This is a genomic window from Agrobacterium vitis (genome assembly GCF_013337045.2).
In the GTDB taxonomy this organism is placed as follows: domain Bacteria; phylum Pseudomonadota; class Alphaproteobacteria; order Rhizobiales; family Rhizobiaceae; genus Allorhizobium; species Allorhizobium vitis_B.
Map to the genome: position 1 here is coordinate 2,166,665 of NZ_CP118259.1, position 57,376 is coordinate 2,224,040.

The 57,376-nt window shown below is 58.4% G+C and carries 54 protein-coding genes (2 of these 54 cut by a window edge); 30 read left to right on the top strand and 24 right to left on the bottom strand.

Features of this window, described 5'->3' with window-relative positions; all coding sequences use genetic code 11:
* A protein-coding gene (locus tag G6L01_RS10505) for a LysR family transcriptional regulator ArgP (protein WP_070164251.1) crosses the window boundary here: on the bottom strand, positions 1-371 show its 5' portion. The gene continues 535 nt to the left of window position 1, outside the view; only the first 371 of its 906 coding nucleotides appear in the window; the start codon lies at positions 369-371; its stop codon lies beyond the left edge, outside the window.
* Between the two features lie 86 nt (positions 372-457).
* Here G6L01_RS10505 and G6L01_RS10510 point away from each other — a divergent pair, with 86 nt between their 5' ends.
* Positions 458-1,063 carry a LysE/ArgO family amino acid transporter gene (locus G6L01_RS10510; RefSeq protein WP_070164250.1) on the top strand — a complete coding sequence of 202 codons (606 nt, stop codon included), beginning with the start codon at positions 458-460 and terminating at the stop codon, positions 1,061-1,063.
* A 3-nt stretch (positions 1,064-1,066) separates the two neighbouring features.
* Here the strand turns inward: G6L01_RS10510 and G6L01_RS10515 are convergent, their stop codons facing one another.
* On the bottom strand, positions 1,067-2,179 hold the full coding sequence (locus G6L01_RS10515) for a DUF930 domain-containing protein (RefSeq protein ID WP_070164249.1): 1,113 nt from the start codon (positions 2,177-2,179) through the stop codon (positions 1,067-1,069).
* A 161-nt stretch (positions 2,180-2,340) separates the two neighbouring features.
* Between G6L01_RS10515 and G6L01_RS10520 the strand changes: the two genes are divergently transcribed.
* Complete coding sequence (locus tag G6L01_RS10520; RefSeq protein WP_070164248.1) at positions 2,341-3,489, top strand: amidohydrolase; 1,149 nt, start codon at positions 2,341-2,343, stop codon at positions 3,487-3,489.
* A 212-nt stretch (positions 3,490-3,701) separates the two neighbouring features.
* On the opposite strand, the gene G6L01_RS10525 is transcribed toward G6L01_RS10520, so the two are convergent.
* A complete protein-coding gene (locus G6L01_RS10525; protein ID WP_070164247.1) occupies positions 3,702-4,019 on the bottom strand; it encodes a hypothetical protein in 318 nt (105 codons plus the stop codon).
* 640 nt (positions 4,020-4,659) lie between these two features.
* Between G6L01_RS10525 and G6L01_RS10530 the strand changes: the two genes are divergently transcribed.
* The gene (locus tag G6L01_RS10530) at positions 4,660-4,827 is read left to right on the top strand and encodes a hypothetical protein (protein WP_156536960.1); all 168 of its coding nucleotides are present in this window, start codon (positions 4,660-4,662) and stop codon (positions 4,825-4,827) included.
* Positions 4,828-5,171: 344 nt separating this feature from the next.
* On the opposite strand, the gene rpoD is transcribed toward G6L01_RS10530, so the two are convergent.
* Both rpoD and dnaG read right to left on the bottom strand, forming a co-directional pair.
* Positions 5,172-7,217, bottom strand: coding sequence for an RNA polymerase sigma factor RpoD (rpoD, locus tag G6L01_RS10535; RefSeq protein WP_015916648.1), 2,046 nt, complete (start codon positions 7,215-7,217; stop codon positions 5,172-5,174).
* A 685-nt stretch (positions 7,218-7,902) separates the two neighbouring features.
* Positions 7,903-9,927, bottom strand: a complete 2,025-nt coding sequence (gene dnaG / locus G6L01_RS10540) for a DNA primase (RefSeq protein ID WP_070164245.1) — start codon at positions 9,925-9,927, stop codon at positions 7,903-7,905.
* A gap of 304 nt (positions 9,928-10,231) precedes the next feature.
* On the opposite strand from dnaG, the gene G6L01_RS10545 reads away from it, so the two are divergent.
* A complete protein-coding gene (locus G6L01_RS10545; protein WP_070164244.1) occupies positions 10,232-10,810 on the top strand; it encodes a biotin transporter BioY in 579 nt (192 codons plus the stop codon).
* On the top strand, positions 10,807-11,793 hold the full coding sequence (gene bioB, locus G6L01_RS10550; protein ID WP_070164243.1) for a biotin synthase BioB: 987 nt from the start codon (positions 10,807-10,809) through the stop codon (positions 11,791-11,793). Before G6L01_RS10545 ends, bioB begins: the two co-directional genes overlap by 4 nt.
* A gap of 92 nt (positions 11,794-11,885) precedes the next feature.
* Here bioB and G6L01_RS10555 read toward each other — a convergent pair whose 3' ends face one another.
* Positions 11,886-12,341, bottom strand: coding sequence for a GatB/YqeY domain-containing protein (locus tag G6L01_RS10555; protein WP_070148865.1), 456 nt, complete (start codon positions 12,339-12,341; stop codon positions 11,886-11,888).
* A 338-nt stretch (positions 12,342-12,679) separates the two neighbouring features.
* Here G6L01_RS10555 and carA point away from each other — a divergent pair, with 338 nt between their 5' ends.
* On the top strand, positions 12,680-13,900 hold the full coding sequence (gene carA / locus G6L01_RS10560; protein ID WP_070164242.1) for a glutamine-hydrolyzing carbamoyl-phosphate synthase small subunit: 1,221 nt from the start codon (positions 12,680-12,682) through the stop codon (positions 13,898-13,900).
* Positions 13,901-13,998: 98 nt separating this feature from the next.
* On the opposite strand, the gene G6L01_RS10565 is transcribed toward carA, so the two are convergent.
* Entirely contained in the window at positions 13,999-15,396 is a 1,398-nt protein-coding gene (locus G6L01_RS10565) for an MATE family efflux transporter (RefSeq protein WP_070164273.1), read from the bottom strand.
* 240 nt (positions 15,397-15,636) lie between these two features.
* Complete coding sequence (locus G6L01_RS10570) at positions 15,637-16,539, bottom strand: LysR family transcriptional regulator (protein ID WP_070164241.1); 903 nt, start codon at positions 16,537-16,539, stop codon at positions 15,637-15,639.
* Positions 16,540-16,642: 103 nt separating this feature from the next.
* Between G6L01_RS10570 and G6L01_RS10575 the strand changes: the two genes are divergently transcribed.
* The gene (locus tag G6L01_RS10575; protein ID WP_070164240.1) at positions 16,643-17,632 is read left to right on the top strand and encodes an aldo/keto reductase; all 990 of its coding nucleotides are present in this window, start codon (positions 16,643-16,645) and stop codon (positions 17,630-17,632) included.
* Positions 17,633-17,638: 6 nt separating this feature from the next.
* Here G6L01_RS10575 and ypfJ read toward each other — a convergent pair whose 3' ends face one another.
* From ypfJ to G6L01_RS10590, 3 genes are all read right to left on the bottom strand, one after another.
* Positions 17,639-18,535, bottom strand: coding sequence for a KPN_02809 family neutral zinc metallopeptidase (gene ypfJ, locus G6L01_RS10580; RefSeq protein ID WP_070164239.1), 897 nt, complete (start codon positions 18,533-18,535; stop codon positions 17,639-17,641).
* Positions 18,536-18,695: 160 nt separating this feature from the next.
* Positions 18,696-19,379, bottom strand: coding sequence for a glutathione S-transferase family protein (locus G6L01_RS10585; RefSeq protein WP_070164238.1), 684 nt, complete (start codon positions 19,377-19,379; stop codon positions 18,696-18,698).
* A 576-nt stretch (positions 19,380-19,955) separates the two neighbouring features.
* Positions 19,956-20,681, bottom strand: a complete 726-nt coding sequence (locus tag G6L01_RS10590) for a DUF1868 domain-containing protein (protein WP_070164272.1) — start codon at positions 20,679-20,681, stop codon at positions 19,956-19,958.
* Positions 20,682-20,971: 290 nt separating this feature from the next.
* Here G6L01_RS10590 and carB point away from each other — a divergent pair, with 290 nt between their 5' ends.
* The 5 genes from carB (at position 20,972) to G6L01_RS10615 (ending at position 28,798) form a co-directional block, all read left to right on the top strand.
* Positions 20,972-24,454, top strand: coding sequence for a carbamoyl-phosphate synthase large subunit (gene carB / locus G6L01_RS10595; protein ID WP_070164271.1), 3,483 nt, complete (start codon positions 20,972-20,974; stop codon positions 24,452-24,454).
* Positions 24,455-24,587: 133 nt separating this feature from the next.
* On the top strand, positions 24,588-25,853 hold the full coding sequence (locus G6L01_RS10600; RefSeq protein WP_070164237.1) for a DUF2235 domain-containing protein: 1,266 nt from the start codon (positions 24,588-24,590) through the stop codon (positions 25,851-25,853).
* A gap of 448 nt (positions 25,854-26,301) precedes the next feature.
* Entirely contained in the window at positions 26,302-26,778 is a 477-nt protein-coding gene (gene greA / locus G6L01_RS10605) for a transcription elongation factor GreA (protein ID WP_070164236.1), read from the top strand.
* Positions 26,779-26,859: 81 nt separating this feature from the next.
* Positions 26,860-27,960, top strand: a complete 1,101-nt coding sequence (locus tag G6L01_RS10610; RefSeq protein WP_070164235.1) for a glycosyltransferase family 4 protein — start codon at positions 26,860-26,862, stop codon at positions 27,958-27,960.
* Between the two features lie 10 nt (positions 27,961-27,970).
* On the top strand, positions 27,971-28,798 hold the full coding sequence (locus tag G6L01_RS10615) for a glycosyltransferase family 25 protein (protein ID WP_070164234.1): 828 nt from the start codon (positions 27,971-27,973) through the stop codon (positions 28,796-28,798).
* On the opposite strand, the gene G6L01_RS10620 is transcribed toward G6L01_RS10615, so the two are convergent.
* The gene (locus G6L01_RS10620) at positions 28,752-29,504 is read right to left on the bottom strand and encodes a hypothetical protein (protein ID WP_070164233.1); all 753 of its coding nucleotides are present in this window, start codon (positions 29,502-29,504) and stop codon (positions 28,752-28,754) included. The two genes, G6L01_RS10615 and G6L01_RS10620, sit on opposite strands and share 47 nt — an antisense overlap.
* A 68-nt stretch (positions 29,505-29,572) precedes the next feature.
* Complete coding sequence (locus G6L01_RS10625) at positions 29,573-30,610, bottom strand: hypothetical protein (protein ID WP_070164232.1); 1,038 nt, start codon at positions 30,608-30,610, stop codon at positions 29,573-29,575.
* Between the two features lie 508 nt (positions 30,611-31,118).
* On the opposite strand from G6L01_RS10625, the gene G6L01_RS10630 reads away from it, so the two are divergent.
* Both G6L01_RS10630 and G6L01_RS10635 read left to right on the top strand, forming a co-directional pair.
* Positions 31,119-31,829, top strand: a complete 711-nt coding sequence (locus tag G6L01_RS10630; RefSeq protein WP_070164231.1) for a sulfotransferase family 2 domain-containing protein — start codon at positions 31,119-31,121, stop codon at positions 31,827-31,829.
* Between the two features lie 124 nt (positions 31,830-31,953).
* Complete coding sequence (locus tag G6L01_RS10635; RefSeq protein WP_070164230.1) at positions 31,954-32,733, top strand: hypothetical protein; 780 nt, start codon at positions 31,954-31,956, stop codon at positions 32,731-32,733.
* A gap of 43 nt (positions 32,734-32,776) precedes the next feature.
* Here G6L01_RS10635 and G6L01_RS10640 read toward each other — a convergent pair whose 3' ends face one another.
* Together G6L01_RS10640 and G6L01_RS10645 are read right to left on the bottom strand one after the other, a co-directional pair.
* A complete protein-coding gene (locus G6L01_RS10640; RefSeq protein WP_070164229.1) occupies positions 32,777-33,688 on the bottom strand; it encodes a hypothetical protein in 912 nt (303 codons plus the stop codon).
* 38 nt (positions 33,689-33,726) lie between these two features.
* On the bottom strand, positions 33,727-34,194 hold the full coding sequence (locus G6L01_RS10645) for an Lrp/AsnC family transcriptional regulator (protein WP_071205666.1): 468 nt from the start codon (positions 34,192-34,194) through the stop codon (positions 33,727-33,729).
* Positions 34,195-34,426: 232 nt separating this feature from the next.
* Here G6L01_RS10645 and trxB point away from each other — a divergent pair, with 232 nt between their 5' ends.
* From trxB to G6L01_RS10665, 4 genes are all read left to right on the top strand, one after another.
* Positions 34,427-35,401: a thioredoxin-disulfide reductase gene (trxB, locus tag G6L01_RS10650; RefSeq protein ID WP_060719812.1), complete on the top strand. Its 975-nt coding sequence runs from the start codon at positions 34,427-34,429 to the stop codon at positions 35,399-35,401.
* Positions 35,402-35,426: 25 nt separating this feature from the next.
* Entirely contained in the window at positions 35,427-36,323 is an 897-nt protein-coding gene (locus tag G6L01_RS10655; protein ID WP_070164270.1) for a LysR family transcriptional regulator VtlR, read from the top strand.
* A gap of 558 nt (positions 36,324-36,881) precedes the next feature.
* The gene (locus tag G6L01_RS10660) at positions 36,882-37,217 is read left to right on the top strand and encodes an ArsR/SmtB family transcription factor (RefSeq protein WP_070164227.1); all 336 of its coding nucleotides are present in this window, start codon (positions 36,882-36,884) and stop codon (positions 37,215-37,217) included.
* A 45-nt stretch (positions 37,218-37,262) separates the two neighbouring features.
* Positions 37,263-38,378 (top strand): alkene reductase, encoded by a 1,116-nt coding sequence (locus G6L01_RS10665; RefSeq protein WP_070164226.1) that lies wholly within the window; start codon positions 37,263-37,265, stop codon positions 38,376-38,378.
* A 50-nt stretch (positions 38,379-38,428) separates the two neighbouring features.
* Here G6L01_RS10665 and G6L01_RS10670 read toward each other — a convergent pair whose 3' ends face one another.
* Positions 38,429-39,490 carry an NAD(P)H-binding protein gene (locus G6L01_RS10670; RefSeq protein ID WP_156584705.1) on the bottom strand — a complete coding sequence of 354 codons (1,062 nt, stop codon included), beginning with the start codon at positions 39,488-39,490 and terminating at the stop codon, positions 38,429-38,431.
* Between the two features lie 98 nt (positions 39,491-39,588).
* Here G6L01_RS10670 and G6L01_RS10675 point away from each other — a divergent pair, with 98 nt between their 5' ends.
* Entirely contained in the window at positions 39,589-40,491 is a 903-nt protein-coding gene (locus G6L01_RS10675) for a LysR family transcriptional regulator (RefSeq protein ID WP_070164225.1), read from the top strand.
* A gap of 56 nt (positions 40,492-40,547) precedes the next feature.
* Here G6L01_RS10675 and G6L01_RS10680 read toward each other — a convergent pair whose 3' ends face one another.
* The gene (locus G6L01_RS10680) at positions 40,548-40,811 is read right to left on the bottom strand and encodes a DUF2188 domain-containing protein (protein ID WP_070164224.1); all 264 of its coding nucleotides are present in this window, start codon (positions 40,809-40,811) and stop codon (positions 40,548-40,550) included.
* Between the two features lie 362 nt (positions 40,812-41,173).
* Here G6L01_RS10680 and G6L01_RS10685 point away from each other — a divergent pair, with 362 nt between their 5' ends.
* Together G6L01_RS10685 and G6L01_RS10690 are read left to right on the top strand one after the other, a co-directional pair.
* Complete coding sequence (locus G6L01_RS10685) at positions 41,174-42,331, top strand: calcium:cation antiporter (protein WP_156584713.1); 1,158 nt, start codon at positions 41,174-41,176, stop codon at positions 42,329-42,331.
* Positions 42,332-42,502: 171 nt separating this feature from the next.
* A complete protein-coding gene (locus G6L01_RS10690; RefSeq protein ID WP_081344004.1) occupies positions 42,503-43,729 on the top strand; it encodes an OpgC family protein in 1,227 nt (408 codons plus the stop codon).
* Positions 43,730-43,810: 81 nt separating this feature from the next.
* On the opposite strand, the gene G6L01_RS10695 is transcribed toward G6L01_RS10690, so the two are convergent.
* Positions 43,811-45,013, bottom strand: a complete 1,203-nt coding sequence (locus G6L01_RS10695; protein WP_070164268.1) for a pyridoxal phosphate-dependent aminotransferase — start codon at positions 45,011-45,013, stop codon at positions 43,811-43,813.
* A 329-nt stretch (positions 45,014-45,342) separates the two neighbouring features.
* On the opposite strand from G6L01_RS10695, the gene G6L01_RS10700 reads away from it, so the two are divergent.
* From G6L01_RS10700 to G6L01_RS10710, 3 genes are all read left to right on the top strand, one after another.
* Positions 45,343-45,765, top strand: a complete 423-nt coding sequence (locus G6L01_RS10700) for a hypothetical protein (protein ID WP_139190093.1) — start codon at positions 45,343-45,345, stop codon at positions 45,763-45,765.
* A 168-nt stretch (positions 45,766-45,933) separates the two neighbouring features.
* Positions 45,934-46,824: a DMT family transporter gene (locus G6L01_RS10705; protein WP_070164220.1), complete on the top strand. Its 891-nt coding sequence runs from the start codon at positions 45,934-45,936 to the stop codon at positions 46,822-46,824.
* A gap of 458 nt (positions 46,825-47,282) precedes the next feature.
* Positions 47,283-47,498 carry a cold-shock protein gene (locus G6L01_RS10710; protein WP_015916682.1) on the top strand — a complete coding sequence of 72 codons (216 nt, stop codon included), beginning with the start codon at positions 47,283-47,285 and terminating at the stop codon, positions 47,496-47,498.
* 168 nt (positions 47,499-47,666) lie between these two features.
* Here G6L01_RS10710 and G6L01_RS10715 read toward each other — a convergent pair whose 3' ends face one another.
* Positions 47,667-48,314 (bottom strand): MBL fold metallo-hydrolase, encoded by a 648-nt coding sequence (locus G6L01_RS10715; protein ID WP_070164219.1) that lies wholly within the window; start codon positions 48,312-48,314, stop codon positions 47,667-47,669.
* A gap of 147 nt (positions 48,315-48,461) precedes the next feature.
* On the bottom strand, positions 48,462-48,659 hold the full coding sequence (locus G6L01_RS10720; RefSeq protein WP_070164218.1) for a hypothetical protein: 198 nt from the start codon (positions 48,657-48,659) through the stop codon (positions 48,462-48,464).
* 414 nt (positions 48,660-49,073) lie between these two features.
* Between G6L01_RS10720 and G6L01_RS10725 the strand changes: the two genes are divergently transcribed.
* The 3 genes from G6L01_RS10725 to G6L01_RS10735 are packed head-to-tail and all read left to right on the top strand — an operon-like array spanning position 49,074 to position 51,663.
* A complete protein-coding gene (locus tag G6L01_RS10725) occupies positions 49,074-49,538 on the top strand; it encodes a MarR family winged helix-turn-helix transcriptional regulator (RefSeq protein ID WP_139190097.1) in 465 nt (154 codons plus the stop codon).
* Positions 49,539-49,543: 5 nt separating this feature from the next.
* Positions 49,544-50,242, top strand: coding sequence for a response regulator (locus G6L01_RS10730; RefSeq protein WP_070164216.1), 699 nt, complete (start codon positions 49,544-49,546; stop codon positions 50,240-50,242).
* Between the two features lie 41 nt (positions 50,243-50,283).
* On the top strand, positions 50,284-51,663 hold the full coding sequence (locus G6L01_RS10735) for a sensor histidine kinase (protein ID WP_139190092.1): 1,380 nt from the start codon (positions 50,284-50,286) through the stop codon (positions 51,661-51,663).
* 38 nt (positions 51,664-51,701) lie between these two features.
* Here G6L01_RS10735 and G6L01_RS10740 read toward each other — a convergent pair whose 3' ends face one another.
* From G6L01_RS10740 to G6L01_RS10755, 4 genes are all read right to left on the bottom strand, one after another.
* Positions 51,702-52,061, bottom strand: a complete 360-nt coding sequence (locus G6L01_RS10740) for a tRNA-binding protein (protein WP_070148888.1) — start codon at positions 52,059-52,061, stop codon at positions 51,702-51,704.
* Positions 52,058-52,879 (bottom strand): pyrroline-5-carboxylate reductase, encoded by an 822-nt coding sequence (proC, locus tag G6L01_RS10745; RefSeq protein WP_070164215.1) that lies wholly within the window; start codon positions 52,877-52,879, stop codon positions 52,058-52,060. Before proC ends, G6L01_RS10740 begins: the two co-directional genes overlap by 4 nt.
* A 2-nt stretch (positions 52,880-52,881) precedes the next feature.
* Positions 52,882-53,382 (bottom strand): type III secretion system chaperone family protein, encoded by a 501-nt coding sequence (locus G6L01_RS10750; RefSeq protein WP_070164214.1) that lies wholly within the window; start codon positions 53,380-53,382, stop codon positions 52,882-52,884.
* A gap of 498 nt (positions 53,383-53,880) precedes the next feature.
* Positions 53,881-54,162: an accessory factor UbiK family protein gene (locus G6L01_RS10755; protein ID WP_081344002.1), complete on the bottom strand. Its 282-nt coding sequence runs from the start codon at positions 54,160-54,162 to the stop codon at positions 53,881-53,883.
* 355 nt (positions 54,163-54,517) lie between these two features.
* Between G6L01_RS10755 and lgt the strand changes: the two genes are divergently transcribed.
* From lgt to pgeF, 3 genes are all read left to right on the top strand, one after another.
* On the top strand, positions 54,518-55,381 hold the full coding sequence (lgt, locus tag G6L01_RS10760) for a prolipoprotein diacylglyceryl transferase (RefSeq protein WP_070164213.1): 864 nt from the start codon (positions 54,518-54,520) through the stop codon (positions 55,379-55,381).
* A 17-nt stretch (positions 55,382-55,398) separates the two neighbouring features.
* The gene (locus tag G6L01_RS10765) at positions 55,399-56,511 is read left to right on the top strand and encodes a class I SAM-dependent methyltransferase (RefSeq protein ID WP_070164265.1); all 1,113 of its coding nucleotides are present in this window, start codon (positions 55,399-55,401) and stop codon (positions 56,509-56,511) included.
* Positions 56,512-56,672: 161 nt separating this feature from the next.
* On the top strand, positions 56,673-57,376 hold the 5' portion of the coding sequence (gene pgeF, locus G6L01_RS10770; protein ID WP_070164212.1) for a peptidoglycan editing factor PgeF. The gene runs 127 nt beyond the window's last position; the window shows 704 of its 831 coding nt (coding positions 1-704); it begins with the start codon at positions 56,673-56,675; the stop codon falls past the right edge of the window.

Consider the following 57,376-nt stretch of genomic DNA (forward strand, 5'->3'; position numbering starts at 1 on the left):
TCGTCAAGCACGAGATCGAACAACAGGCCCTCCACCGCGGCCATGGCTGGCACGAACCACGTCGCCAGACTATCGGCGTTGATTGCCAGCCGCACCGTCACCTGGGCCGCTTGCGCAAGTCCGAGATCACCGATCACCTGGCGCTCCAGCAGGGCGACTTCCTCGGCATGGCGGCAAAGTCGCGCCCCCGCCGAAGTCGGCAAGCAGGGCTGGCCACGAATGATCAGCGCCGTGCCGGATCGCTCCTCCAGCAGCTTGATGCGCTGCGAGATCGCCGATTGCGTAACTCCCAACTGACGGGCGGCTTTTTCGAAACTGCCGCTGCGCAGCACAGCCACCAGCGCTGACAGGTGCTCACCATCAAATGTCATTAGAATTTCTTATGCCTGGTTATATTTGTTAATTTTTCTAATGAATTCATTTGCATTAGTCAAAGGGCGGAAACCTGGAGACCTCGATGCAAAACGCCTATTTTTCCGGCCTGTTTCTTGGCCTGAGCCTGATTGTCGCCATTGGGGCGCAAAACGCCTTCCTGCTGCGTCAGGGCTTGCGACGCGAGCATGTCTTTATCCTGTCCCTCACCTGCGCCACCGCAGATGCCTTGCTGATTTCGCTTGGCATTGGCGCGCTGGCGACGGTAACCGCCCTTCTGCCCGCTTTTGAGCCAGTGCTGCGCTATGGTGGCGCGGCGTTTCTTCTGGCCTATAGCGCCCGGCACACCCTGGCCGCATTGAAAACCGAAAGCAGCCTTGCGCCCGGCGAGGCCAAGCCCAGCACTCTCACCGCAAGCCTTGCCACCTGCCTCGCCCTCACCTTTCTCAATCCGCATGTCTATCTGGATACGGTGCTGCTGATCGGCTCCATTTCCAGCCGCTTTGCGGATCACAAGACAGCCTTCGGCCTTGGCGCGGTTTCGGCATCCTTCCTGTTTTTCTTCTCGCTCGGCTATGGCGCACGGTTGCTGGTGCCGGTCTTTGCCCGGCCCGCCTCCTGGCGCATTCTGGATGCGATCATCGCCGTGGTCATGGCCTGGATCGCCATCGGGCTGCTCCGGCATTCGTAAGCGTCAGTTCACCGGAAACCGCCGTGCCTGCCACTGGCTTTTCGGCACGGCGGCCCCGAGTGAAAAACTGAAACTGGTGATCGCCAAGGTCTTGGCATCCGTTTCGCAATGGTAACTGATATCATACCATTGCCCCCGGCTGCGGAACGCAGCACCCGAAACATCCATCAACCGTGCGGTAATGGTCTGTCGCGTTGTCGGCGATCCCGTAATCACATCCGGCACGGCACCGGGAACGGCGCGGCGGATCTGTTCCAGCATTTCAATGCTGCAAATCTGCACGATCCGGCGTTCCGGCGGCAGCGTGCCGAGGGCCTGGCGCACACGCGGATCGGATAGCGTTGCCTTGGAATAGATCCGTTTGGCGGGCTTCAACGCGGCAACAGGCCCGGCTTTCTTGTCCGCCGATGCAGGCGAAGGCGAGGCCTCGCGCTTTTGCTGCGGCTGCGCGGCGCTCTCCTCATCCAGTGCAAAGCGTTGTTCCGTCACCAGCCCGCCGCCCGGCTTTTCCACCTTGTCCGGCGCTGGCAATTGTCCGGCCAGCCCGGCATCCGGTGGCGTCACATCCTTTGGCAGGGCGGGCGGTTGCGGCGGGTCGGGTTTTTGCGGATCGCCTGCGGCAGATTTATCCGGCCCGGGTTTCGGTGCAGCGGGAGGTGGTGACTGGGGTTGTGCCGCCGGTTCCTCGGCAGGCGGCGGCACGGGGGGCGCATCCTCCTTCGGGGCCTCCTCGTCCTTCGGCGCGGATTCGAAGGCCTGGGGCTTATCCTCGGCGGGCTTTGGCGGCTCCGGTGATGGTGCGGGTGCAGGCGGTTTGGCCTCCTGCTTCTCCTCTGGCTTCTTCTCTTCTGCTTTGGGTGCGGGGGCTTTGGGGGCTGGTGCCGCCGGTTCTTCCTTCGGCTTGGCCTCCGGCTTCAACTCCAGCTGCAATTGCTGTTCCGGCTTGGTTTTCTCGGGTTGAGGTTTTTCCTCTGGTGGCGGTTCAATGGAAACCGACACGACCTCTTCCTTCGGTGCATCCGGCGCAGGGGTGGGCCAATGGGCCAGGAATGCCAGAACCAAAAGCCCATGCAGCAGCACCGAGGCGGTGACGCCCCAGACAAAGCGTTTATGCATCGGTTGCGGCTTTTCCTGCATTGCACGATCCATACACGGGGCTGATGCCCGCCGCAAACCCGCAAGCCGCGTTTCGACACTTTCAGCCCGACACAATACTTTCAGACCGACACAAGGGCGTGCTAACAGACGCATGTCAGCCACGCCATTGCGGAGCCACCATGTTCCTCAGCCCTACCGATCTGCACGCTCTCACCGCCATCCGCCACGAGCTTCATCGCTATCCTGAAGTCTCCGGTGAGGAACAAGAGACAGCCCGGCGGATCGTCGAGGCACTGACACCGCTCAACCCCACCCGCATCCTGACCGGGCTTGGCGGCCATGGTGTGGCGGCGGTGTTTTCGGGTGCGGCACCCGGCCCGACCCTGCTGTTTCGCTCCGAACTCGACGCCCTGCCGATTACGGAAAAAACCGGCCCGCCCTATGGATCGACAATTCCGGGAAAAGGCCATCTCTGCGGCCATGACGGCCATTCCACCATTCTGCTGGCGCTGGCGCTTGGCCTGTCGCGCCAGCCGCCTGCCACAGGCCGCGTTGTGCTGCTGTTTCAGCCTGCCGAGGAAAATGGCGCGGGTGCCGCCGCTGTGCTGGCCGATCCGCGTTTTGCTGAGATTGCGCCGGATCTGGCCTTTTCCCTCCACAATCTGCCGGGCATTCCGCTCGGCCATGTGGCGCTGAAGGCAGGCCCGGTCAACTGCGCCTCACGCGGGTTGAAAATCACGCTGACCGGCAAGACCGCCCATGCCTCGCAGCCCGAAACCGGCCTGTCGCCAATGCAGGCGGTCAGCAGCCTGATGCCAGCCCTGACCGCCCTCTCCCACAGCGCCCCACCGGCCACCGACTTCCGCCTTGCCACCGTGACCCACGCAACACTCGGCGAACCCGCCTTCGGCATCGCGCCCGGCGACGGCGAAATCCGGGTGACGCTGAGAACCCTGACCGATGAGGGCATGGACGGGCTTTGCAGCCAAGCCGAAGCCCTCGCACACGCGACCGCAGCACAACACGGCCTTGGCCTGACCCTCACCTATCACGACATCTTCCTGCATTGCGAAAACGCTCCCGAAGCCGTCACCGCCCTCGCCACCGCCCTCGATGCCGAAGGCATAACCCACGACGCCCGCGCCCTGCCGATGCGCGCCTCAGAAGATTTCGGCCGCTTCCGCACCACCTCCCCCGCCGCCATGTTCTTCCTCGGCGCAGGTGAGACACACCCGGCCCTGCACAACCCGGATTATGACTTTCCAGATGCGTTGATTGAGGTTGGAGCGAGGGTGTTTATGCGGGTGGTGCGGGGGAGATTGGGGTGATTGGCCGCGAGGCATAGGTCTGCTGCCACTCGTCTGAGCGCGGAAAATAACCGAAGACTTTTGAGTGATCGGCAAAAACCAACTCGAAATGCTCATTGAGAGCCGCTACCCCAAAATTCAAATCCGGCGGACTCAAATTCTTTTATCAGAGCCGTGACTAGCATTCCCAGAAGTACAGTACGTGTCACTCGGGAACCAACCGCACTGCACCGCTAAGAATGCTCAGACCGTTCCCAGTATTCCAGCAATTTGCCGCTATCGGCTCGTGTTACAGGCAGGAAAATTGGGTCGGTGTGGGGGGTGCCGGTGCCGTGGCTGTAGATTTGCACGGTCTGGTCGTCCTGGCGGATGACGGTGTAGGTCAGTTCGGTGTTTTTATCTGCCTCGCTCCGTCGCAGGCGGTAGCGGAGCAGCAGCGCCAGGACGGCCAGAAACACGCCCGGCGGGATCAGCAGCCAGAGGGCCTTGATCGCATCCGGCGAGGCGCGGAAGGTGGCGAGAAGGTCAGCCCAGATATCGTAAGTCTCCATTGCGGCGCTCCCTGTGAACAACACGAGCGATCACCGGAGGGTTTTGCCCTCTGGTGATCGGGGAGTTGGAAAGCCGTACACAAGACGACCGCCCCGACCTTTAAGCCGAAGCTCTGGACATACGCCGAGACCTCCCCGACCATAGAGAATGGTAGAGAGCGAACCGTATAGACACAGTTCACCGCCTCAGCCACAAACCTATGGCTGAGGGGTGTCTTTATAACGACCGACACAGGCCGTTGTGTAAGGGGTTTCCATGCCCCAAGATCGGCGCGTTACAACCGATCTCACCCGATGTTTAGCGCATAAAGGGTGGGGATTGGAAGTGGGGCAGATGGGATTTTATTGGGCGGGGATGAAGGCGTTGATGCAGCAAGATCAGCCCATTACCGCGCGGGCTTGCGGCACGAGTTTTTGATAAAGCACACCCATGCGGCGAGAATTTCGCCACAGCAGCAATTTTTGCGCTGCATTATGCACAATCAATAAAATTATCTTTTTTCAAATCAGAATTTTCTCACGGGTGTACAGGATATTGGCGCGCGCCGGGCAAGCCCGGTTATTCTGGCGGGGCGATGATGGCCTCGCTATCAACCGGACGACGCCACATGATACGGAAAAGGCCGGTCAGGAGAACAAAATGACATCTGCATCCGCCATAGCAGCCAGCATCCCCCCAGCCCCCTCGCGGACGGGATATTTGATTGCCGCGAACCCCGCGCCGCCCATTGCAAAACCCACCGTGGTCACCTCATCCGCCGCCAGCGTTCCGTCTACCATCGCCGCCCTATCGGTCCGCGATACGTAAGCATTAGGCAGCGAGAGTTTGCCGGGTTCAGATTGAACCATAGGACACGGCGCAGACGTTTTGATATGCCGCTTACCCCCCTCTGCCTTGCCAGGCATCTCCCCCTCAAGGGGGGAGATCGGATGGTGGTGCATACCCGTTTTCCCATCAAGCCTGTTGCGAAATAGAATCGATTTTTATGCGCGTGAGAGGCCTGCTCCACGTCGATCTCCCCCCTTGAGGGGGAGATGTCCGGCAGGACAGAGGGGGGTAAACCCCGCTCCATCAGCAACCATCTTCCTCACCCTAAGATGCAAAAACCCGGCGTTTCCGCCGGGTTTTCAACTTTTGTCTCTTGGCTAACCTTAGCTGTCCAGGAAGCTGCGCAGTTTGCGGCTCCGGCTTGGATGCTTGAGCTTGCGCAGGGCCTTGGCTTCGATCTGGCGGATACGTTCGCGGGTGACCGAGAACTGTTGGCCGACTTCTTCCAGCGTGTGGTCGGTGTTCATGCCGATGCCGAAGCGCATGCGCAGCACGCGCTCTTCGCGCGGTGTCAGCGAGGCCAGCACGCGAGTTGTGGTTTCGCGCAGGTTGGCCTGGATGGCGGCATCGATGGGCAGCAGCGCGTTCTTGTCCTCGATGAAGTCGCCGAGATGCGAATCTTCCTCGTCGCCCACGGGGGTTTCGAGCGAGATCGGCTCCTTGGCGATTTTCAGCACCTTGCGAACTTTTTCGAGCGGCATGGCCAGCTTTTCAGCCAGTTCTTCCGGGGTGGGTTCGCGGCCAATTTCGTGCAGCATCTGGCGCGAGGTACGAACGATCTTGTTGATCGTTTCGATCATATGCACCGGAATACGGATCGTGCGGGCCTGGTCGGCAATCGAACGGGTGATTGCCTGCCTGATCCACCACGTCGCATAGGTGGAGAACTTATAGCCGCGCCGGTATTCGAACTTATCAACCGCCTTCATCAGGCCGATATTGCCTTCCTGAATCAGGTCGAGGAATTGCAGGCCGCGATTGGTGTATTTCTTGGCAATCGAAATAACCAGACGCAGATTGGCCTCGACCATTTCCTTCTTGGCGATCCGGGCTTCGCGTTCGCCCTTCTGTACCATGGAGACGATACGGCGGAATTCGGCGATGGAAATGCCGGTTTCGGTGGCCAGATTCTGGATTTCCTGACGAATTTCCCGGATCGTGTTGTTTTCCTCGCGGGCGAAATCCTTCCAGCCGCGGGCAGCAAGATTTCCGACCGACTTCATCCAGTTGGGATCAAGTTCCGCGCCCTGATACTGCTCCAGGAAGCTATCGCGCTTGACGCCGTAGCTTTCAGCCAGCCGCAACAGACGGCCTTCGTTCTGCATCAGGCGCTTGGAAATGTCGTAGAGCTGCTCGACAAGGCTGTCGATACGGTTCTGGTTCAGCGACAGCGATTTGACTGCCGTGATCAGCTGATCCTTCAGTTCCTTGTAACGCCGCTCCTGGCCGGATGACAGCGTGCCGGCACAGGCCAGCCGCGCTTCCACCTGCTGGTCCTGCAACTTGCGCAGCTTCTTGTAGGTATCGGCGATCAGGTCGAGGGTTTCCATGACCTGCGGGCGCAGCTCGGCTTCCATGGCGGCCAGCGAAAGATTGGACTCGTCTTCGTCCTCTTCCTCTTCTTCCGGCATCTGCATGTCGCCGCCGACATTGGTGATGTCGTCTTCGCTGGAGCGGACCCGGCGGGTCTTTTCCTTTTCCTCGGCAGCCTTGCGGTCCGCCTCGATCTTTTCCGGGCTCTGGAATTGCGGTGCGGCCTTGGCCTCGGGACCGGAATAGGTGGTCTCGAGATCGATGATCTCGCGCAGCAGTGTCGTGCCTTCGTTCAGCTCGTCACGCCAGATAATCAGCGCCTGGAAGGTCAGCGGGCTCTCGCAGAGACCGGCGATCATCGTTTCGCGGCCAGCCTCGATGCGCTTGGCAATGGCGATTTCGCCTTCGCGCGACAGAAGCTCGACCGAGCCCATTTCGCGCAGATACATGCGCACCGGGTCGTCCGTGCGGTCTGTCGGTTCTTTCTTCTTGGCTGTGGCAACAGCGGTATTGCCAGCAGGTGCCAGCTCGCCGCCTTCGCTTTCGGCTTCTTCGTCGTTATCGCTTTCTTCGGCCGCCGGATCTTCGGCGTCCTCGTCCTCGACAACGTTGATGCCCATGTCGGAAAGCATCGCCATGGTGTCTTCGATCTGCTCCGAGGTCACTTCCTCAGACGGCAGAACCGAATTCAGCTCATCCATAGTGACGTAGCCGCGCTTCTTGGCGGCTTTGATCATTTTCTTGACCGCGTCATCCGAAAGATCGAGAAGCGGACCGTCGGTCGCGCCATCGCGCTCGTTCTCGGCTTCTTCGTTTTCCTTGACCTTGGTTGCCATATGTCTCGTCGCTTTCCCTGACGCTTCAATTTTCCGCAGTGCTGTCACGCGCCAGATGGGGCATAGCCTTGCACCGACCACTGCGAATCACTGGTTACGACCTACAGTGCCATGCGTTGACCATACGCACGAAACGCTCTGTAAAACCCTAAATGTGCAGCATAATTTCTCAAACCAGATGCGGCCGAAGATAAACCATGCCCTAAATGCCGAACGATATACCAGCCTTGTTACGTTTTACACGCTCTAAAGGCCGTTACGCCGCGATGTCTAATTCCCGATTGACCACCATGGTTCCCGCCGATTGCAGTATAACTGCACAAACAGGCGACGAAGCCCGCCAGCATAGACCCGGCGCAACCTGCGTCACCTCATTTTTTCGTTTGACCGTGATTCCCACAATTTATCGATACGTCAAGCCTCTTAAAGCGATTGTGCCTGTTGATATCGCGAAAAAACCATTCATCTCGCTCTACGCTCCTTATCTAACGCCTCCATACGCGCCACACGTGGCAGGGAGCCATTCAATCGTCACGTCATTAACCCGTCCTTTTGGAACATCCTTTCGGGACAGGCACGGCCTCGATCTCAGGAACTTCACCCGGTTTGAACTGAAATCTAGGCACTCACGCCGCCGATACAAGGGGCGCGGTCGGTATCTGCCATAACAAAGCTTGCAAAAGCGTTATGAATTGTGACCATAAGCTGGTCCCTTGACACGGCCCGACATCACGCCGAAGCCATCGATGATCGCTTCCTGGTTCTCCATCCGAACGATTTCCAGCTGCACTTCCTGCAAAACCGACATCAGTCCATCGATCCGCCCGGCATCATCAGCCTCGGTGGCTTCGGCAATCTCGCGTTCCAGCTCGATACGCTGGCGGCGCAGCGCCTTGGCACGCTTATGCAGGGACAGCGCCTGGGTATAGCCCTCGCGGGCGTCTTCCAGTGCGGCCACCGTCGTTGCCGTCCACAGTCTGGCATTGCGGATCTGCTGGTCCAGCGCCTTTAGCAGCGTATCGAAACCACTCGCCGTCAGCCGTTCGGACAGATCTTCGCGGGTCAGCTGCGCCCCGGTTTGCGCAACCGCAGTCAGTACTGCTGGCCAAAGCCTTTGCAGATCACGGCTGTCGAAATCGATGCAGGAAATCTCGTCATAATCCTCCTGCAACAATTGCGGATGATTGACGATGGTCAGCGCCAGCACGCTTTCGCGCAGGCTGGGCTGGTCGTGGCTGCGACTAACCATGCCCGACCGGGTCAGCCGGTCGGAGGCCACCGTGCTGCCGGGACGCTGGCCACCCGGCCCGCCGCGTCCACCCGCCCCGTTTTGAAAACGGCCATTGCCAGGCCGGTTGCCGGAAAAGCCACCACCACCCCGCTCGAAATTGCCGCGCCCGGCGCGAGCCGTCCCCTGCCCCTGGAAGAACCCATAGAGCCGGTCGCGGACATTCTGCTGATAGTGGCGACGCACATTCTCATCAGCAATGATATTGACGATCTGCTTTAACCGCGCCTCCAGCTCGGCGCGCTGCTCTGGCGTATCGAACCGGCCTTGGCCTGTTTCGCGTACCCAGACCATTTCATCCAGAGAGCGGGCCTCGGCCAGCACCCTATCGAAAGGCGCACGGCCATCCTGTTTGACCAGATCGTCGGGGTCCTTGCCATCCGGCAGCATAGCAAAGCGGACGCTCTTGCCGGGTTTCAGATGCGGCAGCGCAAGATCGACAGCGCGAAACGCCGCACGCTGCCCGGCACCGTCGCCATCGAAACACAGAACCGGCTGCGGCGTCATTTTCCACATCAGTTCCAGCTGGTTTTCGGTCAGCGCCGTACCGAGTGGCGCAACGGCATTTTCGACGCCCGCCTGATAGAGCGCGATCACATCCATATAGCCTTCCACGGCTATGATCGTCTCTGCTCCATCGGCGCCCTGAAGCGTCCGCCTGGCGCGGGAGAAATTATAGAGCACATTGCCCTTGTGAAACAGTTCCGTCTCGTTGGAATTGAGATATTTGGCGGGCGCATCCGGCGACATCGCCCGACCGCCAAAGGCAATCACCTTGTCGCGGGAAGACAGGATTGGAAACATGATCCGATCACGGAAACGGTCATAGGAGACCGGAATATCCGGCCCATGTACCACCAGCCCGCAGGCCTCGATCTGCTCTTTCGGCACGCCTTTGCCAGCCAGATGTTCCTTCAGCGCATTGCGGCTTTCCGGCGCATAGCCCAGCCGGAAGGTCTCGATGGTGCGGCCCGAAAGCCCGCGCTCCCGCAGATAGGCCCGCGCCTTGGCGCCCTGGGCTGCTTGCAGCTGGTCCTGGAAGAACAGGGTGGCCATTTCCATGACATCCTGAAGGCTGGTGCGCTCGCGCTCACGCTCTATGTCGCGCACATCCACCTTGGGCATGGCGATACCGGCCATGTCGGCAATCCGCTCGACGGCTTCCGGAAAGTTAAGGCCTTCCAGATCGGTCAGGAAGCGAAAATGATCGCCGGACACACCGCAGCCGAAGCAATGGTAACGGCCCTTGCGATCCTCACAGTGAAAGCTCGGGCTTTTTTCGCCATGAAACGGGCAGCAGGCCCAGTAATCGCCGCGCGACACGTTGGTTTTCTTGCGATCCCACGGCACGCGCGCGCCAATCACGGCCGAAATCGGCACGCGGTCGCGGATCTCGTCGAGAAAGTCGTTTGAAAAGCGCATTGGGCAACCTTGAGGAATGATCTGGTTATATAGGAGGTATGAAAGGCAAGCGCCACGGCTTTCATGGGATGTGCCCGCTATTCACATGTGCTTTCCCCTTTGCGCCCTCCATGCTCCAGCGTCTGCAGTCCCTTTCCGGCCTTTGGCCCATCATAAGGGCACATCCCATTCGAAAATGAGGGAAATCCCCGGGCCTCAAAATGAGCCAACGACTCCCAAGGAGCAAGCGTTGGGATTGACAACAAGCCCAGGCTCGATATTTTATCGATAATTTTTCAAAATAGACATAAAAATTGGAGGCAACATGGACATTTCCCTTCTTTCTCGAGTCAATAAGAATGCGTTTTATATTTTTATCGATAAAATAATCATTGTTTCTGTCGGCGTGCTGCTGATGACCTTGGCGGCCAAAGTGCAGATCCCCTTCTGGCCGGTCCCAATGACACTGCATACCTTTGCGGTGATGGCGTTCGCGCTGATGCTTGGGCCGCAGATGTCGCTGACCATCTTCACCACCTACCTGGCCGTCGGTGCTGTCGGTGCGCCCGTGTTTTCCGGCTCGCCGGAACGCGGCATCGGGCTTGCCTATATGATGGGACCAACTGGCGGCTATCTTGCTGGATACTGGCTGGCGGCCTGGCTCACCGGTTTGATCGGCCATGGACGCGGGCTGGTGATGCACCTTCTTGCCAGTTTTGCTGGGCTGGCATTGGTCTATGCCGCAGGCCTCGCCTGGCTTGCCTTCTTCGTTCCGACCGCAACACTGCTAACCGTTGGCCTCCTGCCCTTTCTGGGCGGTGACCTGGTGAAATGTGTGCTTGCGGCGCTGATCGCCAGCCAGTGGCCATCAAAGACAAAACGCCAGCAGGAGACGGAGCAATGAGTCGGGCGGCGGGCGAAATTCGCCATGACTGGAGCGTGGAAGAGATCGTCACCCTTCACAATCTACCCCTTCTGGAATTGATCGGCCATGCCAACGCTGTCCATGGCCGTCACCACGACCCAAATGCCGTGCAGAAGGCAAGCCTGCTGTCGATCAAGACCGGCGGGTGTCCGGAAGACTGCGCCTATTGCCCGCAATCGGCCCATCACCGGGAGGTGAAGCTGACGAAGGATCGCCTCATGCAGCCAGACAGCGTGCTGGCGCTTGCAAAGCGGGCAAGGGATGCCGGTGCCGAGCGCTTCTGCATGGGGGCAGCGTGGCGGCAGGTGCGCGATGGCAAAGAGTTTGACGCCGTACTGACCATGGTGCGCGGCGTTCGCGATCTCGGCATGGAAGCCTGCGTGACACTCGGCATGCTGGAAAAGCACCAGGCTGAGAAACTGGCCGAGGCTGGACTAACGGCTTACAACCATAATCTGGACACCAGTCCGGAATTTTACGGTGAGATCATCACCACCCGCAGCTATGCAGACCGGCTGGAAACCCTGTCCATCGTCCGCTCTTTCGGCATCGACCTCTGTTGCGGCGGCATTATCGGCATGGGCGAGACCATCCGCGATCGCGCCTCCATGCTCCAGGTCCTGGCATCGATGCGCCCGCATCCCGAAAGCGTCCCGATCAACGCGCTGGTGCCTGTGGAGGGGACACCGCTTGCCGCCATGCCGCGGATCGATCCGCTGGAACTGGTGCGCATGGTGGCGACGACAAGGATCGTCATGCCGAGATCCACGGTCCGCCTGTCGGCCGGTCGCTCGACATTAAACCGGGAAGCGCAAATTCTTTGTCTGGTCTCCGGTGCCAACTCGGTCTTCTACGGCGATACGCTGTTGACCACACCCAATGCCGGCATAGGTGAGGACAAGGCACTGTTTGCCGCTATCGGCGCATTGCCACGAGAGGCTGCGCCACTCGCCGCAGAATAAAGAAAGCGAGAAGCTGCCATAGATATAAAGCGCTTTAGCGACCCGTTGTGCGCCATCTATGGCGCACAACGCTGTATACGGCGACTTCGGCCTTACTTCGTCAAAAGCTCTTTCACCACGCCGGAGGCCTTGGCGAAATCCATCTGACCGGCATAGCGTTCTTTCAAAGCGGCCATCACCTTGCCCATGTCGCGCACGCCTTCGGCGCTGATTTCGGTGATGATGCCAGAAATCGCTTCGCGGACTTTATCGTCATCCATCTGCTCGGGCATGAAGCCCTTGATGATCGCCACTTCCTCACGCTCCTGGGCGGCAAGCTCGGGGCGGGCATTGTCTTCGTAGATCTTGGCCGATTCCTCACGCTGCTTCACCAGCTTGGCCATCAGCTGAAGGATGTCGTCGTCGCTGGCCTCGGCCTTGCCCTCGCCGCGATTGGCGATATCGCGGTCCTTGATGGCCGATTGCACCAGGCGGATGGTGGAAAGCCGACGGCTGTCCTTGGCTTTCATCGCTTCCTTCAGCGCAGTCGTCAGATCCTCGCGTAGCATGTCTTCATCTCCTTGGGTGACTGTGGAGCCCCTGGCCGCCGTTCAAACGGCATCGTGGCTCGCTTCAGGCGTGGTGATACCCCTCCCAGAGGCTCCGCGCAATGCGGGGGTCTTTCAAGACTTCAAGGGAAAACACCTCTTTTGCCAGAGGAACAATTGACCCGGCCCACGCTTCTCGTCTATGTACCATCGCCTGCACAGACATCGACATCAGGTTCCCGCACGCGCATCCTCTTGCTGCGCGAGGACCCTTGGCACAACTAGATACTGGCACATACAGATAGCCACGCGCCGCCGGTTTGCATCGGCCGGGGCAAGCGGCTGGAAAAGGAACGGATATGACCGCAACATCGCCATTGCCCACCGCAGCCTGGACAACAACCAAGCCGACAGCGCTTCTGGTTCTGGCTGACGGCACCGTCATCGAAGGTCAGGGCGTCGGCGCCACCGGCGATGTTCAGGCCGAGGTGTGCTTCAACACCGCGCTGACCGGCTATGAGGAAATCCTCACCGATCCCTCCTATCTCGGCCAGATCGTTACCTTCACCTTTCCCCATATCGGCAATGTCGGCACCAATGAGGAAGACATTGAAGACCTGACGCCCGCCGCCCGCCACGGCGCAGTCGGGGTGATCTTCAAGGCCGATATCACCGAACCATCCAATTTCCGCGCCACCAAGCATCTTGATGCCTGGTTGAAGGCACGCGGCATGATCGGCCTGTCCGGTGTCGATACGCGGGCGCTGACTGCCTGGATTCGCGAAAACGGTGCGCCGAACGCGGTCATCGCCCATGACCCGAACGGCAATTTCGACATCGAGGCGCTGAAGGCCAAGGCCAAGGCCTGGAGCGGGCTGGAAGGTCTTGATCTTGCCAAGGTCGCCTCCTCCGGTCAGTCCTCGACATGGGGTGAAAAGCCCTGGGTGTGGAACGAAGGCTTTTCGGAGCTGGCTGACAAGGATGCCGATTATCACGTCGTCTGCGTGGATTTTGGCGTGAAGCGCAATATCCTGCGGCTGTTTACCGGCCTGAAATGCAAGGTCACGGTCGTGCCTGCCAATACCAGCGCCGAAGATATTCTGGCCTTGTCGCCGGATGGCATTTTCCTCTCCAATGGCCCCGGCGATCCGGCTGCAACCGGTGAATACGCCGTGCCGGTCATCAAGGAATTGATCAACACCGATATCCCGCTGTTCGGCATTTGCCTTGGCCATCAGATGCTGGGTCTGGCGCTGGGCGCCAAGACAGAAAAGATGCATCAGGGCCACCACGGCGCCAACCATCCGGTCAAGGATTTCACCACCGGCAAGGTGGAGATCGTCTCGATGAACCACGGCTTCGCAGTGGATTCGAAGTCCCTGCCGGAAGGCGTTGAAGAGACTCATATTTCGCTGTTCGACAACACCAATTGCGGCCTGCGCCTGACCGGCAAGCCGGTGTTTTCCGTCCAGCACCACCCGGAAGCCTCGCCCGGCCCGCAAGACAGCCACTATCTGTTCCGCCGCTTCATCAACATGGTACGCGAGAAGAAGGGCGAACCGGCTTTGGCCGAGCGCTGAACCACAGATTATAGCCCATAAAAAAACATAAGCCGACCAATCACTTGGTCGGCTTATTTGATTCTCATGCAGAACCTTATAATACGGGTAGAACAGCTTTACCGGCTCATCATCCGCATTTCGTGGCGAAGCCGTAGCCAGAACCGCAGCCCCATCATGACAGCGGCGCTGGAAAGCCCGATCAGGAAACCAAACCAGACGCCAAGACCGCCCATACCCAAGGGAAACGCCATGAACCAGGCCAGGCCGAAACCAATTGGCCAATAGGAAATCAGCGCCAGGATCATCGGCACGCTGGCATCCTTCAGGCCACGCAGCAGCCCGGTAGCAACCGCCTGCATGCCATCGACCAGCTGGAAAATACCGGCGACCACCACCAGCGGCGCTGCATAATCCAGCACCGCCGCCGCATCGCCCCGACCCCGGTCGAGGAACATTCCACTCAATTCGTTGGAAAAAAAGAAGAACAGCAACCCGCCGATCACCGAGATCAGGGCTGCCATGCAGACAACCGTGATGGAGGCCCGTACCACATCGGTAAAATCGCCGCGTCCATGGGCAACACCGATCCGCACGGTGGCGGCCTGCGCCAGCCCCAGCGGGATCATGAAGGCGATGGAGGCCAATTGCAGGGCAATGCCATGCGCGGCCAACTCAATCGTGCCAATGCTGCCCATCAACAGGGAAGCCGCCGTAAACAGGCTGACTTCAGCCAGCACCGTGACGCCAATCGGCAGGCCAAGCTTGATCACATCGCGCAACGCATCCCAATCGGGCCGCCAGAAGCGCACGAACAATTCGTATTTCCGGGTGACGCTGTTGAAGTGCAGATAGAGACCCATGGCGATCATGGCGAAGACATTGACCGAAACCGCCACCCAGGCAGCCCCAAGAATGCCGAAAGCCGGAAAGCCGAAATGGCCCAGCACAATGCAGTAAGCCAGGGCGGCATTCAGCAGCAAGGTGGCGATGGTGATATACAGGACGATCTGCGCCCGCCCGATGGCGCTGACCAACGCCCGCATCACCGCAAACATCAGCGCGACAGGCAGGCTCAGCCACATGATGCGGATATAGCTCGAGGCAAGCTCGACCACCTGTGGCACCTGCCCCAGGGCCAGCAGCACATCACGCGAGTAATGGAAGAGCGGCCACATCACCACGCTGTAGGCGAGCGACACCCACAAGCCCATGCGAATGGAGCGGCGTGCCAGGCGCACATCGCCCTTGCCATAGGCATTGGCCACCATCGGCATAACTGCGATGGAAAAGCCGGAGCCGAAAATAAACACCGTGAAGAAAAACTGGCCGGCCAGCACCAAAGCCGCCAGCGATTCGGCTCCCAGACGACCGACAATCACCACATCGGTCGTGTGGATTGCCAGCTGCGCCAATTGCGCACCAGCCAGGGGAATGCCCAGCGCCAGCGTGGCGCGAACATGGCTAAGCCAGCTTTCAATGGGCGCGCCAAGGCGCTGGGACGAGGCATAAGTCATGAGAACTTCCAAAACGAAAAAAAGCCGCTTCCAGTCAGGCTGGACGAGCGGCGGGGTTTCAGCATCGTATACCGGACATGGCGCATACAGGTCAGCTGCATGCATATTTTCTCCTCAACCGATATGCTGCATGAGGAAATAATATGCAATTGCCTCGGTACGTCAAAGCCGTGACGTTTTCAAGACATAAGCAGATGCTTCAGAAAAACTCGTCGTCCCATCACGGTTGTTTATGGGCGATCAACCGGGATCGCCATGCTGGCGGATATAATCGATAAAGACCCGCAGTGGCACGGGCATGTGGCGACGGCTGTGATAATAGAGGAAGGGACCGGAAAACTCATCCTCCCAATCGGTCAGCACCCGCTCCAGTCGTCCGGCATTCAAATCCTCGATCATGAAGTCCTCGAATGTGCGCATCATGCCAAGCCCAGCCCGCACGGCGGCCAGTTCCAGATCGACCGTTTCGGCGATCAGCCGGGGTGGCGGGGAGACATTGATCACCTCGCCATCGCGTTCGAAATGCCATTCATTCACCCGGCCACTGTTGAAGCGATGCAGAATGGAGCGGTGATGGATCAGGTCGCGCGGATGATCCGGTCTGCCATACTGCGCAAGATAAGACGGGGCTGCCACGCAGACATAGCGCTGGCGGCGCGGGCCGATAGGAACCGCGATCATATCCTGATGCAGCGCCTCTTCATAGCGAATGCCGGCATCGCAGCCTTCAGCCAGCACGTCGATCAAAGCATCATTGACCATCACCTCCAGCAGGATATCCGGATAGGCGGCCAGAAAGCCGTTGACAACTGGCGGCAGCACACACCGGGCGACAATGCCCGGCACATTGAGCCGCAATCGCCCGAAGGGTCGCTCGCGAAACTGATTGATATCGTCAAGTGCCAGTTCAATATCCGCCAGCGTCGGCGATAACCGTTCCAACAGCCGCGCTCCGGCATCGGTCAGGGTCACGCTGCGGGTGGTGCGGTTCAGCAGCCGCACGCCAACCCGCGCCTCCAGCCGCCGCATCGCCTCGCTCAACGACGAGGCCGAAACGCCGCGCAACTTTCCGGCTGCCCGGAAGTTTCTCAACCGGGCAATGGTGGCGAAGGCATCGAGATCGGCCAGCGGTAGATCGCTCATTGTGCATAATTCCAAACAACACATACGGAATAAACAGGATTATCGCACAAAGCCAAACAGCGTAAACCTGTTTTCAGACAGACAGCAGAAAAGGAAACTGGATATGCAAACGGTAAAACTTGGAAAATCCGGCCCTCAGACCTCGCGCCTTGGATTGGGATGCATGGGCATGTCGGGCATGTACGGGCCTGCCGACCGCACAGAAAGCCTCGCCACCCTGCACGCCGCCATTGATGCCGGGGTAACGCTGATCGATACCGGCGATTTCTACGGCATGGGCCACAATGAAATGCTGATTGGAGAAGGGCTGAAGGGTGGCCTGCGCGACAAAGTGCAGATCAGCGTCAAATTCGGCGCTCAGCGCGACCCGGCGGGCGGCTGGATCGGGTACGATGCACGTCCATCGGCAGTAAAGACGGCGCTGGCTTACACATTGCAACGGCTGGGCACCGACCATATCGATATCTACCGCCCGGCCCGGCTCGATCCCAATGTGCCGATTGAAGAGACCATCGGCGCCATCGCAGAGATGGTCCAGGCTGGCTATGTCAAGCATATCGGCCTGTCGGAAGTCGGCGCCGATACGATCCGGCGGGCAGCAGCCGTCCATCCGATCGTTGACCTGCAAATCGAATATTCGCTGATTTCGCGTGGCATAGAGGACAGTATCCTGCCGACCTGCCGGGAACTCGGCATCGGCATTACCGCCTATGGGGTTCTGTCGCGCGGGCTGATCAGCGGCAACTGGACCGCACCAACGGCACCAACGGATTTCCGCGCCCATTCGCCACGCTTCCAGGGCGAGAATGCCAACCACAATCTGGCGCTCGTCAAAGTCCTGACGCAGGTCGCGACCTCAAAAGGCATGACCACTGCGCAAGCCGCCATCGCCTGGGTGCTGGCCAAGGGCGAGGATATCGTCCCGCTGATAGGTGCCCGCCGCCGCGACCGATTGACGGAATCGCTTAGCGCCCTCGACTTTACCCTGTCACAGGAGGATATCGCTGCCCTTGAAACCGCAGTCCCCAAGGGCAGCGCCGCCGGTTCCCGCTATGCAGAGGCGCAAATGGCGCATCTGGACAGCGAAAAGTAACCGCCATCAGATCGGGCCGGAAAAGGTGTCGCAGGCATCCATCCGGCCCTGGTCATAGCCTTTCTTGAACCATTTCATCCGCTGTGCGGCGGAGCCGTGGTTGAAGCTCTCAGGCACGACATAGCCCTGGGACCGCTTTTGAATCGTATCGTCGCCAATCTGCTGAGCTGCATTCATTGCTTCCTGAAGATCGCCTGCCGAGAGCAATCCCTGCTGATCGGCCTTCCGGCCCCAGATCCCGGCAAAGCAATCAGCCTGCAATTCGACGCGGACCGACATCCGATTGGCGTCGGCGGCACTCATCGAGCTGCGCATCTGGTTGAATTTCGGCAGGATGCCGGTCAGGTTCTGGACGTGGTGGCCGACTTCATGAGCGATCACATAGGCCTGGGCAAAATCGCCGGAGGCCTGGAACCGCTTGGATAGCTCCGTGAAAAACGCGGTATCGAGATAGATACGGCGATCTCCAGGGCAGTAGAAAGGCCCGGTCGCCGCAGAGGCAGCGCCACAGGCAGAGGGATATTGACCGGAAAACAGCCGTAGCTTTGGCATTTCATAGGTTACGTCGCGCTCTTGAAATGCGGTGGTCCAGACATCCTCGGTAGACGCCAGCACTCGGCTCACGAATACTTTCATGTCCGCCTGTTCTGGCGTGTCACTGACCTGCTGCTGCGAAGAAGATGGCGCGGACCCACTGCCCTCCTCCAGCAATTGCAACATATCGATGCCCATCAGGCGAAGACCGAAATAGATCAGCACCAGAATGATGATGGTGGAAAAACTCAAACCCCGCCCACCACCGCCAAGCGGCAGCCGGATGCCGCGTCGGCCAAAGCCACCGCCGCCTGATGCACCCCTGACATCCTCGAGATTTTCGGACTGACGACGCCCATCCAGTTCCATCGGTTCTCTCCCCAGCCGCGTAGCAGAACGCCCATGTTCAGCAAAAACTGCCGCCGTGCAACAGCAACGGCGGCAGGCTGGTAACGGCTTGAGCCCAACAGTGTTCCAAACACCTTAAGCCCAACAGTGTTCAAAACACTGAGTTTGAAGAAAAAGGCGGTCAGGTCTTGGAGAACATATAAGCTCCGCCGCGTTGCAGGGCGCGCTGATAGGCCGGCCTGGCGCGGATTGTGGAAAGATAGGAACGAAGGATGGTAACATCGCCCGTATCGCCGGAAATCGACAGCACCGATTCCACCGGGAAGCTCATGGCGATATCGGCGGCGGTAAAATCCGACCCAGCAAAATAGCCGTCTTTTTTTAATTCCGCCTGCCAGAAGGCCAGATGCTCAGCGATCTGCGGATCGATCATCTTGCCGCAAACGCCATCGGAAATCCGCTTAGCCACTCCGCGCAACAGAAACGGCATCTGCTTGGACAACCGGGAGAATACCAGCTTCAAGATCAGAAGGGGCATGGCCGAGCCTTCGGCATAATGCAGCCAGTAACGGTAACGCAGGAAAGCGTCGCTGCCCGGTGCCGGACGCAAAACCATCTTGCCATTGGTATCGGCGCCATAGGTGTCGATCAGATATTCGATAATGGCGCCGCTTTCGGCGAAGATCCGGCCATTGTCTTCGATAACAGGCGATTTCCCCAGCGGATGCACGGCCTTCAATGCCGCCGGTGCATGCATATCGGCGCCGCGCTTGTAGGTTTTCACCTCATAAGACAATCCCAGCTCTTCCAGCAGCCAGAGAATGCGGTGCGCCCTGGAATGCTCCAGATAATGGACAGTAATCATGGGCAGGTCTCCTGGCTTATATCGGTTGCCTGGGCAAATAGGCCGTAGCCAGAGCATTTCCAGGAAAAGTGTGAAACGGTTTTACATGCGCAAACGCGATGGATTAAAAAATGTCTCATGAAAATACCTTGGATTTTTAAAATCTGCTGTCATGCCCCTGGCATGTGCCAGGACCGGCCCCAGGCATCTGCCAGAACCAGCAAGGAACATGACGAAAATCAGGCTGCACGCCTTGCCATGGCAAGTCGATAGCCAATTTTGCAACCCTGACGGAGCGTAAAAAAATGCACTTCGCCTTGATGGCGCCATTAAAGAGAGGCAGCCAGGGGAAATGGTCGAGGACGGCGTCTGTTTCCCATAAATTCTCGTAGGATCAAATAGTTAAACAACCACCTCGTTGAGAATTTCCAAAAAAATCCGAGTCCAGAGGAGCATAGAGATGTCGCAAAACGGCGGCAGACTCTGTTTGCGAAAAGCATAAAAACCCCATGGCATCGATCTGGAAAAGCCAACAGGGTTTCAGATACCTGCGACGCGAAAACGATACAACATCGTATTGCTTAACAGTTGCTTTTTTTAGTCGATATTACCCTGCAATACGATCAGTTCTTCGAAATGCTTCATATCGTTAAAAGCACAGAAAGCCGGAGGATCAAGAGCGATATCCTCAAATTGCTTCAGAAACTCTTCTCGCGCCGTCTCCAGCATGGCCTGCCACTGAAAAAGGGCCGCCTCTGAAAATGGCTTGATGACATAGGCAAAGGTGATATGAAACTCGTAAGTCTCATGGTCGGGATGGCGATAGCCGAACAGATCCGCCAGCCTGTCGCGCCACTGCGCCAAGGCCCGGCGATCCGCCTCACCCATTGGCTCCAACCGAAGCCCCGTCGGCAGCATCCGGGCAATCTTCATGCGAAAATCCGGCCCGGGCGTAAAATGCATCAGCCTTTGCGCGAGGATTTCCGTCATGTCGTCGATTGGCGCATCCAGCGGCAGATCCTTTGGCCAGAAACCGGCGGTGCGGCGATGTTCGATAATGCCTTGAAACAGGGTCATATGCAGGCTGGAGGCAGGGGTAACGGCCAGATGGTCAGCCTCCGGCATTTGCTTATAGCGCTCCTGCAAGGCGACAATCGCCTTCTGGCTTTCACTTCCCGGGCGAAGATGGCAAACAATCGTGTTGCCCGGTTCGGGTAGGAAATTACCTTCAGCATCGAAACGGATGCCGAGACGTTTCGATGGCCCGGAGCGGCCAGCCGCAGAGAAACGGATGAGGTCGGACGACAGTTGCGTCTGCGGCATGAGGGCCATCTCCTTTGAAACCGAACAGGTTTCCTACAGCGTCTGCGCAAATGGCATGTGACAAAACGGTCCATTTCTCACTGTAATATCCCAGGGGAAATTGCAGGACCACATCCCCGCCGCGCCTGCCCTTCACTTATCCGTAGAAAAAGCGAAAACGGGGGTTCCGCTGATCGCCACAATTCCCTATAAGCCGCTTCTAGCCTGAAATGACCATGGATCTGCGCCCGACCGGTGATGCCCCTCACCTTGGCCGGTTTTTCGCGCAGGTGAAGAGATCGGATAGAGACATGCCAAAGCGCCAAGACATTAAATCCATCCTCATCATCGGCGCTGGACCGATTGTCATCGGCCAGGCATGCGAATTCGACTATTCCGGCACCCAGGCCTGTAAGGCGCTGAAGGAAGAAGGCTACCGGGTCATTCTGGTCAATTCCAACCCGGCGACCATCATGACCGATCCGGGCCTCGCCGACGCAACTTACGTTGAGCCGATCACGCCGGAAGTGGTCGCCAAGATCATCGCCAAGGAACGCCCGGATGCGCTGCTGCCAACCATGGGCGGGCAGACGGCCTTGAATACCGCGCTCTCCCTGAAGCGGATGGGCGTGTTGGATCGCTACAATGTCGAGATGATTGGCGCCAAGCCTGCCGCCATCGACATGGCCGAAGACCGCGCCCTGTTTCGGGAAGCCATGGCCCGCATTGGCCTTGAAACGCCGAAATCCATGCTGGCCAATGCCACCGAGATCAAGGACGCCGACCGCAAGACCCATGAAATTGCTCGTAATGAGGTAAAGGCCCGGCTTTCCGGCGACGCGCTCGACAAGGCGCTGGATGAGCTGGAAAACCAGTGGAACCTCGGCGAAACCGACCGCAAGCAGCGCTATATGAACCACGCGATGGCGGTGGCAGCCCAGGCGCTTGACGTTGTTGGCCTGCCCACCATCATCCGCCCGTCCTTTACCATGGGCGGCACCGGCGGCGGCATTGCCTATAACCGCTCGGAATTCTTCGAGATCATCGGCTCCGGCCTTGATGCATCGCCGACGACCGAAGTGCTGATCGAGGAATCGGTGCTGGGTTGGAAAGAATATGAAATGGAAGTTGTCCGCGACAAGGCGGACAATTGCATCATCATCTGCTCCATCGAAAATATCGATCCGATGGGCGTCCATACCGGCGACAGCATCACCGTTGCCCCGGCTCTGACGCTGACCGACAAAGAATACCAGATGATGCGCAACGCTTCGATTGCGGTGCTGCGCGAAATTGGTGTTGAGACCGGCGGCTCCAACGTGCAGTTTGCGGTCAACCCCAAGGACGGCCGCCTCGTCGTCATCGAGATGAACCCGCGCGTGTCACGCTCGTCGGCGCTGGCCTCCAAGGCGACCGGCTTCCCGATTGCCAAGATCGCTGCCAAGCTGGCAGTTGGCTATACGCTGGACGAGTTGGACAATGACATTACCGGCGGCGCAACGCCCGCCTCCTTCGAGCCGTCAATTGATTATGTCGTCACCAAGATCCCGCGCTTTGCCTTTGAAAAATTCCCGGGCGCCGAACCGACGCTGACCACCGCAATGAAGTCGGTCGGCGAAGTCATGGCGATTGGCCGCACCTTCGCCGAATCCTTGCAAAAGGCGCTGCGTGGCCTGGAAACCGGCCTGACCGGTCTGGACGAAATTGAGATCCCCGGCCTTGGCCAGGGCGACGACAAGAACGCCATCCGCGCCGCCATCGGCACCCCGACCCCGGACCGGCTGCGCATGGTGGCCCAGGCCTTGCGGCTCGGCATGTCGGAAGCCGAAGTGCATGAAGGCTGCAAGATCGATCCGTGGTTCATCGCCCAGTTGAAGGCAATCACCGATCTGGAAGCCCGTATCCGCGAGCATGGTCTGCCCGAAGATGCCGAAAACCTGCGGATGCTGAAAGCCAAGGGCTTTTCCGATGCGCGCCTTGCCAGCCTTTCGGGCAAGCGTCCGAAGGAAGTGGCAGAGCTGCGCAACGGCCTCAACGTCCGCCCGGTCTTCAAGCGGATCGATACCTGCGCTGCCGAATTCGCGTCACCGACGGCTTACATGTATTCGACCTATGAGACGCCTTTCGTCGGCGCGCTGCGCTCGGAAGCGCAAGTGTCGGATCGCAAGAAAATCGTCATCCTCGGCGGTGGCCCGAACCGCATCGGCCAGGGTATCGAGTTCGATTATTGCTGCTGCCACGCCGCCTTCGCCCTGAAGGATGCCGGTTTTGAAGCGATCATGATCAACTGCAACCCGGAAACCGTTTCCACCGACTACGACACCTCCGACCGCCTGTATTTCGAGCCGCTGACGGCGGAAGACGTCATCGAAATCCTGCGCGCCGAACAGGAAAAGGGTGAAGTGGTTGGCGTCATCGTGCAGTTTGGCGGCCAGACTCCGCTGAAACTGGCAGAGGCCCTGGAAAAGAACGGTATTCCGATCCTCGGCACCGCGCCTGACATGATCGATCTGGCCGAAGACCGCGACCGGTTCCAGAAGCTGCTGATGAAGCTCGATCTCAACCAGCCCAACAACGGCATCGCCTATTCGGTCGAGCAAGCGCGCCTCGTTGCTTCCGAAATCGGCTTCCCGCTGGTGGTGCGCCCATCCTACGTGCTGGGCGGCCGGGCCATGCAGATCATCCACAATGAGAGCATGTTGCAGAGCTACCTGCTGGATACCGTGCCGGGCCTGGTGCCGGAAGCCATCAAGCAGCGGTACCCCAATGACAAGACGGGCCAGATCAACACCCTTCTCAGCAAGAACCCGCTGCTGTTCGATAGCTACCTCACCAACGCAATTGAGGTGGACGTGGATGCGCTGTGCGACGGCGAAAGCGTCTTCGTGTCGGGTATCATGGAGCATATTGAAGAGGCCGGCATCCATTCCGGCGACAGCGCCTGCTCGCTGCCATCGCGCTCGTTGAGCAAGGAAACCCTTGACGAACTGGAACGCCAGACTGCCGCCATGGCCAAGGCGCTGCATGTCGGCGGGTTGATGAATGTGCAATATGCCATCAAGGATGGCGTGATCTACGTGCTGGAAGTCAATCCGCGCGCCTCGCGTACCGTGCCGTTCGTGGCCAAGACCATCGGCGCGCCAATCGCCAAGATCGCCGCCCGGATCATGGCCGGTGAAAAGCTGGATGCGGCAATTGCCGCTTACGGCGCCAAGCCCGATCCGCGCAACTTGAAGCACATTGCGGTCAAGGAAGCCGTGTTCCCGTTTGCCCGCTTCCCCGGTGTCGATACGCTGCTTGGCCCGGAAATGCGCTCGACCGGCGAAGTGATCGGCCTCGACACCAGCTTTGCTCTGGCCTTTGCCAAAAGCCAGCTCGGTGCCAGCGTCGAGCTTCCCCGTGACGGCGCGGTCTTCGTGTCGGTGCGTGACGAGGACAAGGTCCGCGTTCTGCCCGCCATCAAGCTGTTGACCTCGATCGGCTTCAAGGTTCTGGCCACCGGCGGCACGCAACGCTTCCTAGCCGAACAGGGCATCGAGGCCATCAAGATCAACAAGGTTCTGGAAGGCCGTCCGCATATCGAGGACGCCATCCGCAACCGGCAGGTCCAACTGGTAATCAACACCACCGACAGCAACAAGGCGATCTCGGACAGCAAATCACTGCGCCGCGCCGCCCTGATGCAGAAAGTGCCCTATTACACCACCATGGCCGGTGCGCTTGCCGCCGCCGAAGCCATCGAGGCGCTGAAAAAGGGCCAGTTGGAAGTTCGTCCGCTGCAAAGCTATTTCTGACAGCCCGCTCAATAATCGACGCTGGCCGTCTGCGGTCGAAGGGTGAGGCTTTTCGCCTGACCCTTCAAAAGCCAGGGATGCCGTACCGCGCTGATAATGCTATGAAAAGCCTCTTATCTGGCAAGGGGACAGCGTGGGCAAAAACATCGTCATTCTGTTTGACGGCACGTCGAATGAAATTTCAGCCAGCCGAACCAATATCGTCAGACTGCTTGGCTGCCTGACCCGCAGCGACGAGCAATTGGTCTATTATGAGCCGGGCGTCGGCACGTTCGGTGCAGACGACGCCTGGTTGCGACTTGCACGCCAATCCGCCGAAGTCTGGGGCCTTGCAACAGGCTGGGGTCTCGACCGCAATGTCAAGCGCGCCTACCGGTTTCTTGTCGAGAACTATCGGGCTGCACCGCGTGACGAGGCCGGCAACACAATTGGCGACGATGACAGGATCTACATCCTCGGCTTCAGCCGGGGTGCCTATAGCGCCAGGGTTCTGGCCGGTTTCATCAACAGCCTGGGCATTATTGCGCCGAATTTTCTCAATCTTGTGGACTACGCCTACCGGACCTATAAAACCATTCCCATAAACGAGCGGCATGGCGAAACGGCTGACATCGCGAGCCACTCAGCACCCTCTGCCTTCGCCGCCATGCGACTTTATGAGCGTACATTGCGCGGCTACCGTCCGGCGATTGCCTTTCTCGGCCTGTTCGACACCGTATCGACGTTGATCAACCAGACACAGAGAGGTCTCACGTTCCAGACCTTTCCCTTCACGACCCGCAATCCGAGCGTGGCCGCTGTCCGCCAGGCCCTGGCCATTGATGAACGGCGCACGATGTTTCGACCGGTCTATTGGAAGTCCGGCCAGCCATTCTGGGGAAGCCCGTTCAAGCCGGAGGACCCGCATATGATCAAGCCTCAGGATTTCAAACAGGTCTGGTTTGCCGGGTCACATGGCGATGTCGGCGGCGGCTATAGCGAAGCGCAGAGCGCGACGGCAAAGATTCCTCTGGCCTGGATGATCGCCGAAAGCAGGCCATTCGGGCTGCACTACGACGAAGACACCGTCCATGACATCGTCTATGGCGAAGATGACGACAACGACCATGTCAAGCTCGAGCCCCTGGCCCCGATCCATGATTCCATGACCTGGTCCTGGCTGCCGTTCGAGATCGTGCCGCGACGCGTACCCTTTTCCTCCTGGCGCTGCCGGCCTCCCAAGGGCTGGTATCTGCCACTCTGCGACCCTCGCTATATCGGAAAGGGCAGCGTCATCCATCAATCCGTCATCGACCGGCTGGGCAACCCGTCAAGAACGAGCCCCTACAAGCCACCCAATATGCCGCCGCCCGGCGATTACACAATCGAGCCTTGGTCTAGCATGCCGAGTGAAGATTGACCTGCAGAGGCCTCCATGAACCAAAACGAGACAGCCCCACCTTGGCATTTACAAAAAATCATCCTTGATCGAAGGTTAACATCCACGTAGGCCGAATCATCGGTTAGACTCGCCAGCGAGAACCGGCGATAGACGGCAGAGATAATGACCCCAAGGATGAAATACCTGCTTCTGGTCTTCGCGATTTCGATTGCGATGTGGCTTGTCGCCATTGCCCTTGTTAACGACATCTGGAACCTTATATCAGCATCGTGACACGGTTGCGGCTGGATGGTTGTGCCGGATGGACAGATTGAAAATACGTCCATTCGAAATCTCTGGAAATTGACTGTTACAGTCTGCTATGATGTCACGAGTTGGATATGTGGCTGGTTCCGTGGCTTTGCTTCGGGACCTGTTTTATTTTCATGGCCACGCCATGCGGGCATGAAAGGTGAAGGAAGAGGACATGGTTGATAAGGTACCGATGACGCAGAACGGCTTCTCCAAGCTTCAGGAGGAACTGCGCTGGCGTCAGCAAGAAGAACGTCCTCGGATCATTGAGGCCATTGCCGAAGCGCGCGCCCATGGCGACCTTTCGGAAAATGCAGAATATCATGCCGCAAAGGAAGCCCAGAGCCATAATGAAGGCCGGGTCTCCGAACTCGAAGATCTGACTGCGCGCGCGGAAGTCATTGATCTGTCGAAAATGTCCGGCTCGAAAATCAAGTTCGGCGCCACCGTCAAGCTGGTGGATGAGGATACGGACGAGGAAAAGATCTATCAGATCGTCGGCGATCAGGAGGCCGATGTGAAGGCTGGCCGTATCTCGATTTCCTCGCCGATTGCCCGCGCCATGATTGGCAAGGAAGCTGGCGACAGTATCGAAGTCGTGGCTCCCGGCGGCTCCAAGGCCTACGAAATTATCGCGGTTAACTGGGGTTGATCTCCAGCCTCTGCTGTTGAAAAAGGCGCGCCTTGCAGGTGCGTCTTTTTTCTGTGAGCAGTAACCTGCAATGTAGCCGTGATGACGAAAGGTACCTGTTGCGTGCTTGATCCTGCTTCAATCCTTGTGGTGGCTCCTCATTTCAAGCGGCGGCTTTCGGGCGTAACCTCCACCGTGGTGCAACTGATCCCGCAGCAGCGCCGCCGCGGACTGGCCATTGCCACACTTGGTCCCGGCCTGCCGGACACCATGCCCGCGCTGTCTTTCGCACAAATGCCAGCCTTGTGGAAAAAGCCGCGCGGCGCTTCTCATCGCGTCTGGCATGCTCGGCGCAATCTGGAAATGCTGGCAGGCGTGGTGCTGCGCGATGTGCTGCGCATGCCGCTGAAACTGCTGTTTACCTCGGCGGCCCAGCGTCATCACAGCCGCTATACCCGTTGGCTGATCTCGAAAATGGACGCCGTGGTCGCCACCAGCGCCCGCTCCGGCTCGTTTTTGCAGGTGCCGCATAGCGTCATCCGCCACGGTATCGACACCGAGCTGTTTCACCCGCCTCAAGGTGCCGAAGACAGGATAGCCGCAACCAACCTGCCGGGCGATTATCTGATCGGCTGCTTCGGTCGGGTGCGCCATCAGAAGGGCACCGATCTGTTCGTCAAGGCGATGATTGAGCTTCTGCCACGCTATCCCGGCTGGACAGCCGTGGTCTCCGGCCGCGTCACCCCGGAACATAAGGGTTTTGCCGAGGGGCTTAAGGCGCATATTGCCGCTGCCGGTCTGACCGAGCGGATCTTTTTTTTAGGCGAGGTCGAGGATATCAAACCATGGTATCGGCGGCTGACGCTCTATGTCGCGCCCTCGCGCAATGAAGGCTTCGGCCTGACACCGCTGGAAGCCATGGCGTCCGAGACCGTTGTGGTCGCCTCGGATGCCGGGGCCTATGCGGAACTGATCGCCGAAGGCGCAACCGGTGCCGTGGTTGCCGCCGACGCCTATGCACCGCTGCGTGACGCAATCGAGCCTTATCTGGCCGATCCCGGACGCGCCTGCCTGCATGGCAAGGCGGCCGTTGCCCATGTGCGGGAAAATTTTGCGTTGGCGAGAGAAGCGGCAGGGCTGGAGGCGGTCTATAGCCGGTTACTCGGCAGGCCGGTGATCGCACCGCCCACGCCCCAACCATAAAGCCGACGCCATGCAGGTGATGATCATCAATCTCAACCGCGCCCGTGAGCGGCTGGCCTTCCAGCAGGCGCAGATGCACGCCCTTGGGTTACCCTTCACCCGCATAGCGGCCTTGGATGCCGATCATCTTCCCGATCTGGACGAGGCCTATTGGAGCGGCTGGGAAAGACCGATCCGGCCCGCCGAACGGGCCTGCCTGCTCAGCCATCGCCAGATCTGGGAGGCGGTTGCCACAGGCGCAGATCCCGTGCTGGTATTGGAAGACGACGCGGTTCTGTCCGATAAGGTGCCTGCTCTTTTGGAAGCGCTGCGCCATCGCACCGATCTCGACCATGTGACGCTGGAAACCCGCAGCCGCAAAAAACTTGTCGCTCACGCCAGCCTCTCCGATCTACCGCTGCGCCGGCTCTACCAGGATCGCTCCGGGGCTGCGGCCTATATTCTCTGGCCGAGGGGAGCCGCCAAACTCCTCCAGCGCAGTGCACGCCACGGCGCCATTGCCGATGCGGTGATCTGCGCGGCCTATGAGCTTGCCTCCTTCCAGGCCGATCCGGCTCTGGCCGTGCAACTGGACCGCTGCGTCCCCTATGGCCTGCCCGAGCCGATTGCGACCCAGTCTTCGATTTCGCCCGCTCAATCCGAAAAACAACGCCCTACCCTCGCCTTCCGCCTCAGGCGGATCAAGGCGCAACTGCGGATGGGCCTGCGTCAGCTTTGTCATAGTCATGATGCACAGCGGCGGCAGGTGCCGGTCCGGCGCGAGGATTTCGACTATCTGAAGGCCTTGGCCGTCACTCAGACCACCAACCCGTCCGCCCCCGGTGATGCTGCGCCTTGAGGCGGGCAAAGGCGGTATCTTCCATCTGCAACCGGTCGAAGACAGTTTTCAGCATCAGGCCAACCGGGCCTTGTGCCATCAACCCATCCAGCCGCCAGCGCATGTTGCGCAGGGTATCGTCAGTGCCGATGGTAAAGCAGGACAGGCCGGAAAACAGCGGAATCAGCTCGGTTTGCAGCCGCTCCAGCTTTTGCGCATCGGCCGGGGCCGGAGCTGTCGCCAGCACCCGCTCGGTCTCATAGATTTTCACCGTATTGACCAGCAACGACACCAGCATGGCGCGCGCGCGCTCCCCGGCATCCGGGTGATGATCGACAAAACTGTCGGCAGCCGAAACCAGCCAGCGCAGATTAAGGTTTTCGCAGAGGAAATCAGCCTCCGCCTCCCATAGCGCCTGCAATTGCGCAAATGTCTGTTCCACCTGGAATTCGCGGCGCAGCAGCACGATCAGCCGGGCATGATGCCAGAGCAGTTCCGGCTGGCCAGCAAACTCCCGACGCAGGTTTTCCAGATGCAGATCAAGCGATTTTTCCGAGCCTCGCGTCTGCTGCGCAGTGTCACCCTCGACCATTTGATGTTTGAGTGCCTGGTAATCCAGATCCCCCTCAGCATAGCGCGCCGCGCCCCAGCGCTTGCGATGCTGGTTAAGGGAAAAGAACCGCTCAAGCCGGGTTTTCTTGCGAGGCCGGGTTTTCTTGCCGAACATGCCCTATCCTGTCACGAAGGTCGCAGCAGCCTGATGAGAGGCAGCCACACAAAGCGCAACACGGCGCATTACAGTCCCTGTAGCTGAAAACCAGGCAAAACGGAATGGGCAGGACTATGTCGCACCTGACGGCTACCGCCAGCGCACCGTCTGGCGAGGATTGGGGCAAACCGTTTCAACACATCCCCGGCGCGGATGTCATCCAGCGTCCAATGGGCATACGCGATATCATGGAAAAGCTGCTCGCGTTCCGGCAAAGGCGGATCGACCACATCCTCGATCTGCTTGGAGCAAATCGGTGCCGCAATATTGAAGCGTGATAAGGTTATGACCGGCACCCCTTCCAGCAGGGAATCCAGCGAAAAAGACGAGGAATAGCATATGGTGCAATGCGCCCGCGCCAGCTCATCGACAACGGTGAGGGACGACAGGCCGGAAAGGTGCAGGCCGGGAACTGTCGCAAGCTCGGTCTCAAGCGCCGCAAAATCCTCGTTTTTCATGCCCGGATGCGGCCGAACGATGATGGGCCGGTCCGTCAGCCTGCGCACGTGGCGAGCGGTCGCCACCAACCATTGGCGAACATCCATGCCGCGCATGGCAGCATCTCCGGGAATCTGCCCGATGATCAACACGTGCTCGCCAGCGCTGCGATAGGGCTTCAATCGGATATTCAACGCGGCGCTTTGCTGTTCCCAGCGGTCCGGCGGGCTATTGGCATTACAGAAATCACCCTCGCCGGGCAGGGAGCCATCAAGAGCGATCCGGTAGAAATTATGCTTGAATTTATACAGGCTGCGGCGATGTCCAAGCAGGGTATGATACCAGTTAAACGATCGCTTGCTGGTCTCACGCCCCCAGAAGCCGGTTTCGACCGTCAGCAACGGTCCCTTATGCTCAACGGCAATAGCGGTGCGCAAGGCATGGACCGGCGTCGAATCGCGCCCGAAAGATCCGAAAATTACGGCCACGTCGCAGGGCTTATAGCGCGCATCGTCCACAAGCGAAACGCGAAGGGACGGATGAGACTGTTTCGCAAAGGCCTCGAAGGGGAATTCCTTCTTCGTCGCCCGAAACAAATTGACGCGTATCGCATCAGATACCTGCATTTCGGAGTCCTCTCGGCCGTCATGGCCCTCTTGCCCGTTACGCGGCAATCCACAGGATGCAAAATACCAGGCTTGCGAAACATTAATCATAAACCCGTGATTGTCACGAGACCAACCAATTCGCACTTGCCTTGCCCGCACAACCGCGATTTCCCCCAATTTTCCATGAAAAACCCGGGGATATGCCCGGAATTTTTGAAAAGTCCTCCCCATCCCCTTACGGACTTGTGATTTATTTTAAAAACCCTGGCGCGAATCAGTAACTTATAGGTTACTACAATACCGAGCCGTTCTATCCTCCAAGCGTCGCATCTGGCGCAAAGCGGATAAGGGCAGGAATTGGGATCAAGATGAGCTTGATCCGCATATCTACGCAGGATTGCGGGATCCTAAAGCCGGCATAAGGCCAAGGGTATCGCGCAACAGGCATGGGGCGTCACATCAAGCGCCGCTGCGCTGTTTCCTGTGTTTGTTGCATAAATCTTTAAATCAAGTTGGGTTTAAAGAATTGCGCAACAAATTCAAATATTTAAAGCATGTTGCATTTAACAAAACGCATGATGCTGTGGCGCTGAGACAGCGCTATCCATTCAAAGGAGGGACCATGACGGTCGTTGCGCCAAACTTTGTCTTTGTACATGTTCCGAAATCCGCCGGGAGATCCATCACCAAAGTGCTGGGCGGCGAGACGCAGGGTGTCCCAACCCATACACCACATCACAAGCTCAGTGATTTCGGCATCGACACCCGTTTTTCGTTCGGCTTTGTGCGCAATCCATGGGATCGGCTCGTCTCGGTCTATGCCTTCATGTGCCAGAAGCGCCTGCAATCCTTCGAATGCCCGCAATACCAACAGCGAATCCGGGATATCGGCTTCAAAGCCTGGCTGCTGGACGACCAGTTCTATATGAAACAGGATGAGCACTGGTCGGATGACGCCCTTCCTCCTATCCAGCAACGCTCGCAAATGTTTTGGCTGGAAGGCTGCGATTTCATTGGCACGATTGAAAATATCGATGCCGATTTCAGCCGGATCCGTAAACAGGTTGGGTTGAAACCCAGTATCCTGGAAAGGCTGCGGCTTGTCTCACCGGTTCCAAAGAAAAACACGTCGCAGCGCGGCTGCTATTCTCGTTATTTCGACGACGAAACAAATGCTTTCGTCTTGAAACATTTCCATAAGGAAATTAGGATGTTCGATTATAAATATGCGTCTTAACAGCAGACTATCGCCGCATGGTGTCCTCTCGTGGGCGCAATACAAAGTGGACACACTGCGGCGGTCCTGACAAGGCGCAGGGGGAATTGCAAGCACTCGGACAGCGGAAGGGGTTCCACTGGACATGTTGGACGGCTTTTATAGACGATGTCTTCGGCCGATCCTGAAGGCGCCGAAAACGATCTATCGACATTGGCAATGGGCAAAACGGCTGACGGGAAGCCCGGAAGACCGATTCACCCGCATTTATCGGGATCGGGCTTGGAGCAGCCGGGAATCGATCAGCGGCACAGGGTCCGAACTGCGGTACACCGAAGGGCTGCGAAACAGCTTTCCAGGCCTGCTACAAAGTTTTGGCATCCAGCGCCTGCTCGATGCGCCCTGCGGTGATTTCAACTGGATGCGGCATGTCGTGGCGGCGACCTCGGTGGATTATATCGGCGGCGATATCGTCAGACCGCTGATCGAAACCAACCAGAGAGAATACGGCGCGCAAGGGGTGCGCTTTCTGCATCTCGATATCACCCGCGATAGCTTGCCCGCCGCCGACATGATGATGGTCAGGGATTGCCTGTTTCACTTGAGCAATGCCGATATCCGTCTCTTTCTCGATAATTTCCTGAAAAGTGAAATACCCTACCTGTTCACCACGACCCACAAGCCCGGTCCCTTCACCAATAGTGATATCGTTACAGGCGATTTTCGCTTCATCGATCTGTTTGCCCCACCCTATAGTTTTTCCAGTGATCCGGTGTTTCGGGTAGATGACTTTATCGCGGGTCACAAACCGAGGGAGATGTGCCTGTTTACCCGCTCGCAGGTTGAAGCCGCAGCCAGAGGCATGGCGGACACCAGGCTCCTTATATCGCCAAGGGCCGAAGATATCCCCGCATCCGCGCCATGAAGTGAGAGAAATGCCATGAGGTCATTTTCACTGGCTGGACATATCAACCCTTGAAGATCGAGCTGGCTGTAAACGCACCGGTAAAATCATGGGCCGAAAGCGCAGCCATGAACTGCGCTGACAAGTCGTTGCTGCCAAGTTCATTTTCCCGTTTTGCGGCCTTGTCCACGAAACTTTTCAGGGTTCTGGACGCCTGTTTCTGATCAACGAACGGGCGCATCTTCTTCTTTCTCGGATAATAGAACAACCGGTCGCGCAGGTCCCGCAGCACAGGCCGGGGAAACCGGAAGACGCCATCGGGCAGAAACAGTGATTTCATCTGATGATCGCGCGTCACGTCATACCAGGCCAGCGTCAGCAGCACCTGATCCCAGACATGCGGATTTTGGCGGCATAGCTCGGCCCAATGGCGCACGAGCCGGCCAGTGGCTTCCGTCTTGTTGAGGTAGACGAAGCTGGAAATATCGTACCAACCATGACGGCGCACGACAGCAATATCGAACGGATTGTCATGAACGAACCAGGGCATGCGCAGCAGTTCGGCATCGGCATCCACCCAGCAGATCGGCCGGTCGCTTTCCAGCCAGACCCGCTCAATGAAGGCTGACTTCAAACCGGTATTGGCAACCCAGCTTCCCAACGAGGAAATCGGCTCGATTCGATGGGCAAGCCCCAGCCGGTCCAGCGAGGCCTTCAGCCGATCGGCCAGCGCTTCATAAGGGGTATTGGCGGTGTAATAGGAGACGAAAAGCGGACTGCGCGCTGAATTGCGCGGCGTCTCGAAAAGATCGATCATCGATCGTAAATCCGCGACAGCCGAAAGATCCACAACAGAAAGATCCTCTGGCTGCGGTCGTCGGATATGCGCCAAACCATGCATCTTGCCAGGCCCGGACTTCGCCTGTCCGACAGGATGAAGGCTGATTGCCCCCAGGAAATCCTCGATCGTCGTCATGCTCTCAAAGCCTTTCCACGGCGCGCGATACCGCGCAATCAAATATCCACCAAACCCAGCCGCTTGATTTGCCGGATCGTCAACAGGGTTTTTACCGTATCGACATGACTATTGGCCGTCAGCGTCTCAATCACGAAATCCTGGAAACTGGTGAGGTTGTCGGCAACGCAGTGCAACAGGAAATCGCTTTCGCCGTTGACCATCCAGGCCTGGCGCACCAGCGGCCATTGCTCGGTGGCAGCAGCAAAGCTCTTCAGATTGGCCTCCGACTGATGCTTCAGTCCAACCATGCAGAAGGCGACCAGGTCGAAGCCCAGCTTGGGGCCGCTTAAAGCCGCATGATAGCCTTGAATAATGCCCGTCTCTTCCAGCTTGCGCACCCGGCGCAGGCAGGGCGGGGCTGAAATGCCGACGCGCTCGGAAAGCTCGACATTGGTCATCCGACCGTCGCGTTGCAGCTCTCTTAGAATTTTGATGTCGATGGCATCCAATTCGGCGCGAAACACGCGGTCACCCTTTTATCAAACTCCATGCGCGCTTATGACCCTGACCGGGTTCCAACGCAAGAAAATGTCCGTTTGCCGCAGTAAAATTACGGTGGATGGAATTGCCCTGTTATAAACGCAGAGCTGCCCTTGAATAAATGCATGGAGCCTTCATAAATGAAATGAAGAAAAGGCGGGGCAGGCATCCTATATGCCGCACACCACACGTCCCTCGCCACGGAAAGGAAAGACCATGTCCGCCCGCCATACCAAAGTGCTGATCATCGGCTCTGGTCCCGCCGGTTATACCGCCGCCATCTATGCAGCCCGCGCCATGCTGAAACCGGTGTTGATCGCCGGCATGGAACAGGGCGGCCAGCTGATGATCACCACCGATGTGGAAAACTATCCCGGCTTTGCCGATCCGATCCAGGGGCCCTGGCTGATGGGCGAAATGCTGAAACAGGCAACCCATGTCGGCACGGAAATCGTCAACGACCTGGTGACCGAGGTGGAAACCACCCGCCGCCCCTTCACCGTCAAGACCGATTCCGGCACGGTCTGGACTGCCGATACGCTGATCATCTGCACCGGCGCCAAGGCGAAATGGCTGGGCATCGAAAGCGAACAGCATTTCCAGGGTTTCGGGGTTTCGGCCTGTGCCACCTGCGATGGGTTTTTCTATCGCAACAAGGATGTGATCGTGGTCGGCGGCGGCAATTCGGCCGTCGAGGAATCGCTCTACCTGTCGCATATCGCCAAGACCGTCACCGTCGTGCATCGCCGCGATAGTTTCCGCTCCGAGAAGATTTTGCAGGAGCGGCTATTTGCCAAGGATAATGTCAAGGTCCTCTGGAATACCGTCATCGATGAAGTCACCGGCATCCCGGCCAAGCCGCCGATGCCGCCATCGGTCACCGGCGTGCGGCTGAAGAATCTCGACAGCGGCATCGTTACCGATACCCCCATCGACGGCGTTTTCGTCGCCATCGGCCATGCGCCCGCCGTGGAACTGTTCACCGGCAAGCTGAAGCTGAAGCCAAACGGCTATCTGTGGACCGCACCGGATTCGACCGCGACCGACGTACCCGGCATTTTTGCCGCCGGTGACGTAACGGATGATATCTACCGCCAGGCTATTACTGCTGCCGGCATGGGGTGCATGGCCGCCCTTGAGGCAGAACGTTATCTTGCCGCGGAGATTATCCCGGCTCAGGCCGCGGAGTGAGGGCATGATGCGAGGCAGCAGCAATATACCGCTGGATTGGGACAAATTGCGGATTTTCCACGCCGCAGCCGAAGCCGGGTCCTTTACCCATGCGGCAGATAAGCTGCATCTCTCGCAATCGGCGATCAGCCGGCAGGTGAGCGCGCTGGAGCAGGATGTGGGGGTGAAGCTGTTTCACCGCCACGCCCGCGGCCTCATTCTGACCGAACAGGGCGAATTGCTCTATCGCACCGCCCATGACGTGCTGCTGAAGCTGGAAACAGTGAAAATGCAGCTGACCGAAACCACCGAGAAGCCGAGCGGCAAGCTGCGCGTCACCACCACGGTCGGGCTTGGCCAGGGCTGGCTCACCGACAAGGTGCAGGAATTCCTGCAACTTTATCCTGATATGTCGATCCAACTGATCCTCGACAACGAGGAACTGGACGTCAACATGCGCCACGCCGACTGCGCCATCCGCCTGCGCCAGCCGCAGCAATCGGACCTGATCCAGCGCAAGCTGTTTACCGTGCATATGCATGTCTATGCCGCTCCCTCCTATATCAATCGCTATGGGGAGCCGCAGACCATTGAGGATCTCGATAACCATCGGATCATCAGCTTTGGCGAACCGGCGCCCAATTACCTGCTGGATGTCAACTGGCTGGAAGTGGCCGGGCGCTCCTCCGACAATCGCCGCATTCCCCATCTGCAAATCAACAGCCAGACCTCGATCAAGCGTGCCTGCCTGCTGGGTATAGGGGTTGCCTGCATGCCCGATTACATCGTCGGACGCGATCCGGGACTGATTCAGTTGCCGATCAGTGCCGAAGTTCCGTCCTTCGATACCTATTTTTGCTATCCGGACGAGATGAAAAATGCGGCCAAGCTAAAAGTTTTTCGCGACTTCATCGTCAGCAAGGCGCGCAATTGGAATTTCTGAATCCGACAGATCTTCTTATGCGCATCTATGCATAGGCCTTACTGAGCAGTCGCAGCAAGGTCACGAATCATCGTCAAATCGTTTTTCAATTGCGACGCAAATAGCAGACATGCGACACCTGCATGCCTCCTATGCACAAAAAAGCATTGTTCACTGCACAAAAAACCACCATATCGCTCATAGCTGATGCACACGGTGGCTTCCTCCCAGTTCCCACCGCACCAGCTGTTCCCCTCTGGAGGTTTTTAACCTTCACACTTTAAGGGCCCTGGAGTAATCCGGTGGCCCCTTTTTTTTGCGTTTTTTCTTTTTGAGTTTTACTTCTGTTTTTTTACGGAAAGCAAACTTCTGCCGACGCCCTTGAAAGTTCCAAGGATTGACCTATATAATTGCATAGCTGCAGAAAAACTATCCATGGTAGTTTTTGTAGCTGTTCCCCTCTGGAGGTTTGACGACCTTCACACTTGAAGCATCCGTTCGCGGGTGCTTTTTTTTGCCCGCTCCAAAATCACCGGCCGCCTCTCTTGATATCGGATTTTTACGATCCATATATCGTTCATGGACGATACAAATTCTGACACGCTGGAAAACCTCGGCAAGCCGGACATGGATGACGCGCTGAAAGCACTGTCGCATCCCGTTCGGCGTGAGATCCTCCAATGGCTGCGCGAACCGGAAAAGCATTTCAGCGACCAGGCTCATCCGCTGGAAATGGGCATTTGCGCGGGGCAGTTCGAGCGCTGCGGCCTGTCGCAATCCACCGTATCGGCCCATCTCGCGAGCCTGCATAAGGCTGGACTGATCACCTCCCACAAGGTCGGCCAATGGATTTTCTACAAGCGGGACGAGGCAGCCATTGCTGCTTTTCTATCCCGGCTGTCGTTGGAACTCTGACCTCCCCCATCACACTCTCATCATAACCCTCAGAAGGACATTTCAATGGCCACTCTTTTTGACCCCTTGCAAGTTGGCGATATCGCCGTTGCAAACCGCATCGCCATGGCACCGCTGACGCGCAACCGCTCCCCCAATGCGGTTCCAAAGCCAATCACCGCCACTTATTACCAGCAGCGCGCCACCGCCGGTCTGCTGATCACCGAAGCCACGGCTATTTCTCATCAGGGCCAGGGTTATGCCGATGTTCCGGGCCTTTATACACCGGAAGCCCTTGAAGGCTGGAAAGCGGTCACCAAGGCGGTGCATGAGGCGGGCGGCAAAATCGTCACCCAGCTTTGGCATGTCGGGCGTATTTCCCATACCTCACTTCAGCCGAATGGCGGTAAGCCTGTTGCTCCTTCGGCGATCGCTGCCAAGGGCAAGACCTATGTAATCAACCCGGATGGCAACGGCGCGTTTGTCGACACTTCCGAGCCCCGCGCCCTGGAACTCTCGGAAATCCCCGGCCTGATCGAGGATTACCGCAAGGCGGCGCGCGCCGCCATCGATGCCGGTTTTGACGGCGTCGAAATCCATGCCGCCAACGGTTATCTGCTGGAGCAATTCATGCGGTTGAGCAGCAATCAGCGCAGCGATGCCTATGGCGGCTCGATTGAGAACCGTATCCGCCTGACGATTGAGGTCGTTCAGGCCGTGACCCGTGAAATCGGCAGCGGCCGCACCGGCATTCGCCTGTCGCCGGTCACGCCTGCCAATGACGTTTCGGATCCGGATCCGCAGTCGGTCTATACCACGCTGGTGGAAAAGCTGGCGGCCTTCGATCTGGCCTACATTCACGTGATCGAGGGTGCGACCGGCGGCCCGCGTGATTTCAGCCAGGGCGACAAGCCCTTCGATTGGGATGCCTTCAAGGGCGCTTACCGCAATGCGGGCGGCAAGGCTGTCTGGATCGGCAATAACGGCTATGACCGGCAGATGGCCATGGATGCCGTTGCCTCCGGCAAGGTTGACATGGTCGCCTTCGGCAAGCCCTTCATCGCCAATCCGGATCTGGTGCGTCGCCTGAAGGAAGACGCGCCACTGAATGAAGCCGACCAGAGCACATTCTACGGCGGCGGAGAAAAGGGCTATATCGACTATCCGACGCTCGATAACTAATCCTAAACCCTGATACAGACCCCGCCATCCTCCGGCGGGGTCTTGTTGCATCAATCCAGCGCAATTTCTGATGCCATCGAACGGCTTGCTTCAGGGTAAACCGCAGGGGTTTGCAAGCACTTCAGGCTCTTCAAGGTCGTGGCAACCGCCACATCCAGCCCCGTCCTTGGTTCTTCCCCAAGCACCTCGACAAGATGACGATTATCCAGCGCAATGGGTTCGCGCCACAGGTAGCGCATTTCCAGCAATTCCCGAAACACCGGCAGGACGGGTGACAGCAGCGGCACCATCCACCAGGCAAAGCGCTTGAACCGGACAGAATCGCTGCCGCTTGCCCGCCGGATTGCCTGCGCCATGGCATATCCGTCCGCATCGACATGGCCCTGCATGTGAAAACGGGCGAAGGCTGGCAGATCAGGCGCGCGTTCCAGTAGCCGGACAAAGGTTTCCGCGACATCAGGCAGATAGGCCCAGCTATGGCTGACGCCCGGCCTGCCCGGCAGGTTAACCCGCGTCACCGGCTTACCTGGGGTAATCAGCCCTTGAGCAAACCAGTTGTTTCCCGCCTCAGGCCCGAAGAAATCACCAGCCCGGACAACAATGACCCGCACCCCCTCGCCTGCTGCCTGTTCCAGCCGCCGCTCCAGCTCTACCCGTATCCGACCCTTGACCGTTTGCGGATGCTGCGGGCTCTCCTCGCTGAGCAGCGGGAAGGCATCCGGGCCGTAGTTATAGATCGTCCCCGGCATCAGGATACAGGCACCGCTGGCACGGGCGGCGGCAATAGTGTTGTCGATCATCGGCAGCACCAGCTTCCCCCAGTTGCGATAGCCGGGCGGATTGACACCATGCAGGATAACCGAGGCGCCCCTGGCCGCCTGGAGGACATCGGCGCAGTTCATCGCATCGCCCTGCACCCATTCCAGTGCTGGCTGTCCTTCCCTATGTTTCGCCGCAAGTCGAGCTGCATCGCGGTGCAAAGCCCGTACATGGTATCCGCGACCGGCCAAAGCCCGTGCGACGGCGCCACCAACACCTCCGGTCGCCCCAAGCACGAGGGCAATCGGGCCGGAGTGAGGAATAGAACCAGTGATATCGTTGATTTCTGTCATAGCAATCTCCAGACTTCTGCTGTTTCGATTGCCAATCATTCCTCATTATTGAGGTATTCGAAATTGTATATTTTCTTATCCATGCTATACAAAAATGCATGAATGCTGAACACTTGAGTTGGGATCTGTACCGCAGTCTTCTCGCCGTCATCACGGAGGGTTCACTGTCTGCGGCAGCGCGTCAACTGAGCCTGACCCAGCCGACAGTCGGTCGCCATATAGAGATGCTGGAACAGGCTTTTGGCACGCCCTTGTTCCTGCGCAGCCAGCGCGGCCTGCTGCCAACGGAAACCGCGCTGGCGATGCGGAGCCATGCTGCCCTGATGGCCGCCACCAGCACATCGCTGGCGCGCATCGCAGCCGGGGAGCAGGGAGACGCAGGAGATGTGCGCGGACCGGTGCGGGTCAGCGCCAGTGAAATGATCGCCGTGGAAGTGCTTCCCCCAATGTTCACCCGTTTGCAGGAGCAGTTTCCCGGGTTGGAAATCGAGCTATCGGCCACCGACCAGATGGAAAACCTTCTCAACCGGCAAGTCGATATTGCCGTGCGCATGGTGGCGCCAACCCAGCTCGCCCTGATCAGCCGACATATCGGGCCGATTGGCATCGGCTTTTATGCCCATCGGCGCTATCTGGAGCGTCACGGCACGCCATCACGTCTGGCGGAGCTTGCCGATCATCGCCTCATCGGTTTCGACCGGCAATTGGCCTATATCAGGGATCTGCTGAAAACCCGCCCGGATCTGGATGCCCTGCATTTTCAGTTCCGCAGCGACAGCAATTTAGCGCAATTTGCAGCCATCCGCGCCGGTCTGGGGATTGGCATGTGCCAGCCCGGCCTCGCCCGCCGCCATGCGGATCTCATCGAAGTCCTGCCCGGAACCCTCGATATCGCGCTCGACACATTCGTGGTCATGCACGAGGACCTGAAACTCAGCCGACGCTGCCGGACGGTGTTCGACGCCGTGGTCGAGGGATTATTGGCCTATTTGGACGAATGACATCGACGCCGCAATGCGGGATCTATCCGCAAACCGATCTGAATTGACCGCTCCGTTCAGGCGGTACGGGATTGGTCGTACTGGTCAAGGATTTCCACCTCGGGCCGATCATCGCCATTGCTCATTTCGGCCCGCCACTTGCCGCTCTCATCCTGATAGACAATCCGCACCGGCTCATCGGCCTGGGCGATTTCCTGCATGACGATCCGCGCCGCTTCCAATGCCTGGTCATGCGTATCGAAGCGTTCGGAATAGGCGCCGTTCAGCCGATAGGCCCAGCCTTCATCATGCGGAACGATTTCATAGGTAACCTTGACCATGATGTATCTTCTCCCTGTGCAATGAATGAGCTCCCTGTCATCTCCATACCAAGGCTCGAAGATGCTCACGCATCCTCACCTTGAAGGCGTTTCGAATATCTCAAATGCGTCAAAGGCTTGAGATATTCGAAAGAGGAACACCAACGGCCATTTTCAATGCCGTTCGTGTAACTATCGCATCTTGACGAGGGAACTGCAAATTGCCTCAGCACGTTGCAGGTGCGAAAGAGAATGGACGCACCGCAACGGCGAATCGCTTTACTGAAATCCATGCCCCCTGAATGGCCTTTGCTTGCTCAAATACCTTACTAGAATGACAAATGCCGCGCTGCGGTTTCAAAGGATAAAGAGACGTGACAGTTTTGCTCCGGGAAAAGTCCCTGCTGATCCCCATCGCATTGGCGATAGCCGTGTTCTTCCTCGAACATTCGCTGATCGAGGCGGGACCAACCATCAGCCTGATCGCTGCGGCAGTGCTGATTGGCGGCATATTGGTGGCCTCGATCCGGGTCGCGCATCACGCGGAAATCCTCGCCCGCCGGGTTGGCGACCCCTATGGCACAATGATCCTCACCTTGTCAGCCGTGGCCGTGGAAGTGCTGATCCTTGCCATCATGATGCAGGGCGAAAGCTCGCCCACCCTGGTGCGCGACACGATCTATTCGGCTGTGATGCTGGATATCAACGGCATTCTGGGCCTTGCCGCCTTGCTGGGCGGGCTGAAACACGGCGAACAGCCCTATAATGATGATAGTGGCAAGACCTATGGCGTGATGATCCTGACGGCCATGGGCATCTCGATGATCGTGCCGGAATTCATCCCCGTCGACAAATGGACCTATTATTCCAGCTTCACCATCTTTGCCATGCTGGCGCTTTATGGGCTGTTCTTGCGCATGCAGGTCGGCCAGCACAGCTATTTCTTCAGCTATAGCTATACCGGCCGCGCCGCGCCCAAGGCAGCCACGACAGCAAAGGCGCCATCTATCGAAGTCGCCGCCACCAAAAGTGCTACAGAACAACAGCAAGCACCACAGGAGGCCTTGTCCCATGACGAAGAAGACGGAAGCATCGCCTCCTCCATCGCCGTCATCCTGTTTGGCGTGGTGCTGATCGGAGTTCTCGCTGAATTCATGTCCGCCCTGATGACCGAGGGCCTGCGCGATACCGGCGCGCCGCCAACCATCATGGCCATCGTCGTTGCCACCATCTCGGCTGCTCCAGAAATCATGACCGCCCTGAAGGCGGCTTTGCGCAACCGAATGCAAGCCACCGTCAACATCGCCATGGGGGCATCGCTGTCGACCGTCATCCTGACGGTTCCGGTCATGGAGGCCATCGCCCTTTACACCGGCCAGCCGTTCATCATGGCGATGACCCCGGTACAGACGGTGATGGTGCTGATCACCCTTGTTGCGGCGGCCATCAACCTCAACGATGGCGAGACCAATGCCATCGAGGGCATGACCCATTTCATCCTGTTTGCCACCTTCATCATGCTGTCTGCTCTGGGGCTTTGATCTCAGCGGTTTCCGGTCAAAATCCAGTCACAAGATTTTGATGCAGGAACCTTTCTTGCAAACACTCGTTGCGGTTATGTGATCGGGTCGTTACCCGGTCCGCCGCATTGTCACCACGATGAAGGGCAAAAACCGACCTGCTGGGCAGGACGCGAACCGGGAGCCGGGACCTTGAAAAGATTAGATGTCCTAGACGGAATGCGGGGATATTTCCTTGTATTCATGATGTTGAACCACCTGATCTTCACGGGCGGCTATCTGCTGGTAGAGGTCAATCACCGCAACCTGACATTTGTTGAGGACGCACAGGGCTTCGTGTTCATGTCCGGTCTGCTGGTCGGCATGGTCTATGGCCGCAAGATGCTGAAAAGCGGCTATGAAGCGGGACGCGAGCGGATCTGGGCACGAGCGCTGGAGCTTTATCGCTACGCCATGGGCATTATTCTGCTGGTCCTGCTGGCCCGGTTCGTGTTGCCGGGAGCCGCTGGAATCTGGCATGACTGGCTTGGCGAAGTGTCGCTCAGCGATCCGTTGCGCCTCGCCTCAATCGCCACATTCCTGTTCCAGCCGACCTATATGGATATACTGCCGCAATATATCATCTACATGGTGTTTGCGCCTGTCTTGATCTGGCTGTGCATTACCGGACGCTGGGCAAGCGTCGCCATCGGCTCATTGGTCGTGTGGATGGCGGGCCAGCTTGGTCTGCACCGTCTGATCACCTATCCGCTCGATGCCTGGCTGGGCGCTGCCGAAAAGGAAGGCATTCGCGCCAGCTTCAACCTGCTGGGCTGGCAGATCGTGTTTTTCGGCGGCCTGATTGCCGGCAGCTTGACCGCGACGGGCAACATCGAGTGGAGCAAGGTCTTCAGCCCGGAAAAGACGCTGATCCCCAAGACGGCCCTTGCCATTCTCATCTTCTTCCTTCCACTCAGGATCATGACCGCCCATGGGTTGATGCCTGACGTCGTGCTGCAAAAATTTGGAACGATGGAAGTGCGTGCCGATTTCGGCCCCGTCTATCTGCTGAATTTCGCCGCCATGGCCAGCCTGGTTGCCTGGCTGCTGATTGCCGGTCCGAAATATGACAGCGCTGTCGTGCGCAAGATTGCAAGCGTGGTCAACAGTGTCTTCAGCCTCAGCTTCCTGCAATTGCTGGGCCGTCACTCGCTGCATGTCTATCTCTGGCATGTGTTGGTGGTGTTTGCGGTGCGTTATATGGATGGGCGGATTGGGCCGTTCTCGGAACTGACGAAAACCGCGATTGCCGTGTTCTGTGTCTCGCTTCTGGCACTGCCAGCACTCTACCGCGAACGCGACATCCATTTTGCTCCGGCGCCGCAGCCAAAGCCGGTTCCAGCCCCCGTCCCGGCAGGCAAGCAAATGCAGAATGCCTGATCGGTGCTGCCTATGGATCAATAGAAAAGGGCGGGATGGTATTACCATCCCGCCCTATTATTTTTGATGTTACGATGAAGCTTATTTGCAGGCCGCGCAGAAGCGCTGGATGCGCTTGCAGGCTTCTTCCAACAGGGCTTCCGAGGTCGCGTAGGAAATGCGGAAATTCGGGCCAAGGCCGAAGGCGCTGCCATGCACCACAGCCACGCCTTCTGTTTCCAGCAGTTCGGTGACGAAATCCTCATCGCTTTCCAGAACCTTGCCCGACGGCGCGGTCTTGCCCATCAGCCCTGCGCAGGACGGATAGACATAGAAAGCCCCTTCCGGCGACGGGCATACGATGCCCTTGGCCTGGTTGAGCATCGAAACCACCAGATCGCGGCGGCCTTCGAAGATCTTCTTGTTTTCCGGAATGAAGTCCTGGGTGCCGTTCAACGCTTCCACAGCCGCCCACTGCGCGATGGAGCAAGCGCCCGAGGTCTGCTGACCCTGGATCATGTCCATCGCCTTGATCAGCGGCAGCGGGCCTGCGGCATAGCCGATACGCCAGCCGGTCATGGCATAGGCCTTGGAAACGCCGTTCATGGTCAATGTGCGGTCATAGAGCTTCGGCTCGACTTCCGCTGGCGTGGTGAATTTGAAGTCACCATAGACCAGATGCTCGTACATGTCGTCGGTCAGCACCCAGACCTGCTCGTGGCGCAGCAGCACGTCGGTCAGAGCCTTCAGCTCGGCCTCAGTATAGGCAGCACCCGACGGGTTGGACGGCGAGTTGAACAGGAACCACTTGGTCTTCGGTGTGATCGCCTTTTCGAGATCTTCCGCCGTCAGCTTGAAGTTATTTTCCTGCGTGGTGGCAACGAAGACAGGCGTGCCGCCGCACAGCGCCACCATCTCCGGATAGGAGACCCAGTAAGGCGTGGGGATGATCACTTCATCACCAGCGTTCAGCGTCGCCATGAACGCGTTGAACAGGATCTGCTTGCCACCGGTGCCGACAATCGTCTGCTCCGGCTTGTAGTCGAGATTGTTCTCGCGCTTGTACTTGTCGGCAATCGCCTTGCGCAGTTCCGGAATGCCCGAGATCGGCGTGTACTTGGTCTCGCCGCGATGGATGGCGTCGATGGCGGCCTGCTTGATGTTGTCGGGCGTGTCGAAGTCCGGTTCGCCCGCGCCAAGGCCGATCACGTCACGGCCTTTGGCTTTCAGTTCACGAGCTTTCTGCGACACGGCAATGGTGGCGGAAGGCTTAACACGGGAAAGGGCGTCGGCAAGAAAAGCCATGAAATTATCCTGAAGCTGTTGATCGATTGCAAACCTTGGTTTGCCCAAGGCTTCAGGTTACAGCTGTATGACAATTCTGCCTGCCCGGATCAAGCGGAAACGGCCAGTGCCGATGCTTTTCTTGTCACGGTGACAGGAGCGCGCAAAAACCACCGCCGAGGATGCTGGCCAGGACGATGAAAAGCGCCGTTAACCGGCTGGAATGGCCAAATGTTAACGCGCCACAATATCGCCTCAATTTTTGCAGTGCAGTGCCGCAATTCGGTCCCTTTGCCGACGATTTCGACCGGCTTTTATCATCCTGCGGTTGGGCAGAAGGAAGCGGCGAGATGAGACGGAACAGGACGGAAAATAACCCCTCGAAACCCTGGGATTTTGGCCGGAAAACCATGTTTGCGGCCTGGATTGCTCTGGCTGCTTTGACACTGCCGACCGCATGGGTTTCGGCGGCCCCCGCAAGCGGGCAACAGTCCCCCTCAGTGGCGGCAAGCACAATGACCGATCAAACACCAGTCGATACGATGGAAACAGGCAGTATTGCCCTGCCGATCACCCAGAAAGATCTGCTGAGCAATACGCTTGCCCGCAACAACGGTGTCGACCGAGCCGTCGCTGGCACCGTCTCCTCCGTGCATGTCCCCGGCTATCTCTCAGTATTGGCGGACCGCCGCGTTCTTGCCCTGCTCAGCCTGTTTGGCCTGCTGGTCGTCTGGCTCAACCGGGCGCCGCCAAAAAACAATCAGGATCTGTAGAGCTCTTCGACAGGGATATTTCGTATCTTCTGACGTATCTGAAAATCAACCCTGGGATGGTCCAAAACAGCCATCGCTGTTCTTGCAGCCGTTGAGGGCGCCTGATAGAGGCACGGAATTGCCTGCGCCGCCTCAAATCCAGCCGCAGGGCAGGATCAGGATGGTTCAGTGACCCGCATTCAGGCCAATCTCCTTCTTCTTCTGGCTGCCGCTATCTGGGGCGGCGGGTTCGTAGCGCAATCCACCGCCATGGACCATCTGGAAGCCAACTGGTTCAACGCCCTGCGGTTTGGCATTGCAACACTCGTGCTGCTGCCCTTTGCCGTGCTCGAAAGCCGACGGAGCCGCGACAGATTGTCGGTGGGTGACGTGAGGATGTTCGTCATTATCGGCATCCTGCTGTTCGCCGCCCAAACCGCCCAGCAATTTGGCCTGAAAACCACCACCGTCACCAATGCCAGTTTCCTCACCGGCCTTTATGTGGTGATCGTGCCTGTCATGGCAGTGGTGTTTCTGCGGCACCGGCCCCATTGGATCATCTGGCCAGCGGCACTGGCCGCCCTGCTCGGCATCCTGCTGCTCAGCGGCGGCAGCCTGTCGGCACTCAGTACCGGCGACGGCCTGACCATCCTGTGCGCCGGGTTTTTCGCGGTGCAGATCCTGTTGACGGGACGGATTATCCAGACCCTGTCACGGCCCTATGCACTTGCCACCATCCAGTTTGCCGTCACCGCCCTCCTCTGCACGCTGGCCGCCATTGGCCTGGAACCAATCAGCCTTGCCAGTATCGAAAATTCGATGACGCAGATCCTGTATGGTGGCCTGTTGTCGAGCGGACTGGCTTTCAGCCTGCAAATCATCGCCCAGCGCTACACATCTTCATCGCAAGCGGCAATTTTCATGTCGTCGGAGGCGCTGTTCGGTGCGCTCCTGGGTGCAATTATCCTGCATGAATCCCTGACGCCGATTGGCTATCTCGGCTGTGCCCTGATGTTTCTCGCCATGCTGGCGGTGGAAATCGTGCCTGAATGGGGCAAACAGCGCGCTATCAGGCAATAAAATTTAACTCACGCCTTATTTTACAGCTTTGAAAAACTTTACCGCTGCAACCGGCCTATTGAGGATGAATTACATCGTCCACGATGCACTTTTTGCAATTTTTAGCGAAAACAGCACAGATATGGCCCGGAAAGACACGAATCGCCCCGGCTTGAACCATGCCAGATCATAGATTGGTAAAAAAACTTTTGCTTGCCAATTTCCCACAAACCAAGCACTCTTCAAGGGTTCGGGCAATTTAAAGGCGCGGAAAGATCTAGATTTCGACTGGCACCGGAGACGCAGAAGTTCCGGGCATCCATAAGGGGATACGACTGGCGTCGTTCACAGCTTGTGGCTGCGGTAACAGGGACCTTTCCTCACAATTTAAACCTGCTCGCCTAGACCCCTGCCTCGACCCGGGCAGGATTGAGCAATGCTGTCCGCCGATCCCGGACAGAGACAAAAGGACCTGACGCATGGCCGAAACTGGCATTGTAAAATTCTTCAATAACGACAAAGGCTTCGGCTTTATCAAGCCGGATAATGGCGGTGCGGATATTTTCGTCCACATCTCCGCCGTACAGGCTTCCGGTCTGAACGGACTGAGTGAAAATCAGAAAGTAAGCTTCGATACGGAACCGGACCGCCGCGGCAAGGGACCAAAGGCCGTCAATCTGCAAATCGCAGGCTGAGACCCTCGTTCACATATCTCATTTCGCCCAGCGGCCCGGCAAGTTTTGCCGGGTTTTTTCTGCTACATAATTCCTTAAATTGGAGTGGATTTAAGGAATTATGCAGTAAATTTAAAGTGTTATATCGTCCTTTGTGCAATTTATAAAACGCACGGCGCTGTAGCCTTTTCAAAGGCCTTTCAGAAACGGATTGCTGCGGCGCTCGTCTCCGATCCGGCTGCCGGGGCCATGGCCGCAAATGAAGCCGACATCGTCGCCCAATGGCAAGACCTTATCGCGGATAGAAGCCAGCAATTGCTGGTGATTGCCGCCCGGCAGATCTGTCCGGCCAATGGAACCGTTGAACAGCACATCGCCCAGATGGGCGAAATTCTGGACGCGATTGAAAAACACCACATGACCCGGTGCATGGCCAGGGCAATGCAGCACCTCGAACTCATGACCGGAAAAGCCGACCACATCGCCCTCTTCCAGAAAGCGGTCGGGCGTCACATTGCGCAGCTTGATGGGAAGATTGAAGCGGGCGCTCTGCCCCTCCAGTGCATCCAGCAGCACCTTGTCATCGCGATGCGGGCCGATAATCTGGATGCCGAGCGCGTCCTTGAGGTCTTCCGCACCACCGGCGTGATCGAGATGGCCGTGGGTCAGCCAGATCTCCTTCAAGGTGATGCCGTTTTCCTGCACCATGCGCAGGATTTCCTCAACATCGCCACCCGGATCGACCACCACGCCTTCCTTTGTCTCGCTATCGAAGAATACAGTGCAATTCTGCTGAAATGGCGTGACGGGAATAATCCCCGCCTGAAGCTGTCCCATACCTAAACCTCTGACTATCGGCGTGCCGCGAACCAATGGCGACCTTCACAAACCATATACAGCATCGGGCTGAAAAGTGGACAGAGGTCATGTGAAAAATCCTATAGCAACCTCGCATCAAGCGACGTCTGAGACCATCGAAGATGGTCAGGGTACGGCGACCATTTCGGCTTCAGCCGAATGAAGGTTCGGCATCATCACATTGCCGACCAGAAGCGCTGCCACGGCAATTTTCAGGGTGAAAACCAGGATCATCACCGGCTTCAGGGTGTTTTCAACGGCGTGCGCGACAGGAATGTCGGACGAGAATTCCGGTGCGGTGTCCGACGCGAGATTTGATGACATTGCAGTCAGCCTCTTGTTCTACCAGTGCATGAAAACGCCAACGCATTTTCATCGCCTTGAAGGGATCGCGACTGTTTCCATCGACAATCGCCACCCCGTTCCCCATCTATTGTCCTCATAAAGCCTTGAGCGGAGCTTTGGTTGCATGGCCTTGAAAATATTTCTCAGGCAGGAACGGCCTCTGTTGAGCGCATCTTTGGAAAACCGGCTTTTTTAATAGCGTTTTGATCGCACTCGTCATAGTTTTGCACCGAATTTCAAGTGCATGGACCACGCCGCCCGAGATGATCGGCCACAGATGACCGGCCGGACCTTCCCGAAACACCGGGGCGGCGCAAAGACCGGTAGAACAAGGAATTGAAACACGTGCAGAAAACGTCATCGGTAAGAACGGCGAAAAAGCAGCTGCCGGACATGCCGCATATCGACGATAAAAGCATCGATTTCGAAACGATCGAGGCCTTCTTCTTCGCCTATCGTGATTTCATTTCCGATCCGGACGAAATTCTGGCCAAGCTGGGCTATGGCCGCGCCCATCACCGCGCGGTGCATTTCGTCAATCGCCAGCCGGGCATGACAGTGGCCGATCTTCTGGGGTTGCTGCGGATCACCAAGCAAAGCCTCGCCCGGGTGCTGAAGGAATTGATCGACGAGGGCTATATTCGCCAGATGACCGGCCCCGCCGACCGACGCCAGCGCCGGCTCTATCCGACACTGGCCGGGCGCGAACTGGCGCTGGCACTGTCGGACCCGCAATCACGCCGGATTGCCCGTGCCTTCGAAGGGTTTTCCGGCGAACAGAGACAGGCGGTTCGCACCTTTCTGGCTGCCATGCGCAGTGAGAGTGGCGCGGCAAGCCCGCTAGATCAGGAGCCTTGAGCAGTATGAAGCGTATTGACCTGACCGACGACGCCCCACACCTCCTTGTTGTCGATGACGATACACGCATCCGCGATCTCTTGCATCGCTACCTGACCGAGCAGGGCTTTCGCGTCACCGTCGCTGCCGAAGCGCAGGAAGCCCGCCGCAAGCTGGCGGGCCTGGCTTATGACCTGCTGATCGTCGATGTGATGATGCCCGGCGAAAACGGCTTGTCGCTGACAAAATCGCTGAGCGGCGAGATCAATGCGCCGATCATTCTTCTGACGGCCCGCACGGAAGCCGATTCGCGAATTGCCGGGCTGGAAGCAGGTGCCGACGACTATCTCGCCAAGCCTTTCGATCCGCGCGAACTGGTGCTGCGCATCAACAATATCCTGCGGCGCAACACCAGCGCCGATACGCCAAAGATCGAACAGGTGATGTTCGGCCCCTATACGTTCTCCATCCTGCGTAAGGAGTTGAAAAAGGGACCGGAGGTCATTCACCTCACCGATCGCGAACAGGATATCATGCTGCTGTTTGCCAATCGGGCTGGAGAGACCATTCCGCGCCATGAGTTGGTGGGTGAGGATACCGATGTCGGTGAACGCACCATCGACGTGCAGATCAACCGCCTGCGCCGCAAGATCGAGGACGACCCGGCCAATCCGGTCTGGCTGCAAACCGTGCGCGGCATCGGCTATCGCCTCAGCCGGGATTAGAGCATCGGACCAGCAGAGCGGTCCAGCAAACGGAAACAACAATGACGTTCAGGCAAGCCTTCAGCCGGCTGAGATATCGGCGCATTTCATGGATCGACCTGCGCTGGTTCAGCCGCTGGCTGCGCCGCCAGTTTCCGACAGGCCTGTTTGCCCGGGCGCTGCTGATCATCATCCTGCCGATGCTGATCCTCCAGACCGTCTTGCTGTTCGTGTTCATGGAGCGTCACTGGCAGATGGTGACGCAACGCCTGTCCGCCGCCGTCACCCGTGACATCGCCACGGTGATCGAATTGCTGGAAACCTATCCGCAGGACGCGGCCAATACGCTGAAACTTGCCAATTCCAAGCTGGGTCTGGTCGCCTCCCTTGAGAAAAACGGCGAATTGCCTGCCCCTCGCCCCAAGCCGTTCTTTTCGATTCTCGATCAATTGCTCAGCGATGAATTGCGCAACCAGATCAAGCGGCCCTTCTGGATCGATACGGTCGGCGATTCGCCGCTGATCGAGATCCGTATCCAGTTGAATGGCGAGGTGCTGCGGATTTTCGCCCGGCGCAACCAGGCCTATGCCTCCAACACCCATATCTTCCTGCTGTGGATGTTCGGGACGTCGCTGGTGCTGATCGTTATCGCAACACTGTTCCTGCGCGGCCAGATCCGCCCGATCCTGTCGCTGGCCGAGGCCGCCGAAAGCTTTGGTAAGGGACAGAAGCCGGCCAAGGATTTCAGTCCGCGCGGCGCCGATGAAATCCGCCGGGCGGGCCTCGCCTTCATTCTGATGCGCGAGCGCATCGAGCGGCAGATGGAACAGCGCACCGCCATGCTGACTGGCGTCAGCCACGATCTGCGCACCATACTCACCCGGTTCAAACTACAATTGGCGTTAGCGGGCGACAATCCCGATCTCGAACCGCTGAATGAAGATGTCGATGCCATGCAATCAATGCTGGAAGGCTATATGGCCTTTGCCAAAGGCGAGGCCGAGGAAAATTTCGGCCCCTTCAGCCTGAAGGACATGATGGAAAAAATCAGCGCCGATTACCGGCTGCACGGCAAGGCCTTCAGCTATGTGATCGAGGGTGACGAGCAGATCCGGGTGCGCCCCAATGCCTTCTGGCGGCTGGTGGGCAACCTTGCCGCCAATGGCCGCCGCTATGCCAATACCATGCATGTCGAGGCCCGCCACGGGGCCAAGTGGCTGACCATCGTCTTCGATGATGACGGTCCCGGCATTCCCGCCCAATCCCGCGACGATGTGTTCAAGCCGTTTTTCCGGCTGGATGAGGCCCGCAACCAGGATGCGTCAGGCACCGGCCTTGGCCTTGCCATTGCCCGCGATATCGCCCGCAGCCATGGTGGCAATGTCACGCTTGGCGACAGCCCGCTCGGGGGGCTGCGCGCCACGATCCGCATTCCGGTTTAAGAATGTAGGCCGGTTACGGAACGCCAGAACACAGCAAATTACATCATTTTGCGCCCATTCGGCACGCCGCGCTCTACCGAAGCCAGCACGATGGCCCCGCTCTCATCCTCAAAACCAAGGGTGAGAACCTCGGAGCGTACAGGCCCGATCTGGCGCGGTGGAAAATTCACCACGCCGAGCACCTGGCGGCCAACGAGGCTTTCCGGCGTATAATGTACGGTGATCTGCGCCGAAGATCGCTTGATGCCGATCTCAGGTCCGAAATCGATCCGCAGCTTGAAAGCGGGCTTGCGGGCCTCAGGAAAAGGCTCTGCCTCAATGATCGTCCCGACCCGGATATCGACTTTTTCGAAATCACCGTAAGTGATCTCGGTCGAAGTCTTGTCGCCGCCACTCAAGAGGCAAGCTCCTCGGCCCGGCGTTTCGCGGCGGCTATCGCCGTGTCGAACAGCGGCTGCATGCCGTCTTCGGCCATCAACACGCCAAGGGCTGCGGCGGTGGTGCCGCCCGGCGAGGTGACATTCTTGCGCAGCGTGGCGGCATCGTCCGGGGACTGGTGCAACATTTCACCAGCCCCCGCAACGGTTTCCCGTGCGAGACGCATGGCGAGGTCCGCTGGCAGACCGGCTTTACGGCCTGCCTCAGCCATGCATTCGACGAGATAAAACACATAGGCCGGACCGCTGCCGGAAACGGCGGTCACGGCGTCAATATCACTTTCACTGTCCACCCACTCGACAGGCCCGGACACGGCTAGAAGCGCCGTCACCCGCGCCCGCTGCGCCTCGCTGACGTCAGCATTGGCATAGGCGCCGGTGACACCACGTCCGACCATGGCAGGCGTATTGGGCATGGCGCGGACCATGGCCGCAACCCCCAAATGGGTTTCCATGAAAGACAGGGTCTTTCCGGCAGCCACGGACACCACAACCGTATCGACACCCACCAGCGACTTGAGCGGCGCAAGCACTGCTTCCATCACCTGCGGCTTGACTGCCAGAAACAGCAGACCAGCCACGATATCGTCCGGTGCCTGCGTGAGATGACGCACGCCAGCCTGGGTAAACCGCTCCTTGGCGGCATCACTCGCGCCGGGATCGATGACGATCACCGTCGACGGATCGACGCCGTTCTTCAGCCAGCCGGACAGCATGGCGCCGCCCATATTGCCGGCGCCGACAAGAACGATCGGACCCGAGATCTGCGCACTGGCCATGGTCAGGCCTCTCCGACCGTGGTGAACAGCGCCGCATCCATGGCCGACTTGGCATCGATCCCCGACCAGACGACGAACTGGAACGCCTGGAAATAGGTCTCGCAGGCCTCGACCGCGCTGGACAACAGCACTTCAACCTGCTGGTTGGTCGGCTCGGCACCGCCAGCCAGCAGCAGCGACTGGCGGAAGATCACCACGTCTTCCTGCCGCCACAGATCGAAATGGCCCATCAGCACCTGACCATTGATATGCGACAGAAGCCGGATGATCTCGTTGACCCTGGGTTCCGGCACCCTGATATCGAAGGCGCAGGCCAGATGCAGCGCCTCGCATTCCTCCATCCAGGAGAAGGACACGTGATAGGCAGCCCAGCGGCCATCCACAGTCATGGCGATTTCATCTTCGCCGGACCGCTCGAAAGACCAGTCATTATTGGAGGCCACATACTCGATCGTATCGACCGGGTTGGACTGACGTTCAAATTGAAATTCCATTAGGCTCATGCCGCACCTTCTAAACCGGGAATGCCCTTGTGACGACGACACGCTGACACCATCGACAAACCACAACGCACTGACCGGAAATACGCTTCGAATGACACCCGATAGCCCCAGAATGCTTGCGGCACCCTGCCCGAAACTGGTCGGGTTCGTTTCGAATCATCATTTAAAATCAGTGTATAGCGGGCACTCATCCAAACCAGCCCCTCCCGGCCGATTTCACGAGCACCGCTGTGGACAGCGCGTGTATCAACACCCCGATGCACAGGCTTAACTGACTCATGGAATTGCCTTTTTTGGAACAATCCACATGTGGAAAAAAAACGTAAGCAATCATTAACCACAATGCCCGGTGAACGCTCCTACGACCCCATAGCGCACATAAAAAACGGCTGTGCGCGAGCACAACCGTCAGATAGCGTGATTATTGATTTGCAAGTCCATCTACGGACAATCGGGCCGATGGCCAGCCGGTCCGTAGCTAGCCGATGCTTTTCCCTCTTAAAGGGCCGGATCGGTGGTCACAGGCGCACTGCCGCCCGTCTGCTTTTCCAGCGCCTCGATTCGGGCCTTGAGGGCTTCGTTTTCTTCCAATGCCTTCAACGCCATTTCGCGCACCACGTCGAATTCCTCGCGGCGCACCACGTCCAGGCTGTTCAGCCAGCGTTCGGCCTGGGCATGCAAGGCGGTTTCCGCTTCCTTGCGCACGCCCTGGGCGGCGCCCGCGGCATCGGTCATCAACTTGGCGAATTCATCCATGATACGGCTTGTTCCGGTGCTCATGATCGTGTTCCTTACGCTCCACCACAAGACGCCCGATTGGGGCGCGGCATTCCTTGGAGGTAGGGATTCGGCGCAGGCTATGCAAGAGAAAACCACGTGAAGAGCACCAGCCCTTGCACCCACCGCCTAAACAGCGGATGGGCCACGCCAAAAGCGCCCAAACGCCGCCCGCCAAAAACCCTTGCCAAAAGCCTTTTCCCGGCCTTTACACAGATCATTGAGGATCTCACGTCTTTTTAAGCTCTCGGTGCAATTTTCACCTTAATCGGAGCAGATCAAGGCGGGCGGGCAGATTCACCTTGACCAGCGCAAGCCTGCCCGCCATTTTTCGGACAAATCGAATGAAAGCATATCCTTGAACACAGTAGCCAGCCTTTTCGCCATTCTGCCCTATCCGCAGATCGACCCGATTGCGCTCAGCATCGGCCCCGTTGCCATTCGCTGGTATGGACTGGCCTATGTTACGGGCATTCTCATCGGCTGGTGGCTGGCGCGCCGGATGATCGCCAATCTGTCGCTCTGGCCCGGCAACACCACGCCGATCACCGAAAAGCATCTGGATGACTTTCTGGTCTGGGCGGCCATCGGCATCGTGCTGGGCGGGCGGATTGGCTATATCCTGTTCTATGATCTGCAACCGGTGCTGGACAATCCGCTGGTGGCGCTGGAAATCTGGCGCGGCGGCATGTCCTTCCATGGCGGCCTGACTGGGGCTACGCTGGCAATGATCGTCTTTGCCCGCCGCAACGGTCTGCCCGTGTGGATGCTGTTCGACCTCGTGGCCTGTGTTGCACCCATCGGTCTTTTCTTCGGCCGGATCGCCAATTTCATCAACGGCGAATTGTGGGGCCGAATCAGCGATGTAGCCTGGGCCATGCAGTTCCCGACCGGCGGCCCCTTCACTCGCCATCCAAGTCAGCTTTATGAAGCAGCACTGGAAGGCCTCGTGCTGTTTGTGCTGCTGCAAGTGCTCGTCCGCCGGTTCCACGCGCTGAAAACCTCAGGCGTTATCAGCGGCGTATTTATCTGCGGCTATGCGCTGGCGCGTATTTTTGTTGAATTTTTCCGGGAACCAGATGAGCAGCTCGGCTATCTGGCAGGTGGTTGGTTAACCATGGGCATGGTACTCTCGCTGCCGATGCTGGCGCTGGGGCTGTGGGCTATCTGGCGGGCAAGACGTGCCGGGCGCAACCACCAGACGTCAGGACTAAAAGGATGAATCGGGAAACGCTGACCATGACCACCACGCTTGGTGATAAGATCAAGGCGCTCATCCGGTTGAACGGTCCGTTGAGCGTCACGGACTACTTTGCTCTTTGCCTCGCCGATCCGGAATTCGGCTATTACAAGACCCGTGAGCCGTTCGGCACTTCGGGCGATTTCATCACCGGGCCGGAAATCAGCCAGATCTTCGGGGAGATGATCGGGGTTTTCATCGTCCATGCCTGGCAGCGCCATGGCCTGCCCGCCCCCGTGCGGCTGGCCGAGGTCGGCCCCGGACGCGGCACGATGATGAGTGACATGCTTCGGGTGATCGCCCGGCTTGCCCCTGACCTCTACCGGGATTCCACCGTGCATCTGGTGGAAACCAGCGACCGGCTGCGCCAGATCCAGCGCAACAGCCTGGAACCACATATCGAAAAGATTGACTGGCATGACAGCTTTGGCGATGTGCCGGAAGGCTTCGTGCTGGTGGTGGCCAACGAGCTGTTCGACGCCATTCCCATCCGCCAGTTCGTCAAGCTCGGTCCGCATTACCGCGAACGGATGGTCAGCCTCGGCGTGGACGACGAGCTGATCTTTTCGACCGGGGTTGCGACGCTTGATCCTGCTCTTCTGCCGCCGGGCGCCAGCGCCCAGCCTGATGGCACGGTGTTTGAATTTTCACCGGCCCGCCGCGCGGTGATGACCGCCATGTGCGAGCGGCTGAAAGCCGAAGGCGGCGCGGCTCTGATTATCGATTACGGCCATATCTCCACTGGTTTCGGCGATACGCTGCAAGCCTTGCGCGCCCATGATTACGATCCGCCGCTGGCCAATCCCGGCATTGCCGACCTGACCAGCCATGTCGATTTCGAGGATCTGGCCCGCACCGCCATTGCCGCCGGGGTCACGCCCAGCGGCTGCCTGCGCCAGGGCGATTTCCTGCTCGGCCTTGGCATCAAGGAACGCGCCGGCATTCTGGGACGCGGCAAGGACGAGGCCACCCAGATCGAGCTGGCGGAGGTCGTCAACCGGCTGGCCGGTGCTGGCGTCGGGCGGATGGGCGAATTGTTCAAGGTACTGGCCCTCTCCAGCCCCACCCTGTCGCTCGCCCCGTTCCGGCCCCTGCCCCAGGCGGACCTTTAGCTCAGGCGGACCTTTAGCTCAGGCCGAGCTTTGACCCAGGATTGACAGATTACCACAGTGATGGTCACATCCGGCCAAATCGCCGGATGTGACCATGCTGCGGGCAAAATCCTGGACATAATGCCGATTGATTCGGATTAAGACATGCGAAAGGGACACCGATGCCGTCCTCGACACACGATGTGGCCCACCTTCAGCCCGAAACCAGACCATCCCCCTTGCAAAGCGCCCTTCTGGCTCCCTGCGAGTCGGCAGGCATTGCCCACGGCTTTTTCACCCGGCATGGCGGCGTTTCCACCGGCATTTACGCGGGGCTGAATATCGGGCTCGGCTCGAATGACAATCCGGCGCATGTGCATGAAAACCGCGCCCGGGTGGCGGGCTGGTTTGGTGGAGAAGAGGCGGATCTTGTCACGGTCCATCAGGTCCATTCTCCCAATGTGGTGACGGTGACAGAGCCTTTCGGGTCGCAACGGCCACAGGTCGATGCCATGGTCACCGACCGGCCCGGCCTTATCCTGGGGGCGCTTGCCGCCGATTGCGGACCGATCCTGTTTGCCGATCCGGTCAACCGCATCATCGGGGCTGCCCATGCCGGATGGAAGGGCGCCCTGACCGGTGTGCTGGAAAACACCATCAAGGCGATGATCGCGCTTGGCGCTGCCCGCACCAGCATCGTCGCCACGCTTGGCCCGTCGATCAGCGCGAAGGCCTATGAGGTTGGCCCGGAATTCGTCGAACGGTTTCTGGCCCATGATACCGCCTATCAGCAGTTCTTCACGCCTTCGACCAAACCCGGCCATTCAATGTTCGACCTGCCGGGCTTTACGGTAAAACGATTGACGGATGCCGGGATTGCCGCCGA

Coding starts and splice junctions, on each gene's coding strand:
- G6L01_RS10720 (WP_070164218.1), bottom strand. CDS start 48,659: ATGTCATCAAATCTCGCGTCGGACACCGCACCGGAATTCTCGTCCGAC.
- G6L01_RS10665 (WP_070164226.1), top strand. CDS start 37,263: ATGGCCACTCTTTTTGACCCCTTGCAAGTTGGCGATATCGCCGTTGCA.
- G6L01_RS10565 (WP_070164273.1), bottom strand. CDS start 15,396: ATGACTTATGCCTCGTCCCAGCGCCTTGGCGCGCCCATTGAAAGCTGG.
- G6L01_RS10545 (WP_070164244.1), top strand. CDS start 10,232: ATGGACATTTCCCTTCTTTCTCGAGTCAATAAGAATGCGTTTTATATT.
- proC (WP_070164215.1), bottom strand. CDS start 52,879: ATGGCCAGTGCGCAGATCTCGGGTCCGATCGTTCTTGTCGGCGCCGGC.
- G6L01_RS10590 (WP_070164272.1), bottom strand. CDS start 20,681: ATGCCGCAGACGCAACTGTCGTCCGACCTCATCCGTTTCTCTGCGGCT.
- G6L01_RS10670 (WP_156584705.1), bottom strand. CDS start 39,490: ATGACAGAAATCAACGATATCACTGGTTCTATTCCTCACTCCGGCCCG.
- G6L01_RS10715 (WP_070164219.1), bottom strand. CDS start 48,314: ATGGGACAGCTTCAGGCGGGGATTATTCCCGTCACGCCATTTCAGCAG.
- G6L01_RS10660 (WP_070164227.1), top strand. CDS start 36,882: ATGGACGATACAAATTCTGACACGCTGGAAAACCTCGGCAAGCCGGAC.
- G6L01_RS10585 (WP_070164238.1), bottom strand. CDS start 19,379: ATGATTACTGTCCATTATCTGGAGCATTCCAGGGCGCACCGCATTCTC.
- G6L01_RS10675 (WP_070164225.1), top strand. CDS start 39,589: ATGAATGCTGAACACTTGAGTTGGGATCTGTACCGCAGTCTTCTCGCC.
- G6L01_RS10635 (WP_070164230.1), top strand. CDS start 31,954: ATGTTGGACGGCTTTTATAGACGATGTCTTCGGCCGATCCTGAAGGCG.
- G6L01_RS10620 (WP_070164233.1), bottom strand. CDS start 29,504: ATGTTCGGCAAGAAAACCCGGCCTCGCAAGAAAACCCGGCTTGAGCGG.
- G6L01_RS10765 (WP_070164265.1), top strand. CDS start 55,399: ATGACCACCACGCTTGGTGATAAGATCAAGGCGCTCATCCGGTTGAAC.
- G6L01_RS10525 (WP_070164247.1), bottom strand. CDS start 4,019: ATGGAGACTTACGATATCTGGGCTGACCTTCTCGCCACCTTCCGCGCC.
- G6L01_RS10735 (WP_139190092.1), top strand. CDS start 50,284: ATGACGTTCAGGCAAGCCTTCAGCCGGCTGAGATATCGGCGCATTTCA.
- G6L01_RS10570 (WP_070164241.1), bottom strand. CDS start 16,539: ATGAGCGATCTACCGCTGGCCGATCTCGATGCCTTCGCCACCATTGCC.
- G6L01_RS10680 (WP_070164224.1), bottom strand. CDS start 40,811: ATGGTCAAGGTTACCTATGAAATCGTTCCGCATGATGAAGGCTGGGCC.
- G6L01_RS10510 (WP_070164250.1), top strand. CDS start 458: ATGCAAAACGCCTATTTTTCCGGCCTGTTTCTTGGCCTGAGCCTGATT.
- G6L01_RS10575 (WP_070164240.1), top strand. CDS start 16,643: ATGCAAACGGTAAAACTTGGAAAATCCGGCCCTCAGACCTCGCGCCTT.
- rpoD (WP_015916648.1), bottom strand. CDS start 7,217: ATGGCAACCAAGGTCAAGGAAAACGAAGAAGCCGAGAACGAGCGCGAT.
- G6L01_RS10700 (WP_139190093.1), top strand. CDS start 45,343: ATGAGACGGAACAGGACGGAAAATAACCCCTCGAAACCCTGGGATTTT.
- ypfJ (WP_070164239.1), bottom strand. CDS start 18,535: ATGGAACTGGATGGGCGTCGTCAGTCCGAAAATCTCGAGGATGTCAGG.
- carB (WP_070164271.1), top strand. CDS start 20,972: ATGCCAAAGCGCCAAGACATTAAATCCATCCTCATCATCGGCGCTGGA.
- G6L01_RS10530 (WP_156536960.1), top strand. CDS start 4,660: ATGACATCTGCATCCGCCATAGCAGCCAGCATCCCCCCAGCCCCCTCG.
- G6L01_RS10520 (WP_070164248.1), top strand. CDS start 2,341: ATGTTCCTCAGCCCTACCGATCTGCACGCTCTCACCGCCATCCGCCAC.
- G6L01_RS10750 (WP_070164214.1), bottom strand. CDS start 53,382: ATGAGCCTAATGGAATTTCAATTTGAACGTCAGTCCAACCCGGTCGAT.
- dnaG (WP_070164245.1), bottom strand. CDS start 9,927: ATGCGCTTTTCAAACGACTTTCTCGACGAGATCCGCGACCGCGTGCCG.
- greA (WP_070164236.1), top strand. CDS start 26,302: ATGGTTGATAAGGTACCGATGACGCAGAACGGCTTCTCCAAGCTTCAG.
- trxB (WP_060719812.1), top strand. CDS start 34,427: ATGTCCGCCCGCCATACCAAAGTGCTGATCATCGGCTCTGGTCCCGCC.
- G6L01_RS10730 (WP_070164216.1), top strand. CDS start 49,544: ATGAAGCGTATTGACCTGACCGACGACGCCCCACACCTCCTTGTTGTC.
- G6L01_RS10640 (WP_070164229.1), bottom strand. CDS start 33,688: ATGACGACGATCGAGGATTTCCTGGGGGCAATCAGCCTTCATCCTGTC.
- G6L01_RS10555 (WP_070148865.1), bottom strand. CDS start 12,341: ATGCTACGCGAGGATCTGACGACTGCGCTGAAGGAAGCGATGAAAGCC.
- G6L01_RS10755 (WP_081344002.1), bottom strand. CDS start 54,162: ATGAGCACCGGAACAAGCCGTATCATGGATGAATTCGCCAAGTTGATG.
- G6L01_RS10610 (WP_070164235.1), top strand. CDS start 26,860: ATGACGAAAGGTACCTGTTGCGTGCTTGATCCTGCTTCAATCCTTGTG.
- G6L01_RS10725 (WP_139190097.1), top strand. CDS start 49,074: ATGCCGCATATCGACGATAAAAGCATCGATTTCGAAACGATCGAGGCC.
- G6L01_RS10710 (WP_015916682.1), top strand. CDS start 47,283: ATGGCCGAAACTGGCATTGTAAAATTCTTCAATAACGACAAAGGCTTC.
- G6L01_RS10515 (WP_070164249.1), bottom strand. CDS start 2,179: ATGCATAAACGCTTTGTCTGGGGCGTCACCGCCTCGGTGCTGCTGCAT.
- bioB (WP_070164243.1), top strand. CDS start 10,807: ATGAGTCGGGCGGCGGGCGAAATTCGCCATGACTGGAGCGTGGAAGAG.
- G6L01_RS10695 (WP_070164268.1), bottom strand. CDS start 45,013: ATGGCTTTTCTTGCCGACGCCCTTTCCCGTGTTAAGCCTTCCGCCACC.
- carA (WP_070164242.1), top strand. CDS start 12,680: ATGACCGCAACATCGCCATTGCCCACCGCAGCCTGGACAACAACCAAG.
- G6L01_RS10625 (WP_070164232.1), bottom strand. CDS start 30,610: ATGCAGGTATCTGATGCGATACGCGTCAATTTGTTTCGGGCGACGAAG.
- G6L01_RS10615 (WP_070164234.1), top strand. CDS start 27,971: ATGCAGGTGATGATCATCAATCTCAACCGCGCCCGTGAGCGGCTGGCC.